The sequence below is a fragment of the Mycobacteriales bacterium genome, assembly GCA_035533475.1.
In the GTDB taxonomy this organism is placed as follows: domain Bacteria; phylum Actinomycetota; class Actinomycetes; order DATLTS01; family DATLTS01; genus DATLTS01.
On the sequence record DATLTS010000006.1, the window covers coordinates 1 to 57208 of the forward strand.

At 70.7% G+C, this 57208-nt stretch carries 60 protein-coding genes, 2 tRNA genes, 4 pseudogenes and 1 riboswitch (1 of these 67 cut by a window edge); of the genes and pseudogenes, 55 read left to right on the forward strand and 11 right to left on the reverse strand.

Going from position 1 to position 57208, the window contains the following annotated elements; translation table 11 throughout:
• The 9 genes and pseudogenes from VNG13_00235 to VNG13_00275 all read left to right on the forward strand — a co-directional run.
• The coding region (locus tag VNG13_00235; GenBank protein HVA58955.1) for a hypothetical protein at positions 1–348 on the forward strand (348 nt) is incomplete at its 5' end.
• Positions 348–869, forward strand: coding sequence for an RDD family protein (locus VNG13_00240; GenBank protein HVA58956.1), 522 nt, complete (start codon positions 348–350; stop codon positions 867–869). The genes VNG13_00235 and VNG13_00240, both read left to right, overlap by 1 nt.
• Positions 870–898: 29 nt before the next feature.
• Positions 899–1579 carry an RNA polymerase sigma factor gene (locus tag VNG13_00245; GenBank protein HVA58957.1) on the forward strand — a complete coding sequence of 227 codons (681 nt, stop codon included), beginning with the start codon at positions 899–901 and terminating at the stop codon, positions 1577–1579.
• Positions 1576–2136, forward strand: a pseudogene (locus VNG13_00250) (MGMT family protein). The gene VNG13_00245 and the pseudogene VNG13_00250 overlap by 4 nt, the downstream one beginning before the upstream one ends.
• Positions 2137–2163: 27 nt before the next feature.
• Positions 2164–2340, forward strand: a complete 177-nt coding sequence (locus VNG13_00255; GenBank protein HVA58958.1) for an Ada metal-binding domain-containing protein — start codon at positions 2164–2166, stop codon at positions 2338–2340.
• Between the two features lie 31 nt (positions 2341–2371).
• The gene (locus tag VNG13_00260; protein HVA58959.1) at positions 2372–3067 is read left to right on the forward strand and encodes an alpha-ketoglutarate-dependent dioxygenase AlkB; all 696 of its coding nucleotides are present in this window, start codon (positions 2372–2374) and stop codon (positions 3065–3067) included.
• Positions 3068–3298: 231 nt separating this feature from the next.
• Entirely contained in the window at positions 3299–3994 is a 696-nt protein-coding gene (locus VNG13_00265) for a hypothetical protein (GenBank protein HVA58960.1), read from the forward strand.
• A 58-nt stretch (positions 3995–4052) separates the two neighbouring features.
• Positions 4053–6203, forward strand: a complete 2151-nt coding sequence (locus tag VNG13_00270) for a LamG domain-containing protein (protein ID HVA58961.1) — start codon at positions 4053–4055, stop codon at positions 6201–6203.
• Positions 6204–6211: 8 nt separating this feature from the next.
• Complete coding sequence (locus VNG13_00275) at positions 6212–7582, forward strand: S26 family signal peptidase (protein HVA58962.1); 1371 nt, start codon at positions 6212–6214, stop codon at positions 7580–7582.
• 666 nt (positions 7583–8248) lie between these two features.
• Here the strand turns inward: VNG13_00275 and VNG13_00280 are convergent.
• The 4 genes from VNG13_00280 to VNG13_00295 all read right to left on the reverse strand — a co-directional run bounded on the left by VNG13_00280 (position 8249) and on the right by VNG13_00295 (position 11755).
• Entirely contained in the window at positions 8249–9673 is a 1425-nt protein-coding gene (locus VNG13_00280; protein HVA58963.1) for a glycine hydroxymethyltransferase, read from the reverse strand.
• 24 nt (positions 9674–9697) lie between these two features.
• Positions 9698–9790, reverse strand: a riboswitch (ZMP/ZTP riboswitch).
• A gap of 259 nt (positions 9791–10049) precedes the next feature.
• Entirely contained in the window at positions 10050–10484 is a 435-nt protein-coding gene (locus tag VNG13_00285) for a hypothetical protein (GenBank protein HVA58964.1), read from the reverse strand.
• Positions 10485–10720: 236 nt separating this feature from the next.
• Positions 10721–11116 (reverse strand): hypothetical protein, encoded by a 396-nt coding sequence (locus tag VNG13_00290; protein ID HVA58965.1) that lies wholly within the window; start codon positions 11114–11116, stop codon positions 10721–10723.
• A 78-nt stretch (positions 11117–11194) separates the two neighbouring features.
• Positions 11195–11755: a dihydrofolate reductase family protein gene (locus VNG13_00295; GenBank protein ID HVA58966.1), complete on the reverse strand. Its 561-nt coding sequence runs from the start codon at positions 11753–11755 to the stop codon at positions 11195–11197.
• Positions 11756–12285: 530 nt separating this feature from the next.
• Between VNG13_00295 and VNG13_00300 the strand changes: the two genes are divergently transcribed.
• Positions 12286–12882, forward strand: coding sequence for a type IV toxin-antitoxin system AbiEi family antitoxin domain-containing protein (locus tag VNG13_00300; protein ID HVA58967.1), 597 nt, complete (start codon positions 12286–12288; stop codon positions 12880–12882).
• A 44-nt stretch (positions 12883–12926) separates the two neighbouring features.
• Here VNG13_00300 and VNG13_00305 read toward each other — a convergent pair whose 3' ends face one another.
• Positions 12927–13172: a hypothetical protein gene (locus VNG13_00305; protein ID HVA58968.1), complete on the reverse strand. Its 246-nt coding sequence runs from the start codon at positions 13170–13172 to the stop codon at positions 12927–12929.
• Here VNG13_00305 and VNG13_00310 point away from each other — a divergent pair.
• Both VNG13_00310 and VNG13_00315 read left to right on the forward strand, forming a co-directional pair.
• Positions 13053–13778 carry a nucleotidyl transferase AbiEii/AbiGii toxin family protein gene (locus VNG13_00310; GenBank protein HVA58969.1) on the forward strand — a complete coding sequence of 242 codons (726 nt, stop codon included), beginning with the start codon at positions 13053–13055 and terminating at the stop codon, positions 13776–13778. The genes VNG13_00305 and VNG13_00310 overlap by 120 nt on opposite strands.
• A complete protein-coding gene (locus tag VNG13_00315) occupies positions 13778–14173 on the forward strand; it encodes a hypothetical protein (GenBank protein ID HVA58970.1) in 396 nt (131 codons plus the stop codon). Before VNG13_00310 ends, VNG13_00315 begins: the two co-directional genes overlap by 1 nt.
• A 53-nt stretch (positions 14174–14226) precedes the next feature.
• On the opposite strand, the gene VNG13_00320 is transcribed toward VNG13_00315, so the two are convergent.
• A complete protein-coding gene (locus tag VNG13_00320; GenBank protein ID HVA58971.1) occupies positions 14227–14382 on the reverse strand; it encodes a hypothetical protein in 156 nt (51 codons plus the stop codon).
• A 272-nt stretch (positions 14383–14654) separates the two neighbouring features.
• Between VNG13_00320 and VNG13_00325 the strand changes: the two genes are divergently transcribed.
• From VNG13_00325 to VNG13_00340, 4 genes are all read left to right on the forward strand, one after another.
• Positions 14655–14840 (forward strand): hypothetical protein, encoded by a 186-nt coding sequence (locus VNG13_00325; protein ID HVA58972.1) that lies wholly within the window; start codon positions 14655–14657, stop codon positions 14838–14840.
• A gap of 167 nt (positions 14841–15007) precedes the next feature.
• The gene (locus tag VNG13_00330; protein HVA58973.1) at positions 15008–15226 is read left to right on the forward strand and encodes an antitoxin MazE family protein; all 219 of its coding nucleotides are present in this window, start codon (positions 15008–15010) and stop codon (positions 15224–15226) included.
• Positions 15223–15555: a type II toxin-antitoxin system PemK/MazF family toxin gene (locus VNG13_00335; protein ID HVA58974.1), complete on the forward strand. Its 333-nt coding sequence runs from the start codon at positions 15223–15225 to the stop codon at positions 15553–15555. Before VNG13_00330 ends, VNG13_00335 begins: the two co-directional genes overlap by 4 nt.
• Before the next feature lie 234 nt (positions 15556–15789).
• Positions 15790–16362 carry a GNAT family protein gene (locus tag VNG13_00340; GenBank protein HVA58975.1) on the forward strand — a complete coding sequence of 191 codons (573 nt, stop codon included), beginning with the start codon at positions 15790–15792 and terminating at the stop codon, positions 16360–16362.
• A gap of 159 nt (positions 16363–16521) precedes the next feature.
• Here VNG13_00340 and VNG13_00345 read toward each other — a convergent pair whose 3' ends face one another.
• From VNG13_00345 to VNG13_00355, 3 genes are all read right to left on the reverse strand, one after another.
• The gene (locus VNG13_00345) at positions 16522–17742 is read right to left on the reverse strand and encodes a hypothetical protein (GenBank protein ID HVA58976.1); all 1221 of its coding nucleotides are present in this window, start codon (positions 17740–17742) and stop codon (positions 16522–16524) included.
• The gene (locus tag VNG13_00350; protein HVA58977.1) at positions 17739–18272 is read right to left on the reverse strand and encodes a SigE family RNA polymerase sigma factor; all 534 of its coding nucleotides are present in this window, start codon (positions 18270–18272) and stop codon (positions 17739–17741) included. The genes VNG13_00345 and VNG13_00350 overlap by 4 nt, the downstream gene beginning before the upstream one ends.
• A 274-nt stretch (positions 18273–18546) precedes the next feature.
• Positions 18547–18729 (reverse strand): hypothetical protein, encoded by a 183-nt coding sequence (locus VNG13_00355; GenBank protein ID HVA58978.1) that lies wholly within the window; start codon positions 18727–18729, stop codon positions 18547–18549.
• Positions 18730–18933: 204 nt separating this feature from the next.
• Here VNG13_00355 and VNG13_00360 point away from each other — a divergent pair, with 204 nt between their 5' ends.
• Positions 18934–19164: a hypothetical protein gene (locus tag VNG13_00360; GenBank protein ID HVA58979.1), complete on the forward strand. Its 231-nt coding sequence runs from the start codon at positions 18934–18936 to the stop codon at positions 19162–19164.
• Positions 19161–19565 carry a type II toxin-antitoxin system VapC family toxin gene (locus VNG13_00365; GenBank protein ID HVA58980.1) on the forward strand — a complete coding sequence of 135 codons (405 nt, stop codon included), beginning with the start codon at positions 19161–19163 and terminating at the stop codon, positions 19563–19565. Before VNG13_00360 ends, VNG13_00365 begins: the two co-directional genes overlap by 4 nt.
• Before the next feature lie 557 nt (positions 19566–20122).
• Here VNG13_00365 and VNG13_00370 read toward each other — a convergent pair.
• Positions 20123–20193 (reverse strand) — tRNA-Gly (locus tag VNG13_00370).
• A 65-nt stretch (positions 20194–20258) separates the two neighbouring features.
• Between VNG13_00370 and VNG13_00375 the strand changes: the two genes are divergently transcribed.
• The 5 genes from VNG13_00375 to clpX all read left to right on the forward strand — a co-directional run bounded on the left by VNG13_00375 (position 20259) and on the right by clpX (position 24492).
• A tRNA-Pro gene (locus VNG13_00375) sits at positions 20259–20331 on the forward strand.
• Positions 20332–20391: 60 nt separating this feature from the next.
• Positions 20392–21780 carry a trigger factor gene (tig, locus tag VNG13_00380; GenBank protein ID HVA58981.1) on the forward strand — a complete coding sequence of 463 codons (1389 nt, stop codon included), beginning with the start codon at positions 20392–20394 and terminating at the stop codon, positions 21778–21780.
• Between the two features lie 56 nt (positions 21781–21836).
• A complete protein-coding gene (locus tag VNG13_00385) occupies positions 21837–22469 on the forward strand; it encodes an ATP-dependent Clp protease proteolytic subunit (protein HVA58982.1) in 633 nt (210 codons plus the stop codon).
• Positions 22470–22477: 8 nt separating this feature from the next.
• On the forward strand, positions 22478–23086 hold the full coding sequence (locus VNG13_00390) for an ATP-dependent Clp protease proteolytic subunit (protein HVA58983.1): 609 nt from the start codon (positions 22478–22480) through the stop codon (positions 23084–23086).
• Between the two features lie 134 nt (positions 23087–23220).
• Positions 23221–24492, forward strand: coding sequence for an ATP-dependent Clp protease ATP-binding subunit ClpX (clpX, locus tag VNG13_00395; GenBank protein HVA58984.1), 1272 nt, complete (start codon positions 23221–23223; stop codon positions 24490–24492).
• Between the two features lie 19 nt (positions 24493–24511).
• Here the strand turns inward: clpX and valS are convergent, their stop codons facing one another.
• On the reverse strand, positions 24512–27046 hold the full coding sequence (gene valS / locus VNG13_00400) for a valine--tRNA ligase (GenBank protein HVA58985.1): 2535 nt from the start codon (positions 27044–27046) through the stop codon (positions 24512–24514).
• Positions 27047–27085: 39 nt separating this feature from the next.
• On the opposite strand from valS, the gene VNG13_00405 reads away from it, so the two are divergent.
• The 32 genes and pseudogenes from VNG13_00405 to VNG13_00560 form a co-directional block, all read left to right on the forward strand.
• Positions 27086–28435 (forward strand): folylpolyglutamate synthase/dihydrofolate synthase family protein, encoded by a 1350-nt coding sequence (locus VNG13_00405; protein HVA58986.1) that lies wholly within the window; start codon positions 27086–27088, stop codon positions 28433–28435.
• Positions 28432–28800 (forward strand): DUF4233 domain-containing protein, encoded by a 369-nt coding sequence (locus VNG13_00410; protein HVA58987.1) that lies wholly within the window; start codon positions 28432–28434, stop codon positions 28798–28800. Before VNG13_00405 ends, VNG13_00410 begins: the two co-directional genes overlap by 4 nt.
• A 13-nt stretch (positions 28801–28813) precedes the next feature.
• Positions 28814–29227, forward strand: coding sequence for a nucleoside-diphosphate kinase (gene ndk / locus VNG13_00415; GenBank protein ID HVA58988.1), 414 nt, complete (start codon positions 28814–28816; stop codon positions 29225–29227).
• Positions 29228–29363: 136 nt separating this feature from the next.
• Positions 29364–30395: a rod shape-determining protein gene (locus VNG13_00420; GenBank protein ID HVA58989.1), complete on the forward strand. Its 1032-nt coding sequence runs from the start codon at positions 29364–29366 to the stop codon at positions 30393–30395.
• A 30-nt stretch (positions 30396–30425) separates the two neighbouring features.
• Positions 30426–31406, forward strand: coding sequence for a rod shape-determining protein MreC (gene mreC, locus VNG13_00425; GenBank protein HVA58990.1), 981 nt, complete (start codon positions 30426–30428; stop codon positions 31404–31406).
• A 1-nt stretch (position 31407) separates the two neighbouring features.
• Positions 31408–31920 (forward strand): rod shape-determining protein MreD, encoded by a 513-nt coding sequence (gene mreD / locus VNG13_00430; GenBank protein HVA58991.1) that lies wholly within the window; start codon positions 31408–31410, stop codon positions 31918–31920.
• An 84-nt stretch (positions 31921–32004) separates the two neighbouring features.
• Complete coding sequence (locus VNG13_00435) at positions 32005–34233, forward strand: penicillin-binding transpeptidase domain-containing protein (protein HVA58992.1); 2229 nt, start codon at positions 32005–32007, stop codon at positions 34231–34233.
• Positions 34230–35429 (forward strand): rod shape-determining protein RodA, encoded by a 1200-nt coding sequence (gene rodA / locus VNG13_00440; protein HVA58993.1) that lies wholly within the window; start codon positions 34230–34232, stop codon positions 35427–35429. Before VNG13_00435 ends, rodA begins: the two co-directional genes overlap by 4 nt.
• Positions 35430–35500: 71 nt before the next feature.
• On the forward strand, positions 35501–37435 hold the full coding sequence (locus tag VNG13_00445) for a TIGR03960 family B12-binding radical SAM protein (GenBank protein ID HVA58994.1): 1935 nt from the start codon (positions 35501–35503) through the stop codon (positions 37433–37435).
• A complete protein-coding gene (locus tag VNG13_00450) occupies positions 37432–38250 on the forward strand; it encodes a TIGR03936 family radical SAM-associated protein (GenBank protein ID HVA58995.1) in 819 nt (272 codons plus the stop codon). The genes VNG13_00445 and VNG13_00450 overlap by 4 nt, the downstream gene beginning before the upstream one ends.
• 535 nt (positions 38251–38785) lie before the next feature.
• A pseudogene (locus VNG13_00455) lies at positions 38786–40504 on the forward strand (Rne/Rng family ribonuclease).
• A gap of 311 nt (positions 40505–40815) precedes the next feature.
• Positions 40816–41058 (forward strand): DUF1778 domain-containing protein, encoded by a 243-nt coding sequence (locus VNG13_00460; protein ID HVA58996.1) that lies wholly within the window; start codon positions 40816–40818, stop codon positions 41056–41058.
• A complete protein-coding gene (locus VNG13_00465) occupies positions 41055–41411 on the forward strand; it encodes a type II toxin-antitoxin system PemK/MazF family toxin (protein ID HVA58997.1) in 357 nt (118 codons plus the stop codon). Before VNG13_00460 ends, VNG13_00465 begins: the two co-directional genes overlap by 4 nt.
• A gap of 403 nt (positions 41412–41814) precedes the next feature.
• Positions 41815–42126: pseudogene (gene rplU / locus VNG13_00470) on the forward strand (50S ribosomal protein L21).
• 68 nt (positions 42127–42194) lie between these two features.
• The gene (gene rpmA, locus VNG13_00475) at positions 42195–42461 is read left to right on the forward strand and encodes a 50S ribosomal protein L27 (protein HVA58998.1); all 267 of its coding nucleotides are present in this window, start codon (positions 42195–42197) and stop codon (positions 42459–42461) included.
• Positions 42462–42468: 7 nt separating this feature from the next.
• Entirely contained in the window at positions 42469–43875 is a 1407-nt protein-coding gene (gene obgE, locus VNG13_00480; GenBank protein ID HVA58999.1) for a GTPase ObgE, read from the forward strand.
• Positions 43872–44990, forward strand: a complete 1119-nt coding sequence (gene proB / locus VNG13_00485; GenBank protein ID HVA59000.1) for a glutamate 5-kinase — start codon at positions 43872–43874, stop codon at positions 44988–44990. Before obgE ends, proB begins: the two co-directional genes overlap by 4 nt.
• A gap of 123 nt (positions 44991–45113) precedes the next feature.
• Positions 45114–45311 (forward strand): type II toxin-antitoxin system VapB family antitoxin, encoded by a 198-nt coding sequence (locus VNG13_00490; protein ID HVA59001.1) that lies wholly within the window; start codon positions 45114–45116, stop codon positions 45309–45311.
• Entirely contained in the window at positions 45308–45679 is a 372-nt protein-coding gene (locus VNG13_00495) for a type II toxin-antitoxin system VapC family toxin (GenBank protein ID HVA59002.1), read from the forward strand. Before VNG13_00490 ends, VNG13_00495 begins: the two co-directional genes overlap by 4 nt.
• 106 nt (positions 45680–45785) lie before the next feature.
• A pseudogene (locus VNG13_00500) lies at positions 45786–45938 on the forward strand (antitoxin).
• Between the two features lie 136 nt (positions 45939–46074).
• Positions 46075–46320 (forward strand): hypothetical protein, encoded by a 246-nt coding sequence (locus tag VNG13_00505; GenBank protein ID HVA59003.1) that lies wholly within the window; start codon positions 46075–46077, stop codon positions 46318–46320.
• The gene (locus VNG13_00510; GenBank protein ID HVA59004.1) at positions 46317–46619 is read left to right on the forward strand and encodes a hypothetical protein; all 303 of its coding nucleotides are present in this window, start codon (positions 46317–46319) and stop codon (positions 46617–46619) included. Before VNG13_00505 ends, VNG13_00510 begins: the two co-directional genes overlap by 4 nt.
• Before the next feature lie 144 nt (positions 46620–46763).
• Entirely contained in the window at positions 46764–48026 is a 1263-nt protein-coding gene (locus VNG13_00515; GenBank protein ID HVA59005.1) for a glutamate-5-semialdehyde dehydrogenase, read from the forward strand.
• A gap of 48 nt (positions 48027–48074) precedes the next feature.
• Complete coding sequence (locus VNG13_00520; protein ID HVA59006.1) at positions 48075–49583, forward strand: TldD/PmbA family protein; 1509 nt, start codon at positions 48075–48077, stop codon at positions 49581–49583.
• Positions 49580–50956: a metallopeptidase TldD-related protein gene (locus VNG13_00525; protein HVA59007.1), complete on the forward strand. Its 1377-nt coding sequence runs from the start codon at positions 49580–49582 to the stop codon at positions 50954–50956. Before VNG13_00520 ends, VNG13_00525 begins: the two co-directional genes overlap by 4 nt.
• Positions 50957–51041: 85 nt before the next feature.
• A complete protein-coding gene (locus tag VNG13_00530; protein ID HVA59008.1) occupies positions 51042–51818 on the forward strand; it encodes an ABC transporter ATP-binding protein in 777 nt (258 codons plus the stop codon).
• The gene (locus VNG13_00535; GenBank protein HVA59009.1) at positions 51805–52512 is read left to right on the forward strand and encodes an ABC transporter ATP-binding protein; all 708 of its coding nucleotides are present in this window, start codon (positions 51805–51807) and stop codon (positions 52510–52512) included. Before VNG13_00530 ends, VNG13_00535 begins: the two co-directional genes overlap by 14 nt.
• A gap of 4 nt (positions 52513–52516) precedes the next feature.
• The gene (locus VNG13_00540) at positions 52517–53392 is read left to right on the forward strand and encodes a branched-chain amino acid ABC transporter permease (GenBank protein ID HVA59010.1); all 876 of its coding nucleotides are present in this window, start codon (positions 52517–52519) and stop codon (positions 53390–53392) included.
• On the forward strand, positions 53393–54436 hold the full coding sequence (locus tag VNG13_00545; GenBank protein ID HVA59011.1) for a branched-chain amino acid ABC transporter permease: 1044 nt from the start codon (positions 53393–53395) through the stop codon (positions 54434–54436).
• Positions 54437–54464: 28 nt separating this feature from the next.
• Positions 54465–55796 carry an ABC transporter substrate-binding protein gene (locus VNG13_00550; protein HVA59012.1) on the forward strand — a complete coding sequence of 444 codons (1332 nt, stop codon included), beginning with the start codon at positions 54465–54467 and terminating at the stop codon, positions 55794–55796.
• Between the two features lie 103 nt (positions 55797–55899).
• A complete protein-coding gene (locus tag VNG13_00555) occupies positions 55900–56775 on the forward strand; it encodes a MoxR family ATPase (protein ID HVA59013.1) in 876 nt (291 codons plus the stop codon).
• A gap of 8 nt (positions 56776–56783) precedes the next feature.
• Positions 56784–57208, forward strand: partial view of a VWA domain-containing protein gene (locus VNG13_00560; protein ID HVA59014.1) — the 5' end (the start) only. The gene runs 973 nt beyond the window's last position; the window shows 425 of its 1398 coding nt (coding positions 1–425); its start codon is at positions 56784–56786; its stop codon lies beyond the right edge, outside the window.

A 57208-nucleotide genomic window follows, 5' to 3' on the forward strand; every position in this document is an offset into this window, starting at 1 on the left:
GTCGACGTGGACTCGGTGGTCAGCCGGGTCGACGTCGACAAGCTGATCGACCGGGTGGACGTCGAGAAGATCATCGAGCGTGTCGATGTCGAGAAGATCATCCAACGGGTCGACATCGACGGGCTGATGGAGAGGACCGAGCTCGGCTCGATCATCGCCAGGTCGACCAGCGGGGTGGCCTCGGAGGTGCTGGACGTGGTCAGGGCCCAGGGAGTCGGCCTCGACGACTTCTTCGGCCGCCTGGTCAACCGCGTCCTCCGCCGCCATGCGGAGGACCTGCCCCTCGGCCCGCCCACCCTGGTAGGCCCACCCCAGGTTCGGGCCGAGCTCACCGCGGGGGCCGGCTGATGGCCCCGGCCTCCACCGTCGCTCCCATCGAGGGCCGACAGGGCCACTACGCCGGGGCGGTCAGCCGGCTGGTGGCGTTCGGCGCCGACGTGGGCGCCTCGTGGGGCCTGTTCACCCTCGGCGCGGCCGCCCTGGCCTTCTCCGTCCAGCTGGTCAGCGGGCACAATTTCTCCCTCAGCAGCCACCAGATCGTCTCGCTGGTCGCGCTGGTGGTCTGGGAGTTCGTCTATTTCGCCTACCAATGGGCGTCGGGCGGGAAGACCATCGGGATGGCCCTCCTCGGGATCCGGGTGGTCAGGACCGACGGGTCTCCCATCGGCCCCCGACAGGCGGTGGTCCGGACCCTGACGCTCCCCCTCAGCTTCCTGCTCCTCGGGTTGGGGTTCATCGGCATCCTCACCAACCGCGACCGCCATGCGCTGCACGACCGCCTGGCCGGCACGGCGGTGGTCTACTCGTGGGACGCCCGGGCCGCCCGGCTCCGCTGGTTGGCCAAGAAGGAGATCCCCACCTCGGCCTGAGGCCCGGCGGTTGTGCCAGGGTTTTGGTCGTGCGCAACCGAACCGCGCCCGCCGGTGTTGAGAAGGGCATGTACGCGGTCCCCACCTCCACCGCCTGTCCTGCCCCCGGCCCCCTGCCGCCGGACAAGGTCCTGCAGTCGGAAGTGCCGGCGTCGGAGGTGGACGCGGTGTTCATGACCCTGTTCGAGGAACATCGGGATCGGGTCTACTCGACGGCGCTCCGGCTCACCGGCCGGCGCCACGACGCCGAGGACCTGGTCGCCGAGGCCTTCCTCCGTGCCTACCGGTCGCTTTCCGGCTTCGACCACGAGCGGCTCGAGACGCTGCAGCCCCGGGCCTGGCTGACGGCCATCGTGGTCAACCAGTGGCGGAATCAGCGCCGTACCGCCTCCCGCCGGCCCGCCACGGTGTCCTCGAATGCCTTCCCGGACGCAGATCACGTCGATGTGCTCCCCGGCGTCGAGCACCGGGTCGAGGTCCACGCTGACGGCGACCGCCTCGCCGCCATGCTCGTCGGGCTGCCAGAGCGCCAGCGGATCGCGGTGGTGCTCCGGTACATCGGCGATCTCCCGGTGGGGGAGGTCGCCGAGGTGATGGGGTGCCCGACCGGAACCGTCAAGTCCCTGATCAGCCGCGGGCTGGCCCGGCTCCGGCCGGGCGAACCGGGTGCAGGGATCCGCGAAGCGACCGATGGAGGAGCACTCCGATGACCGCCACCGATGACCGACGACTGATCAGCGCCTTGTCGGTGCTCTCCGTCCCGGCGCCCCCCGATCTGGCCGAACGGATCGTGGCCCACTGGGCCTACGTCGAAGGTCCGACCGTCGACGTCTACGTCGCCTTCAGCAACGCCGGTATCTCGAGCGTCGTGCCGGCGCCGAGTGTCTCGGGCGCGGGCGAGTTCGCCAGGGCCTTCCGCCACCGGTTCGGCCGTCCCCTCCTCGCCGCCGATGGTCCTCCGGACGGGGTCGGGGAGGCCCTGCGGACCGGCAGCGCCCTCGACCTCCGGTTCGATCTCAGCGGCCGGACCCTTTTCGAACAGGATGTGCTCGGTACCGCCCTGGAGATCCCGCCGGGCGAGGTCCGTCCCTACTCGTGGATCGCCCACCGGATAAACCGGCCCCGGGCGGTCCGGGCGGTCGGCACCGCCCTCGGCCACAATCCCGTTCCCGTCCTGATCCCCTGCCACCGGGTGATCCGGTCCGATGGCGACATGGGTCAGTACGGGTTCGGCCGTGGGCTCAAGCGACAATTGCTCGACGGCGAGGGAGTCGATGTGGACCTGGTCCTTTCGATGGTGCGCCAGGGGGCAAACTACGTGGGCGACGACGCCGGCCGGGTGGTCTGCATGCCGACCTGCCACCGGATGCTCTCGGTCGGTGGGGAGCGCCGCCGCGGCTTCCGCTCGCTGGCCGAGGCCAAAGCGGAGGGCTACCGGCCGTGCCCGAGTTGCCGGCCGGCCGGTCGGTAGTACCGGCCGTGCGGGTGACCCGGGCCATCCGGTGACCGGGCTGTTCGATCGAGAGCCGGTGGTGGTTGCCCCGGGCGCCGTCCACCTCCCCGGTTGGCTCGACGGAGACCGTCAGCGTGAGCTGGTCGGTTGGTGCCGGACGTGGTCCGAGGGGGCCGGGGGTTTCCGATCGCCTCGCATGCCGAGTGGCGGGACGATGTCCGTGCAGATCGTCTGTCTGGGATGGCACTGGTACCCGTACCGCTACTCGAGGACCGTGGACGACGGGGACGGCCGGCCGGTGGCCGCCTTCCCCGCCTGGCTGGGCGATCTGGGCCGCCGGGCGGTCGCCGACGCCGATGCCGTCGACGCCACGGTCCTCGGGCCGGAGCCCACCGGAGCTGCCGGACGCACCGAGCGATATGAGCCCGATGTGGCCCTGGTCAACTGGTACGGGCCCCGCGCCCGGATGGGCATGCACGCCGACCGGGAAGAGTTGAGCCCGGCTCCGGTGGTATCGCTCAGCCTGGGGGACACCGGGGTGTTCCGCTTCGGGACCGTCGCCGGCCGCGGTCGGCCCTGGACCGACGTGGAGCTCGACTCGGGGGACCTCTTCGTGTTCGGCGGGGCTTCGCGGCGGGCCTTCCACGGCGTGCCACAGGTGGTGGCGGGCACCGGCGACCCCTCGCTCGGCGTCGGGAGCGGGCGTCTCAACGTCACGGTCCGCCAGACCGGCCTCCCCGGGTGAGATAGGAGCGGTCGAGGAACCACGCCCCCGCGGTCCCAACGGCCCGGCGGTGGGGTCCCTCAATCCGCGCCCAATGGCCGAATGCGACCAAATTTGTGGCTCCACCTGGGTGTTTTGGGCGAGTAGTGGGAGGCGACACCATCTGTTGTCAAGTTTCTCGAGGACTGGTCGATACATGGATCCAGGTGGGTCGTCGATCTGCCGTCAAGCGCCTTTCGTCGGAGGAGACCAATGGATTCGGAAAAGAAGTCACGAAAAGGCGGGCTGATTGCGGCCCTTCTCGGCGTGGCCGCCTTGGGGCTGACCGCCGTCGTCACCCTCGGTGTGACCACGTTCTCCGCCCAAGTCGGTGGCAGCGGCACCTTCCAGACCGGCACGTTGCTGCTGTCGAAGACGAATGCGTCGGGGACCTGCCTCTCGAGCGGCAACTCGGCCGGCAGTATCACCACCAACATCAATGCCGCCTGTCCTGGCAGTGACCTCGGCGCTGGCACGACCAATGTGCCTCAGGTCAACCAGACGTCGACGGTGACACTGACCAACCAGGGCTCGATCAATTCAGCCAGTGGGCTCACCCTCACCACCGGAGCCTGCTCGGCCGTCGCCGCCCCGTACGGAGCGTCCGTCCTCAACCCCCTGTCATCGGGTAGCGACACCGCCGGCTTCTGCGGCAAGGTCGACATCACCATCTACAACACGACCGCAGGGAAGTGCTTGTACCCGGCGGCCGTGGGTGCGTGCCCCGCACCGTCGACCGCCAACAACCTCGTCACCTTGGCCTCGGCCAGCCCGTTCACCCTGGCCGCCTCGCTGGCATCCGGTGCGAGCGTCGGGCTCACCATAACGACGCAGCTCGACGCGTCGGCGACCAACGCCGACCAGGGCCTCGCGGCCAACGCGACCATGACCTACACCCTCGGTCAGTAGTCCCGAAAGTCGGCTCTCATGAGCCGTGAACTCACAGAGTGGCGATCAAATGAAACTGATGCGGAGTGGACTGACCCAGGGGCAACCCTGGGTCAGTCCCGTTCTTGGCCCGTTGATCCTCCTCGGGGTGGTCGCCCTTCTGAGTGGGTCACTGATCGGCTGGGGCGCTGGCTTCTCCGGCCAGATCTCCGGAGTCGGTACGTTCGGGAGCGGGACCCAGTTGCTCTCCGACACGATCGGGGGCACCAACTGCCTGTCGTCGTCGAACTCGGCGGCGGGGATCACGACCAACCAGGCGACATGCGCGACGTATCCGCTTTCGACCACCGTGGGCTCGGCGTCGACCACCACGCTCGGTAACCAGGGATCGGTAGCGCCGACATCGGCGTCGGTGGCCACCGGCGGTACTTGTGGCGTCCAACAATTCGCCGACACGTCGGCGGCGGGTACCAACACCGGCCTCCCACTCGGCGGTGTGACCTACGGCGCGACCGGACCGAGCCCCTACACCGGCACGGCGGCTTCGGTTGCCTTCGACGGCTCCACCGGCTGGGGAGAGACCCTGTCCGGCCTCACCATGCCCACCGATTACACGCTGATGGCGTGGATCAAGCCCTCTGTACTCGACGGGGTCGTGCTCGGGGCCACCAGCACCCAGTCAAACGGGGCGGCATCGAGCGCAGACCGCATGGTATGGACCGATGCCGCCGGGCGTCTGGACTTCGGCAACGACGTCACCACGTTGCAGGCAACCGCAGGGTCGGCGCTGGCGGCCGGCACCTGGTATCTCGTCGTGGCCACCAAGTCGACGACCAACGGTATGGCCCTCTACATCAATGGGGCGTTGGACAGCACCAGTACCTCCACCGGGGCCAAGGCCACGCTGAATTACACGGGCTACTGGCATCTGGGCTGGGGCGGTGCGGTCGGTTCGGCGTTCGCCAACCTGCCCACGACCGACTTCTTCGGGGGCGACATCGCCGACGAAGCGGTGTTCCCGACTGCTCTCAGCGCGGCAGCGGTCACTTCGCTCGCCAGCCAGACGACGCAGTCCGGATTCTCGACTCAGGTCCTCGCCAACGCCCCGACCTCCTACTGGCCGCTGCAGGACACCGGCACATCCCTGTACTCGGGCGCCATCGCCAACGTGGTCGCCAACAGCGCCGGGACGAGTTACCGGGACGCGTCCAACAACCCCGGCACCAACACGGGGACCGGAAAGGGCGCACTCGGCGTAGACGCTTCAGGACCCATCGGCGACGCTGCGACGACCTTCAACGGCACGACCGGCTGGGTCCGGACGGCGCGGGGCCCGCCGACGGCCTTCTACGCATCACCGGGACCACAGACCTTCTCCATTGCCGGGTGGTTCAAGACCACAACCAGCGGATCGGTCATAGGCTTCACCACGCTGCGGTCGAATGCCTCCCCACACATGTGGGATCGCCACATGTGGCTCGATGCGGCCGGACACGTCGTGTTCGGCGTCTACCCGAATAGGATTTTCGAGGTCAACAGTTCGGCCACGACCGCCAAGAACTACGCCGACGGCAACTGGCACTTCGCCGTGGCCACGGCCGCGCCGGTCTCGGCCACGGTCGGCACGGTACTGCTCTACGTCGATGGCGTGCTCGTCGCCGGCTCGGTCGGCAACGAGACGATCACCGGCAGTGAACCCGCACAGGTGTACGGGGGTTGGTGGCACCTCGGGTGGTCGAATGCCCACAGCTCATGGACCGATCAACCGACGAGCGGGTACTGGTCGGGATCGCTCGGCCAGATCGCCGTGTTTCCTTCAGTGCTCACTGCGGCTGACGTGTCATCGCTCTACGGCGCATCCTCGGCATCGGCATACCTCAGTGCGGTCACAGGTGGGGTGGCCACCTCCAACGCATTCTGGCCGCTCGACGAGGAGGCCCAACCCGGGTCTCCTCCATGCACCTACATCGCCATGACCCTTCAGGTCGGGTCGGTGTGTGTCTATCCCATCGCCACCGGCGCGTGCCCAGCCGTCCCCCCTTCGAATTGGCTGTCGATGAGCTCGTCCATCCCGATAGCGTTGCCGGCACTGAAATTCACAACGGCCACATCGGGCTCCGTTCCGGCGGCCGCGGTGGGGCTCCATGTCTCTGTCCCGTGGGTGATCACCGACGGGGCCAACGGCCTCTCGTCCCAGTTGACCCACAATTCGGGGTACGTACTCCTGTGAGGTATCCGGTGACTGTCGAAGCGGACGATCGGCAGGCGGACCGGGCACCCCTCGAGGATGTCGATCCCGAGAGCGACGCGATCGAATCGACTGCGAGAGCTGAAGGTGACCCCGTCGCCTTGACGGCGGCCGCGGCCGGCGCGGAGGAGAAGAACAACGCGGAGACCCCTCTTCACCGAGCGGCCCGACGATGGCCGGCATACTGCATCTCATCAGTGCTCGTTGCGCTCGCCATCACCTGGTCAGGCTGGCTCGTCTCCGGGGGCGGATTGTTCACGGTCGGCTCCCCGTCGATGGGAATGGCCGCTCCCGTGGGCTCCCTGGTGGCCACCCAGCCGTTGACGCCGTCGGCCGTGTTGCGTGTTGGCGACATCGTGGTGCTGGAGCCCCATCGGGGGCATTCGTTGACCTACGTGCACCGCATCTACCGGGTCCTTCCCCACGACCGATATCTGACCAAGGGGGACCTCAACCAGGAGCCCGATCCATGGGTCATCACCCGTGGCAATGTCATCGGTACGCCTCAGGCCGTCATCCCCGCCATCGGTTGGATCTACAGGTGTGCGCCATGGATGTTCCTCGGCGCCGCCGCTCTGGTCGCCGTCGCCCTCTTCGTCGGGGAGCGCCAACGGCGCTGGATCCTCGCCTTCGGACCGACAGTGCTGTTCGCTGTCCCCCTTCTGTGGTTTCAGCCGCTCATAGGGGGATTCCTCTACGGATCCGGGCGTCGGGGTCGTCTCGTGGCGGTGAACCTCGTCAATACCGGCATTCTGCCCGTCCAATATTCGCCAGCCGGGGGCCGAGTCGTTCATGCGGTGCCAGGACAAGAAGTGCTGGTGACCGGGTTGGTCCCCAAGCACCGCTCGCTCGACATCAGAGTGAGCGCCGCGCTGCCCTGGTGGGGCTGGGCCCTGGTCGTCCTGGCTTGCCTCTTACCGCTGGTACTGGTGGCTCTGGACGACCGCATGAGGCGGCCCGCCCGGCGTTCCGCAAAGGGTAACGCTGGCCTCTACCTTCTGGACTCACGACCCGGCGAAATGCTGTCACCTGCGTCCCAGCACGAGGTTCCCGTGCCGACGGATGAGCTCACGTATGACCGGGCCGGCAGCAACATCGAACCGTCGCGCGCGAGTGGGACCTTTCCCGGAACCATCAACGGGAACACCGCGAGAGATCCGCTCCCACCGGCGCGCTCTCACATCGACCTGGCCCCCGGCCGCAAACGCTGCTCTCGGTGCAGGCTCATCCTCCCGGTGGAGGCGTTCGGGAAGGACAAAGGAAAACCCGATGGGTTGACCAGCAGATGCCGAGGGTGCCGGGCTGAGGCCGCACGGCAGCGGAGATCGGCGGCTGTACTCGAGAAGTCCGGTCGGTCCTGACTCCCGACCTCGGCCGGCGGGCGCCCCCGTTCCCGGCCCAAGGGTGCCCGCCGGCCCGCCTCCTTCTCAGCGCCGGGGCCTCCGTCGCTCCCCCTGCCGCTCCGGCTCGGACGGTCGCCTCCCGGGTCCGCGTTTCTGCGCGGTCGGTGCTTTGCTCCCCTCCTGGCCTGCTTCGGCCACCCCCGCCGAGAGGCCGGTGCGGGCGGGGCACTGGCAGAAGCCGCCGTCCCGGTGGCGACAGCGGCCCTGCGCCGGCAAGCGGGTGCACAGGTCATCTGGGCGCCCAACGGCTACGACGGATTCCGTATGCGCCTGGCCGAGCTGGCCGGTGTACCGCACCCGCCAGAGTCCTACCGGCGGATCGAGGAGACCGCCGAGCATCGGCGGCCCATTGGCGATCAGTGGCGGCGGATTACCCCGATCGTTCCAGCGAGGCGTGACCATTCATCACGATCACGATCACGACCACTGACCCCTGACCACCCGACGTGCCAATCAGTAGCGGGTCGTCAGGGCGACTCCCTGCCGGCGTTTGGGCCGACCCCTGGACGATGTCCTGCTCGCTGACCGGAGACACCTTCTGTCTCAGTTTGAGGTTGTTAGTGCGGTAACGCCTACTTGATTCGAGAGTCTCACTGCATTGTCCGTACTCTCCGAGCAAATCATTTACAGCTTGATGTCCGCATAGAGGTGGTGGCGCGCGAGCAAACCGGAACACCGGTCTTCGCAGGCTTGGGCGATGAGGGGATCGATTTCGTACTTCGCTTTGGCTGTGGATACCGCCGGTGTCGTGGCTCTCAGGGCAGTGACGATGACGTCGGCGACTTCGTCGATCTCGTCCGACCCCAATCCCAGCGTGGTCAGCGCCGGTGTGCCAAGTCGAATTCCGGAGGTGTACCAGGCGCCGTTGGCGTCACCTGGCAGTAGGTTGCGATTGGTGACCACTCCTGCGTCAAGCAGGGCAGCCTCAGCTTGACGGCCGGTGAGTCCGAAGCTGGAAGCCACGTCCAAGAGCACAAGGTGGTTGTCAGTCCCCCCAGTGATGAGCCGTGCTCCCCGCCGTATCAGGCCCTCCGCCAGAGCACGTGCATTCTCTACGATGTGGACGGCATAGGAAGCGAACGAGGGCTGGCGAGCCTCAGAGAATGCAACGGCTTTGGCCGCCATCACGTGAGGCAGCGGGCCGCCGAGGACCATCGGGCACCCCTTGTCCACGTAGGGGGCGTACTCCTCGGTGCAGAGGACCAGTCCGCCCCGAGGACCACGAAGTGACTTGTGAGTGGTGGACGTCACGATGTCGGCGTGGGGAACCGGATCAAGATCACCGGTGAGCACCTTCCCGGCCACCAGTCCGGCGAAGTGGGCCATGTCGACCATGAAAGTAGCCCCGACGTCGTGGGCGATCTCGGCCAGGATGGCGAAATTGGGGTTCCGGGGGTAGGCCGAGTAGCCCGCTACGAGCACCAGCGGACGGAACTCTCTCATCTGGGCCGCGATGGCGTCGTAGTCCAGGAGCCCGGACGTGGGGTCGACCCCGTAGCTTGCCTGATCGAACATCTTCCCTGAGATGTTGGGACGGAACCCGTGGGTGAGATGCCCGCCGGCGTCGAGCGCCATGCCCATCATGCGCTGGGAGTGCAATTCGTTGCGCAATCGATCCCAGCTATCGGAGTCAAGGTCGTTCACGTGACTCGACCCTGCCTCGTCGAGAAAAGGTTGCTCGACTCGGTGGGCAAGGATGGCACTGTAAGCAACCAGGTTTGCGTCGATCCCCGAATGAGGCTGGGCATAGGCGTGATCGGCGCCGAACAGTGCCTTGGCGTGGCGGGAAGCCAACGTCTCGATCCGGTCAACCATCTCGCATCCGGCATAGAAGCGATGGCCCGGAGTGCCTTCGGCATACTTGTCCGACAGCCAGTTGCCCATGGCCAGCAGCACGGCCGGTGAGGCGTAGTTCTCTGAAGCGATGAGCTTCAGTTGACGCCGTTGGGATTCCAACTCACCGACGATGGCCTCAGCAACATCTGGTTCGGCGGCAGAGATCACCTCCAACGCCGATCGATAGGCACTCGCTACGACTGGATTGGGCACCACGCGCTCCTTCGGACGACATCGAGTCTTCGCCCAGGCGCACGGCTACATCCGGCAAGCTGCCGGCGGGTCGGTCCCCAGTGGTGCTCCACCCAGACGCCAGTAACGACCCGCTGCAACGATAGCCCCAACGAGCTGCAGAGAGGTATGGACGCGGTCGAAGTATGACTCGGAGGCGCCCGTGGATGGATCGGCGCGCAGGCCTCCACTCAGGGCTCTGGAAGTGCCCCCTACCGCGCGGCCGATATCCAAGTGAGCCATGCCTTTGATGTGCCGGAGCGGGTCACCGACAGCCGGCGTTAGGTGGCACGCCCACTCCAGGTGAGCCGGGCGGCGATGACGTCGTGCTGGTGAGCGCAACGACCGCTACACCGACTCAATCGCGAACGAGTTTCAGTGCCAGCCCGGGAACGATGAAGGATGCCAAAAAGATCGGCAAGAACCTCTTTCCGGTGCATCGGAAGGCGACGATCTGGTTATCGGCGGCGTCGAAGGTCTCAGTGCTGCTCGACTTTCGGCCATTGCGGACCTGCAGGGTATGACGTCCGGGCTCGACTGGAATCTCGATCGTGTCGTTCATTTCGACCGACCCGACCCGCTCACCGTCGACCACGGCATCGTACGTGCCCCGACGGACCTCCGCTCCGATTGCCTTGTGCGTCAACTTCAGCGTTGCCGAAATCTGTTGATCTCCTCTTGCCTCCGAACGGCCGTTGTCCGGGTGCTCGGCGATGAATGCAGCGTACCTGCGACCGTCATCGACGCCGACCGGTCCCGAATCCCTCGCCGTCGAACATTGCGGCCCGGTCACAGCGTGCCGTTCGTACAGACTCCACGGCTTGGGAAATAGGACCCTTCCTCGCGACAGTCGAATGGCGCCACCGACCCGGCGTCAGGGCACCCTGCGCACTGGGGTTCAGGTCCACCAGAATGGAAGCCGTGAATCTGCGACCCTCACTTCCGCCGACCTGTTGGCGTTCTGTGAACTGCGGATTGAGTTCTCTGGCCGAGCACCGGGGCATCCGGCCGGATGACTTCCCAGGTCGGCTATCCGACGACACCCGGCAGTTCTTCGAGCGAAAGCGTCTTTTTGGACGCCTCTTCTCCTGGCTGGTCGAAGATGCTGGAAATCAGATCGGTCCCGCTTCCGTAGTCGTGCACGATCTTCCGCCACTGCCGGAAGATCCTCGGTCGCGTGAGGGCTAGATCATCAACATGTACATTCGACCGGGTCCCGGTGGCAAAGGAATCGGTCGTCGCTGGTCCACCAACCACAAGGCTTGGATGGTCGTGCGGGGTACCTCGGGATTCGAGAGTGGCTCCCGTCGGGTCAGCAAGATTGAGGAACCCCTCAAGTGTCCCGCCGACCCGGCGAATGTTGGGGGCAGCCGGCCAAGCTCGTGACATCTCCACGAGTGGGGCCAGCTCCTCCGCCTCCAGCATCGGCTGTTCGTCACTTCAGGCGCCGCCCCAGTTTGGATCGCCGAAACGACGGCGGCTGGTGCGCCTCCGACTGGAGGGTCAGCTCAGGATGCGATAGCGCAGGTTCACAACACCATTGCCGAACCGGTGCTCCTCCAGCAGGTCCAACTGGACACGGGCGTCTCCGGAGAAAGCGGGCTTTCCTCCACCGACGAGCACCGGATACATGAAGAGCTGGTACTCATCGATCAGCCCGGCGCTGAACGCGTGCGCAGCGAGGGTCGAACCCCCGACGGTCATATCGCTCGCGGCGGACGCCTTCAGCTCCCGTATCGAATCGGGGTCGAAGCGGCGCTCGAGCCGCGACTTGGCGGTCGGGACTGCATGCAGCGTCGCCGAGTAGACGATCTTGTCGGCCACTCGCCAGACATGGGCGAAGTCAGCCATGAGCTCCGACTGGGCAGCCAGGTTGGGGTCGGTCTCCCACGGGGCCATCGTCTCGTACATGCGCCGTCCGTAGAGGTGGGTACCGACCGGGCGCACAATGTCGGTGATGAAGGTGAAGACCTCATCGGTGGGCTCGGTCCAGTCGAACCTGCCGTGCGCGTCCTCGACGTAGCCGTCGAGGGACATGTTCGCCACGTAGATCAGCTTGGCCATGCCGCTCCTCAGTCGCCCGTGTGAGCATCTGGGAGCAACTATAAATGAGGTGATGCACGACGAAGACTGTTGTCTGACTCGATGCTGAATGCGGGATTGGCCCGGTGAGCCCTCGGACACCTCGACTGGAGGGCTTGTGGTCCTCGCCATGCGGTACTCGCCCCTACGTGTTGTTGCACGGGTGATGGCACCGCGATTAGGCGCCCCCCCAAACCGGTCAAGCCCCACTTCGCCGCACGCCCTGCCCTCTCCGTTCGGGTGGCGCCGGCCGCTGTCCCGGCCCCCGGCCCGGCGCCTCAGGCCCCTGGCGCGGCGGTTGTGGGGTCGTTCGCCTGCCTGTCCCCCCGCTCTGGGTGGTTTGGCGCCCTCGGCAGCGTCTTTTTGGCGTCCTCGGCCGGATAGCCGGGCCAGTCCTGCGACAGTTCGTCAGGCTGATCCGGCGGCTGGGGCTGGCTTGATGGGACCCCTTCTGGCCCGGGCTTGAAGGAAAACCTACCCAGGTAGGCGGTATCTGAGTATGATTTCCTTCCATGAGGACGGCAGGAGTCCCGGATCTCCGAGACCAGCTGGGTGACACGTTCACCTACGGCGAGGCCAAGCAGGCAAGTGTCGGTGACCGGCGTCTGTACGCCTTGCGCGACAGCGGAGAGATCATCTCGCTCGGCGGTGGCGTCTACCGCTGGGCCGACGCCCCGCCCGCCGACTCCGACCTGATCGAGATCGCCGAGCGCGTCCCGCACGCCACGCTGTGCCTGGAGACCGCGCTCGCTCGCCACGGCCTGATCGATGCCATTCCCGCCGCCATCGACATCGCCATACCCAGGGGGAGCACTCGACCGTCCCTGAAGGCGCCGTCCCGCATCCACCAGTTCGACCCCCGGACGATCGACCTGGGACGCGACGAGCTCGAGGTCGGGGCCCGGCGCCCTCTCGGGCTGTACTCGGCTGAGCGGTGCCTCGTCGACGTCGTCCGCCTCCGCCACCTCGAAGGCAGTGACGTCGCCTGGGAGGCGCTGCGCCGTTGGCTCGGACGATCGGGGCGAAGCCCGGCCCAGATGATCGAGCTGGCCCGCAACTTTCCCCGTGCCGAGCCGGCTCTGCGTCGGGCGTTCGAGGTCCTGCTGTGACCGCTCCCTCCCGGGCCACCCCGGCTGGTCGGGCCTACCTCGATCTACGGGCCAAGGTCCGAGGCGATCGCCGCCCAGTCGACGAGCTGTTGCAGCTCTACGTCCTGGAGCCCTTCCTCGCTCGCCTGGCCGGGTCGCGCTTCGCCGAACACCTGGTCCTGAAGGGCGGCGTGCTCCTGGCCGCCTTCGGCGAGCGCCGTGCGACCCGCGACATCGATCTCCAGGCCCAGGCCCTCGACGACGACCCGGAAAGCATCCGGGCGGTGATCTGCGACGTTGCCGCTCAGCACCTCGACGACGGCGTGTTGTTCGACGTAGGCGGCGCGATCACAGAGGTGATCCGAGACGAGGACGCCTACAGCGGCGTTCGGGTGTCAATGCGAGCCGAGCTGGCGACGGCCCGCCCACACTTCCACGTCGACGTCAACGTGGGCGACCCGATCACGCCCGCACCGCAGGAGCTGCACCTTCCCCGCCTGCTCGGCGGCGAGGTCGTCGCACGAGGGTATCCGCTCGTGATGGTGCACGCCGGGAAGATCGTCACTGCCGTGGCCCGCGGAACGGTCAACAACCCGCTGGAGGGACTTCGCCGATGTCTATCTTCTGAGCCGCCGTCATCCACTGATCGGAGCGGATCTCACCGACTCGGTCCGCCAGGTGGCCCGCCACCGGCAGGTCGAGCTGCTTCCTCTCGCCCGCGTTCTCGACGGCTACGGCGAGATCGGACAGGCGCGATGGGCAACCCGGAGGAGAAAGCAGCAGCTAGAAGACCGCGTCCCCGATCAACTCGCCGAGGTGGTCTCGGCGGTTGTCTCCTTCGCGGATCCCGTTATCACCGACACGGCAGCAGCCCTCGCATGGGATCCGGCGAGTGGCGTGTGGTCGTCGGTCCCTGATGGTCGCTGATCTGTACGAAAGGGAGGCTGAAGCGGTGGCAGGAAAGTCACGACGAGTCACATCACCCCTTGTGGCAAGGTGGCGGATCGTAGACATGGACCTCTGGGCCCAAGAGGACGTCGACCTCGTCGCTCCGGGGTTCATCGAGTTCGAACCGGACCACATGGGCAGTCTCGGGTTCATTGCGGTCCAAGGTGGGATCGACTGGCGCGACGCACCTCGTGACGGACACCCCGGTGTGGAGTTCTCTTGGGAGGGCTTCGACGAGGGTGACCACACCACCGGTCGGGGGTGGGCTGCCGTCGAAGATGATGGCAGGCTTCGAGGCCACCTCTTCTTCCACCGTGGCGACGATTCGGGCTTCCGGGCCGAGCGCACAGGCGACACGCGATGACCACCGGCACGCCTCGGAAGCCGCCCGTGTTCGGACCGGAGCCGTGGTCGGAGCTAGCCGGGCGGTCCTGGAGCTACTGGGACCTGTGGTTCGCCGCCGTTGCTGTCGCTGACTACGCCGACAGCCTGGACGACCTCGAAGCACATCTCGTAGGCGAGCTGCGGAGTCACGTCGACGGCCGGCAGGGCGCCGAATCGAAGCTCAGCCATCTGGCTGACCTGCGCTCCAGGATCGAAGAGGCCGGTCTCACGCCGGCGGACCTCGCCACGTCGGTGATGCTCTCCGACAAACGGGTGCTGGCCAAGGCGAGGAAGAAGGTGAGCGACCGCTGGGTGGAGGGACGGGCCATGACGCCCGCCATTTGTCGAGAACTCCTATCCTCCCGCCGGTTGCGCCGGGGTGCCAGTGTCCGGTCCCCTGCTGTCGCGGCTGCCCGGCGTTCCCGCCGGCAGGGTGCGATGGCAGCGCATCAACCCCAGCCGTGCAGGCCCTCAGCCGCCGGCTCACCGCCGAGGTTGTCCGGGTGGACCTCCTGTCGGCGAGCCCCTGCGGCAGCCACCTCGCGGTGCTCGTCGCCGTCGCCGACTCAGCGACGATTCGCTATCTCAAGCAGCAGTTCGGGCGGAGCCTACTGATCAGCGGCTGGCTCGCCCAGGTGCCAACATAGGCGTAGCCGGGCCGGCCGCCGGCGCTCAAGTTTCAACGTAGTACCAGACCGAGCCAGATCGCCGGCTGCGCCCGGTTCGGGGGACGCGGGCGGCCGAACTGAGCTGCCGTTTCTGGACGCGTGGGTAAAGGTGGTCACCAGGATCTTGTTACATGTAACGTTGGGCTGTGGCTACCAAGGACACCTCCCCGGTCCGGGAGCGCGTTCTCTCCTACCGCGACCGACTGCGCCAGCAAGGCCTCCGCCCGATCCAGATCTGGGTCCCCGACGTGCGGGCACCCGGCTTCGCGGCCGAAGCGCACCGCCAATCGCAGGCGGTTGCCGCGAGCCCGCACGCCAGCGAGGATCAGCAGTTCATCGACGCCGTGAGCCAGGACGCCGATTGAGGCGCGGGGAGATCCGGACCGCCGCCGGCGGCAGCGGCTACCCAGGCAAGCCACGACCGGTCGTCATCGTGCAGGACGACCACTTCGACGCGACCGAGTCCGTCACGGTCTGCGCGTTCACCACCGACCCCACCGACGCCCCGCTGATCCGGCTTCCCGTTGCCCCGGACGAACGCAACGGACTGAAACAGTCCAGTCGGTTGATGATCGACAAGCTGACCACTGTGCCGCGCGCTCGCCTTGGCGAACGCATCGGCCAGCTCGCCGACGAAGACATGGTGCGGCTCGGCCGAGCCGTCGTCGTCTTCCTCGGCCTCGCCGGAGCCTGACAGCGCAGAACGCCGGCTCCCGCGCGGTCAAGAGCCGAGTCCAGGCCGTACGCGAAGGTCCACTCGCGGACGGCAGCTTGCATGGGCGGACTCTCGATCGGACGATGATCTTTCACGGCACCCGATAACCGCCGTTCGGACCCTCTTCGAAATAACCGGGGACCCGTCCGGTATTGGCACTTCCAGCTCGGGTGCAGGAAGCTTGAGTCGGCCAACGCCTGTCAAGATGCGGCTGTGCCGGTGCCCACGAACATGCCTGTCATTTCCGACGGCGTGATCACGTTGCGGCCATGGGTGGCGGGAGATGCGAGCTTTCTCCTGGAGGCGTCCGCGGATCCGGCAATTCGGCGCTATTCGCTCTCGCGATCTCGACCTTTCACCACTGCTGAGGCACAGGAGCAACTTCGAGACTGCGAATCGACGTGGCTGACAACCGACGCTTTGGGCAGACCTTCCGGTTCCCTGCTCATAACCGACGCCGCGACTGGCGTCTCGCTCGGGCAATGCGGCATCGACGGATGGTCACTCGGCGACGTGGCCCAGATCGGATACTGGCTCGCCCCGAAGGCGAGAGGGCGAGGCATCGCCACGCGGGCCGTTGTGCTGCTGACGAACTGGCTTTTCGACCTCAACGCCAGCCGTGTGTTTCTAACAGTCGTTGAGGACAACCATGCCTCGACAAGGGTTGCTCAGCGGGCGGGGTTCCAGTTGGAGGGGGCGACCGGGAAACAGAGCATCTGGAATGGTCGATCCCGCGAAGTCTTGGGCTTCGCCGTCACGTCTCAGGACTGGAAGCGGCGACGGTAACGCCGGCCTGAGGGCACTGCGCGAGACTCGCGCGGAAGCGCGCTAACCGCCTGTACCCGTGCGGAAGGTGCTGGACCTCGACGCCGCGCCCAAGCGGCACTTGAAGGGTGTTCGACTGTTGCAAGCACCAAAGTGCACCACCTTCGCAGAGGGCGGTGGTTAAGGGCTCGAGCGCCCACCACTCACGCTGACACTTCCGCACGCAATCGAGGTCGACGTGCCGGGGACTGACCCGGTGCTGCACTGTGGGCCTGGCGATGGGGGGCCGGTGGCCCCGATTGTGGAGGTTTCACCCGACCCGATCTGCTGGCCTTGGGTGTTGAACGCGCGAACTTCGATCAGCGGAACGCTCCCGGGGAGGACGAGCGTGAAGATCCGCAACGTCGGGGCACCCGGCATCGCATGAAGCGGTACTCGATACGAAGCGCCATCAGCGTTGATCAGCACGTAGCGGGCAGACACCGGGGCAACCCCGGTTACGGCCGTGTCTGCACTGGGGGTCGTGGGCGCGTCGTAGGCGAGCTGACCGGCGGGGTGGCAGCCGCCGATGAAGCCGTCGTCGACGAACGTGAACAGACATACCCCGCCGCTGATCGGGAATGCGAGTGTCTTCCAGGCGGTTCCGTGGCTGCGCCCGGACAGCTGGCCGGGCGAGCCGCTGGTCTCCGGTTGGGCAATGACCGGACCCTCCCAGCTCAGCTTCCGCCCGGAATAGGCGCGAACCAGCACACGGCTCAGGTCGGTACCGGGCAAGCCGGTGATGGCCACGCCGTCGTGCAACGAGAGCGGTAGCCACGGGCCGGAGCTCTGGTAGTCCACCGAGGTGACCCCGGGTGCGGTGAGGACAACCAGCGGCTGGGCGAGTGGATGGGTTGGGTCGGTAAACATCGGAAAGGACACCGGCAGCGCCTGCGCGCCCGCCAGCGGAGGGTTGTAGTAGGCGGACCCCTCACCCGGATTGCCGCCGCTGATCAGTACCGGCTCCCCGCCGACGTCGGCCAGCCCGATCACCGCGCTGCCACCGGGCACATGACCAGCGAACAGCAGGTGCGAAGCCCCGCCCCGGGTCATCCCGGAGAAGTTGTCTGCCACGAACTGTCGGTTCGAGGCCAAGTCCCCGCCGGCCGGCCAGTCCCACACGCTGCTCGCCGACTGAGCGGCACCGGCGGGGCTAGGTCCCCTCGCCGCGCCGGGCAGCCATACCGGCGCCGACGCGGCGACGCCGATCACCATCGCAGTCCCGGCCAGCCAGGAGACGGCCCGGGTCAGCTGGCCACGCCGGATCCGGCGGCGCAACCCTGGAAGGGTCTCCGGCGGCTGCGGGAAGCGATCAGCTTCCGCGTGCAGCGCCGCCGCGAGCCGCTCTTCGACCGCACTCATGCCCGTGCCTCCGTAACCGTGTCCGCGGGCGGCTCATCACCCAACAGGGCCCGCAGCCGGGCCAGCCCCCGCGACTGCTGACTTTTCACCGTGCCCACCGGAACCCCGAGAATCGCGGCCACCTGGGCCTCTGGAAGATCCTCATAGAAGCGCAGCACCAACACCGCCCGCTGCCGCACCGGCAACTGCCGCAGCGCCCGCACAAGCACGTCACGCTCCTCCGCGGAAGGCTCGGCTCGGCCGAGCTCCGGCAGCACAGCGACCGGCAGCTCCCCTCGCCACCGGCGGCGTCGCCACGTCGAAGCCGCATTGATCAACACCCGGCGGGCGTACGCGTCCGGGGCATCAGCCGACTGCAGCCGGCGCCACGAAAAGTAGATCTTGGCTAGGGCGATCTGAGCGAGATCCTCGGCATGATGCTCATCGCCGGTAAGAAGAAACGCCAGCCGCCGCATCCGCGGAGCCGACGCCAACGCGAAAGCATCGAAATCGCTCAACTCATCGGTCATCAGCGCTAAAGAGCTGCCCACGACCATACCGACAACCCGGCGACCCAAGAAGGTTCCATCACTAACCATGGGGCTCAAGGATGCCAATGGCATCCGCTCAGGAGCACCTGCAGGAGGGTTGTCCGACTCGCCCGGTGAGGCGAGCGATATGGCCCTCGGCACGGCGTCAGGGTCAGCGACGCACAGCCACTACGCTGCCGTGCGTCGCATTGCCGTCGCCGCGGTTACTCCACACCGTGCGGCACCGCCACGGCCAGCGAGGAATGACGGAGGCTCCGCCCCCACCGAAGTTGGCCTAGCCCATACCGTGCCGGCGGTGTTTCACGCCGCCGATGACGAATCCGGTCCCGGCCCATGCTGCCTGCGCGAAGGCAGCCAAGACGTCGCCCCGGAAAAGGGCCACCGCGCCCGCGAGCAAACAGAGCAGGCCAAACCACAGCCACGCCCGGCCGTCGTAGAGCCAGGACTGTTTGGACACGCCACCATGATCCCTTTTCGGGCCCGTGACTTCAAGCGGCTCTCGTATTCAGACCTCAGCCGCTCAGGACACGCGCTGGATGCACCCTTAATCGCCGGCAAGCGTGCTGTGCCGTGGTGCCGGGAGGGGCGCACGATATGGGCAGCTCCCGCGCTTACCCACAGCCTACTTGCCCGCGGACCAGACCGCTAGCATAATGTAAGCATGCCGAATGTGCTGGTACGGGATGTCCCAGAGGGCGTGCACTCCGCCTTGCGGCGTCGCGCCGAACAGCGGGGTCAGTCCCTGCAGCAGTACCTCGCCGGTGAGCTGGCCCGGCTCGCTGAGCGGCCCAGCCTCGACGATGTGCTCGATCGGATCGGGAAACGTCGAGGGGGTCGGGTGGGGCTGCGCACCGCCGCCGCCGACATCGCCGAGGAGCGGGAACGCCGTTGATCGTCGTCGATGCGTCGGTGCTCGCCAACGTCGTCGCGGACGACGGACCCGACGGCGAGGTGTCCCGCTCAGAGCTTCGCGACGCCGCCGGTGCCGCCATCCCGGACCTAGCCGACGTCGAAACGGTGGCCGTCCTGCGGAAGCGCTGGCTCGCCGGCGACCTGTCCGCGCGCCGGTTCGCCTCCGCCATCGACGATCTCGAGGACCTGGACCTGGAGCGTTACCCGACGCTGCCTCTGATGCACCGCGCGTACGAGCTGCGAGCCAACTTGACCGCCTACGACGCTGCCTACGTGGCACTCGCCGAGGCCCTGCAAGCCGAGCTGATCACTGCCGATCGCCGCCTCACGGACGCCACCGGCCCACGATGCCGAATCCGAGTGCTTCAACCGCCGGAGTAACTCCTCTACCAGCGCGCTCCCGGTTGCGTAAGCACTCGGGAACGCCGGTCTCAGGATGTAGCCGTCGTGGACCGCGGGCACCCGGGATCCGCGGTTACGCGGCGCCGAGGATCAGTACGGGACGTCGGCAAGTGGGCCCTGTAGATGCCAGCTGTGCCCTTCGTCCGAGGACGCCCAGCGGAACGTTTCGAAGGTTCCGCCCGAGGTTGGCGGCCCTGATCCGCGCACGACCAGGTCCGCCCCGTGGGCGCTGCGTCACGGTGGTCAGCCCGCCAGAGCCAGCCGGGTTCGCACCAGCAGGTCGACCGGTGGATCGGTGACCCGCACAGCATGTGGACCACCACCGACGCAGGAGCGCACTGGACCCGCACCCCCTCCGGTGACCGCAGGGGCCGAACGTCGTGACGGACCGGGGAGCCAGCAAGATCACGTGACCTAGGCGTGACCGAAGTAGCGGCAATTTACGGTCACGAACGGGCCCACGTGGTCACTGGCGGAGCCACGATCGTCGAGCCGAAAAGGGCCGCGACGAAGGAAAATGCAGGGAAAACAAGGAGAGCGGGCGACCGGGATCGAACCGGCACCACCAGCTTGGAAGGCTGGAGCTCTACCATTGAGCTACGCCCGCACGGCCTTTCACGCCCCGACCTCCAGGGCGCTGCGACGACGTCCTCTAGACTGCCGCATGCGTCGCGGGGCGTAGCGTAGTGGCTAGCGCGCCTGCTTTGGGTGCAGGAGATCGGGAGTTCGAGTCTCCCCGCCCCGACCGTGCGCGGCTGCGATCCGGCGGCGGCGCCGCACCGGCTACGAGGAGTGTGCCAGCGCCGTGAAGAGCGCCGTCGAAACGCTGGGACCCACCAGGGTCAAGCTCACCGTCGAGGTGCCCTTCGACGAGCTCCGGCCGGCGGTCAACGCCGCCTACAAGAAGATCGGACAGCAGGTCCGGCTCAAGGGCTTCCGCCCCGGCAAGGTCCCCCAGCAGCTCATCGACCGGCAGGTCGGCCGCGCGGCGGTGCTGGAGGAGGCGGTCAACGAGGCCCTGCCGCACTTCTACGGCGACGCGGTGCGCGCCAACGACGTGCGCGCCCTTGGTCACCCCGAGGTGGCGGTCACCGAGTTCGCCGACGGGGCGCAGCTCGTCTTCACCGCCGAGGTCGATGTCCGGCCCGTCCTCGAACTGCCGTCCTACGACGGCCTCGACGTCGTGATCGACCCCGCCGAACCGGCCGACGCCGAGGTGGACGAGCAGCTCGGTTCGATGCGCGAGCGGTTCGCCACGCTGAGCACCGTCGAGCGTCCGGCCGGGACCGGTGACTACGTGCTGCTCGACCTCGCCACCGTGGCCGGCGGCGAGCCGGTCGAGGACGCCAGCGCGACCGGCCTTTCCTATGAGGTCGGTGGCGGCGGGTTGATGGACGGTCTCGACGCCGCGGTCACCGGTCTCGCGGCGGGCGGCGAGGCGCGGTTCGAGACCAAGCTGCGCGACGCCGAGGCCGCCGAGGTCACCGCCACCGTGCGCTCGGTAAAGGAGAAGCAGCTACCCGAGCTAGACGACGACTTCGCCCGGACCGCCAGCGAGTTCGACACGCTCGCCGAGCTCCGGGAGGACGTCCGGGCCCGGGTGGGCAGGGTCAGGCGGCTCCAGCAGGGGATCCAGGCCCGGGACCTCGTCCTGGAGAAGCTGCTCGGCCTGGTCGAGGTGCCGATTCCCGAGCACGTGCTCACCGACGAGGTCGAGATCCGCCGAAGCAGCGTCGACCGGCGGCTCGAGTCGGCGGGACTGTCGATGGCCGAGTACCTCGCCGCCGACGGCCGCACCAGCGAGGAGTTCGACGCCGAGCTCGACACCTCGTCGCGGGTGGCGATCAAGACCCAGCTCGTCCTCGACGAGGTGGCCCGCCGCGAGGACCTGTCGGTGTCCGAGGCCGAGCTCACTGACCAGCTGATCCGCCGAGCCGCGCGGATGGGGATCTCGGCGGACGAATACGCCCGGGAGCTGGTCGGCCAGGGCCAGCTGCCGGTGCTCATGTCCGAGACGCTGCGCGCCAAGGCGCTCGCCTTCGTCCTCGAGCACGCCAAGATCACCGACACCGAGGGTCGGGAGATCGACCTCGACGAGCTGGCGAGCCAGGCCGCCAGCCCGGCCACCAGCCCGGCCACCAGCCCGGACACCAGCCCGGCCACCAGCCCGGCCACCAGCCCGGTCACGCCCTGAGCGAAACGGCGGTTTCCGGCCGCCCGGCGCCCGGACCTCGGGGTTAGGGTCGTCCAATGACCTCGTGGACTGCGCACGCACCCTCGCCGGAGCAGGCGCGGGTCGCCTCCTCCGGGATGAACCTGTCCGACCAGGTTTTCGAACGGCTGCTCCGGGAGCGGATCATCTTCCTGGGCAGCGCGGTCGACGACCCGGTGGCGAACGCGATCTGCGCGCAACTGCTGCTGCTCGCCGCGGAGGACCCGAGCCGCGACATTTTCCTCTACATCAACTCGCCGGGCGGCGTCATCACCGCCGGGATGGCGATCTACGACACGATGCAGTACATCGAGAACGACGTGGCCACCGTCGGGCTCGGCCTGGCCGCCTCGATGGGGCAGTTCCTGCTCTGCGCCGGCGCCAACGGCAAGCGCTACGCGCTCCCGCACGCGCGGATCATGATGCACCAGCCCTCCGGCGGCATCGGCGGCACCGCGTCCGATATCGCGATCCAGGCCGAGCAGATGATCCACACCAAGCGGATGATGCAGGATCGGATCGCGGCGCACACCGGCCAGACCGTCGAGCAGATCGAGAAGGACTCCGACCGGGACCGGTGGTTCACCGCGGAGGAGGCCCGCGACTACGGCTTCATCGACCATGTCGTCACTCGTGCCAACCAGGTCCCCTCGAAAGGGGCGGTGTCGTGAACTCCCCGATGAATCGCTACGTCCTGCCGCAGATAGTCGAGCAGACGAGCCGCGGTGAGCGGGGCTGGGACGTCTACAGCTACCTGTTCAAGGAACGCATAGTCTTCCTCGGCATGCCGATCGACGACACCGTCGCGAACGACATTATGGCCCAGCTGCTGCTGCTGGAGTCCCAGGATCCGGACCGGGACATCCACATCTACATCAACTCCCCGGGCGGCTCGTTCACCGCGCTCACCGCGATCTACGACACGATGCGGTTTATCCGGCCCGACATCCAGACGATCTGCATGGGCCAGGCGGCGTCGGCGGCGGCGGTCATCCTGGCCACCGGCGCCAAGGGCAAGCGCTTTGCCCTCGAACACGCCCGGATCCTCATCCATCAGCCCTATAGCGAGGGCAGCGGCTCCGGCAGCGACATCGAGATCCAGGCCCGGGAGATTCTGCGGATGCGCTCCCTGCTCGAGGAGATGCTGGCCCGCCACAGCGGGCAGACCCAGGAGCAGGTTCGCCAGGACATTGAGCGGGACAAGATCCTCACCGCCGCGGAGGCGCTGGAGTACGGCCTGATCGACGAGGTCATCACCACCCGAAAGCTGTCCGGGGTGCCCGCCTGACCGATCGGTCAGCCGGGTGATCTTCCGCCGAAAGGGGGCGACACGGACCCCTACGGGGGCCGGAGGCGCTACCGTCATCGTCTAGGGATCGACCTGCACCAGTATCGACCTGCACCAGTGAGGAGAATGTCCGGGTGGCACGCATCGGCGACGGCGGCGACCTGCTGAAGTGCTCCTTCTGCGGGAAATCCCAGAAGCAGGTCAAAAAGCTCATCGCCGGCCCGGGCGTCTACATCTGCGACGAGTGCATCGACCTGTGCAACGAGATCATCGAGGAGGAGCTCTCCGAGGCTTCGGACCTGAAGTTCGACGAGCTGCCCAAGCCCAAGGAGATCTTCGAGTTCCTCGACTCCTACGTCGTCGGCCAGGACTCCGCGAAGAAGCGCCTGTCGGTCGCGGTCTACAACCACTACAAGCGGGTGCAGGCCGGCGCGGCCGAGAAGGACCCGGTCGAGGTCGGCAAGTCGAACATCCTGCTGCTCGGCCCGACCGGCTGCGGCAAGACGCTGCTCGCCCAGACGCTGGCCCGGATGCTCAACGTCCCGTTCGCGATCGCCGACGCGACCGCGCTCACCGAAGCCGGCTACGTCGGCGAGGACGTGGAGAACATCCTGCTCAAGCTGATCCAGGCCGCGGACTACGACGTCAAGAAGGCCGAGACCGGCATCATCTACATCGACGAGGTCGACAAGATCGCCCGCAAGTCGGAGAACCCGTCGATCACCCGCGACGTCTCCGGCGAGGGGGTCCAGCAGGCCCTGCTGAAGATCCTCGAGGGGACGACCGCATCGGTCCCGCCGCAGGGCGGCCGCAAGCATCCGCACCAGGAGTTCATCCAGATCGACACGACGAACGTCCTGTTCATCTGTGGCGGCGCATTCGCCGGCCTCGACAAGATCATCGAGTCGCGGATCGGCAAGAAGGCGATCGGCTTCGGCGCGGTCCTGCACTCCAAGCACCAGGTCGACTCGGAGAACGTCTTCGGCGAGGTGATGCCCGAAGACCTGCTCAAGTACGGCATGATCCCGGAGTTCGTCGGCCGCCTCCCGGTGATCACCAGCGTGCACAACCTGGACCGGGCCTCGTTGATCCGGATCCTCACCGAGCCGCGCAACGCGCTGGTCCGCCAGTACAGCCGGCTCTTCGAGCTCGACGGGGTGGAGCTCGAGTTCAGCGAGGACGCGCTCGAGGCGATCGCCGACCAGGCGATCCTGCGCGGGACCGGCGCCCGCGGGCTGCGGGCGATCATGGAAGAGGTCCTGCTCTCGGTGATGTACGACATCCCGAGCCGCAAGGACGTGGCCCGCGTCGTCATCAACGGCGAGGTCGTGCTCAAGCACGTCAACCCGACCCTGGTCCCGCGCGAAGCGCCGGCCAAGCGGGAGCGTCGGGAGAAGTCGGCTTAACGACGCGCCTTCGTCGCACTCACAGCGCCACCTCGACCAGCAGCACCGCCTCGGCGTCCGGGCGGAACGACAGCTCCGCGATCCGGCCCGCGCTGCGCAGGTCCTCGGCCGCGAGCTCCACCAGGGCCACCTCGCCGGCCGGCCCGCGCACGGTGGCGGTGGCGACGTCGGTCCGCAGCGAGACCGAGGCCTCCGACTTGGCCCGCCGGACCGCGGACAGGGCCACCCCGGTCGCTTCGAGCAGTGCCGGGTCGGCGGCTCCGCCCATCGCCCGCAACGCCGCCGCCGCGGGCCACGCGCTCCGGTGCACGGAACCGTCCTGCCACCACGACCACACCTCCTCGGTCACGAACGGCAGGAACGGCGCGAACAGCCGGAGCAGCACGGACAGGGTGGTCGCGAGGGCGCCCTGTGCCGAGGCGGCGGCGGCCTCGCCGCGGCCGCCGTAGGCCCGTTCCTTCACCAGCTCCACGTAGTCGTCGCAGAACGTCCAGAAGAAGGTCTCGGTCGCCTCCAGCGCCCGGGTGTGGTCGTAGTCGTCGAAGGCCCGGGTGGCCCGCTCCACGACGTCGGCCAGCCCGGCGAGCAGCGCCTGGTCCAGGGGCTCGGTGACGGCGGCGCCGGGGTCGGCGATCCCCAGCCCGAGGACGAACTTGCTGGCGTTCAGCAGTTTGATCGCGAGCCGGCGGCCGATCTTCATCTGGCCCACGTCGAATGCCGTGTCGGTGCCCAGCCGGGCGCTCGACGCCCAGTACCGGACCGCGTCCGAGCCGTGCTCCGCGAGCAGGTCGAGCGGGGTGACGACGTTGCCTTTGGACTTCGACATCTTCTTGCGGTCCGGGTCGAGGATCCACCCGGAGATCGCCGCGTGCCGCCACGGCAGCGAGTCGAACTCGGCGTGCGAGCGCACGATCGTCGAGAACAGCCAGGTCCGGATGATGTCGTGCGCCTGCGGGCGCAGGTCCATCGGGAACACCAGCCGGAACAGCTCGTCGTCGTCGGACCAACCCCCGGCGATCTGCGGGGACAGCGAGGACGTCGCCCAGGTGTCCATCACGTCGGGGTCGCCGACGAACCCGCCCGGCCGGCCCCGCTGCTCCTCGCGGAACCCGGGCGGCGCCGCGCTCGCCGGGTCCACCGGCAGGGCCTCGGCGTCCGCCGGGATGGGCTCGGCGTGCACCGGGTTCCCGTCGCCGTCGAGCCGGTACCACACCGGGATCGGCACCCCGAAGAACCGCTGCCGGCTGACCAGCCAGTCCCCGGTCAGGCCCTCCACCCAGTTTTCATAACGAGCCCTCATGTGCTCGGGGTGCCAGCTCAGCTCACGGCCCCGGGCGAGCAGCGCCGCGCGCAGGTCGAGATCGCGCCCGCCGTTGCGGAAGTACCACTGGCGGGTGGTGACGATCTCCAGCGGCCGGTCCCCCTTCTCGAAGAACTTCACCTGGTGGGTGATCGGGCGCGGCTCCCCGATCAGCGCCCCCGCCGTGCGGGCCGCCTCGACCACCAGGCCCCGGGCCGCGTGCACGGTCTGCCCGGCCAGCACGGCGTAGGCGGCCGGGTCGACCCCGTCGGGCGGGTCGGGGAGCAGCCGGCCGTCGCGGCCGACGACCGGCCGGGTCGGCAGGTCGAGCTCCCGCCACCAGGTCACGTCGGTGAGGTCGCCGAAGGTGCAGATCATCGCGGCGCCGGTGCCCTTCTCCGGGTCGGCGAGGCGGTGGCTGACCACCGGGACCTCCACCCCGAACACCGGGGTCCGCACCGTGGCGCCGACCAGGTCGCGGTACCGCGGGTCGTCGGGGTGGGTGACCACCGCCACGCAGGCCGGCAGCAGTTCGGGGCGGGTGGTGTCCACCTCGAGCGCGCCGGCGCCGTCGGTGCGGGCGAACGCCAGCCGGTGGTAGGCCCCGGGGCGCTCCCGGTCCTCGAGCTCGGCCTGGGCGACCGCGGTGCGGAACGTGATGTCCCACAGCGTCGGCGCCTCGGCCTGGTAGGCCTCCCCCCGGGCCAGGTTGTGCAGGAAGGCGCGCTGGGACACCGCCCGGCAGCGTGATCCGATCGTCTGGTACGGGTCGGCCCAGTCCACCGACAGGCCGAGCCGCCGCCACACCGCCGCGAACGCGGCCTCGTCCTCGGTCACCAGCCGCAGGCACAGCTCCACGAAGTTGCGCCGGGAGATCGGCAGCTGCTCCTTCCCGGGTGCCTCCGGCGGCGCGAACGCCGGGTCGTAGGGCAGCGAAGGGTCGCAGCGGACCCCGAAGAAGTTCTGCACCCGCCGCTCGGTCGGCAGCCCGTTGTCGTCCCAGCCCATCGGGTAGAAGACCTCGCGGCCGCGCATCCGCTGGTAGCGGGCGATCAGGTCGGTGTGGGTGTAGGAGAACACGTGCCCGATGTGCAGCGACCCGCTCGCCGTGATCGGCGGCGTGTCGATCGAGTAGACCCGATCCCGGCTCGCCGTCCGGTCGAACCGGAAGGTTCCCCGCTCCTCCCAGGCCTGGGTCCAGCGATCCTCCAAGCCGTCGAGGGTCGGCCGGTCGGGCGGCTGCGGGGATCCCATGGGGCTCGATCCTAGGAGCCGCCCGATTACGCTCATCGGGTGTTTTCCGGCCAGGGCGATCCCGGCGACCCGCTGGTCGGGGTGGAGCTCGCGCTGGCCCGGCGCTGGCCCGAGTCGACGATCGAGCCCAGCCTCGACCGGATCGGCGCTCTGGTGGACCTGCTCGGGCAGCCGCAGCGGGCCTTCCCGCTGGTGCACATCACCGGCACGAACGGCAAGACGTCCACCGCGCGGATGGTCGACGCCCTGCTGCGGGAGCACGGGCTGCGGACCGGGCGCTACACCAGCCCGCACCTCCAGTCGATCACCGAGCGGATCTGCCTCGACGGGGTGCCGCTGGACCCGGGCGCCTTCGCCGCCCGCTACGCCGAGATCGCCCCCTACCTCGACGTCGTCGACCACGACCAGCCCTACCCGCTGTCGTTCTTCGAGGTGCTCACCGCGATGGCCTTCGCCGCGTTCGCCGACGCCCCGATCGACGCCGGCGTCATCGAGGTGGGCCTCGGCGGTCGCTGGGACGCGACGAACGTCGCCGACGCCGCGGTGGCGGTGCTCACGTCGATCGACCTCGACCACACGCGCCTGCTCGGATCCACCGTCTCCGCGATCGCTGCCGAGAAGGCCGGGATCGTCAAGCCGGGCGCCACGGTAGTGCTCGGGGATCAGGAGGAGTCGGTGGCCGTCGTTGTGCTGAAGAGGGCGGCGGAGGTCGGGGCCGTGCCCCTGCGCGCGGGCCTGGACTTCGCGATCACCCGGCGTTCGATCGCGCTCGGCGGCCAGCTGTTCGACCTGCGCGGGGCGGCCGGGGAGTACCCGGAGATCTACCTGCCGCTGCACGGCGCGCACCAGGCCGCGAACGCCGCCTGCGCGCTGGTCGCGGTGGAGTCGTTCCTCGGCCGCGCGCTCGACCCCGACCTGGTCCGGTCCGGGTTCGCCCGGGCGGACTCGCCGGGGCGCCTCGAGGTGGTCCGCCGTTCCCCGACCGTGCTCATCGACGGGGCGCACAACCCGGCTGGGGCGCGGGCCCTCGCCCGGGCGCTCGCCGAGGCGTTCGGCTTCGCCCGGCTGGTCGGGGTGCTGGCGGTGCTCGCCGACAAGGACGCCCGCGGGCTGCTCGAGGCGCTGGAGCCGGTCCTCGACGCGCTCGTCCTCACCCGCAACTCCTCGCCGCGCGCGCTGCCCGCCGGGGACCTCGCCGGGATCGCCCGGGAGGTCTTCGACCCGAAGCCGGTGGTCGTCGTCGACCGCCTCGACGCGGCGCTGGACGCCGCGGCGCGGATCGCGGACGAGTCGCCCGATCCGGGCGGGACCGGCATCGTGGTCACCGGCTCGGTCATCACCGCCGGCGAGGCCCGCACGCTGCTCCGCCCGGCCGGCGGCCGCCGGTGAGCCAGGGCGGCCGGGACCCGGGCCGCGGGCTGCGGGCGATCGCCGCGGCGACCCTGCTGCTGGAGGCCCTCGTCCTGCTCCTCGCGCTGCTCGGCTACGCCGGGCTGCACCACGGGTCTCGGGTGCCCGGCACGGTGGCGCTGCTCGGGCTGGTGGCGTTGTGCGTCGTCGGGTCCGGGTTGCTCCGCCGCCGGGTCGGCGCCCCGCTCGGCCTGCTCGTGCAGGTGCTCGTCGTCGCCGCCGGGGCGCTCGTCTGGCCGCTGTACCCGCTGGGGGTGGTCTTCGGCGCCCTGTGGCTCGGCTACCTCCGGCTGCGCCGCGAGCTGCCGGTCGCCCCGGCTACGCTGGCGCCCCCACCCCCGTGAGAAAGGCCTCCCCTTGAGCGCGCAGCGCACCCTCGTCCTCGTGAAACCGGACGGCGTCCGGCGCGGCCTCGTCGGGGAGGTCGTCGGCCGGCTGGAGCGCAAGGGCCTGGCGCTCCTGGCCGTGCAGCTGCGCACCCTGGACCGGGCCACCGCCGAGCAGCACTACGCCGAGCACGCCGAACGCCCGTTCTTCGGCGAGCTCGTCGAGTTCATCACCGGCGGGCCCCTGGTCGCCGTCGTCGTCGAAGGCCCGCGGGCGGTCGAGGCGGTCCGCACCATGATGGGCGTCACCGACCCGGTCGCCGCCCCCCCGGGTTCCCTGCGCGGCGACTACGCGCTGGAAATCGGGCAGAACCTGGTCCACGGCTCGGATTCGCCGGAGTCCGCGGCCCGGGAGATCGCCCTGTTCTTCCCCGCGCTGGGCTGAACCGGCCCGCCCCGCCCGATTCGGAACACACCGGGTTGAGGGGTTAGCATCGGGGCACCGCGACCGTTTCCCGCCCGCTCCGGTGCCGGGTGAGCCGGCACAATCACGTGCGAACCGGAAGGCTTCCTCACCGATCATGTCGAACAATCTCGCGTTCCTCGGCCGTGACATGGCCGTCGACCTGGGCACCGCCAACACGCTCGTCTACGTGCGTGGCAAGGGCATCGTCCTCAACGAGCCCTCGGTGGTGGCGATCAACACGAACACCAGCGGCATCCTCGCCGTCGGCACCGAGGCCAAACGGATGATCGGCCGGACCCCCGGCAACATCGTCGCCATCCGACCGCTCAAGGACGGCGTCATCGCCGACTTCGAGACGACCGAGCGGATGCTGCGCTACTTCATCCAGAAGGTGCACCGCCGCCGGCACTTCGCCAAGCCCCGGATCGTGGTCTGCGTGCCGTCCGGGATCACCGGCGTCGAGCAGCGCGCGGTCAAGGACGCCGGCTACCAGGCGGGTGCGCGCAAGGTCTTCATCATCGAGGAGCCGATGGCCGCGGCGATCGGCGCCGGGCTGCCGGTCCACGAGCCGACCGGCAACATGGTCGTCGACATCGGCGGCGGCACGACCGAGGTAGCGGTGATCTCCCTCGGCGGCATCGTCACCAGCCAGTCGATCCGCACCGGCGGCGACGAGCTGGACTCCTCGATCATCTCCTACGTGAAGAAGGAGTACTCGCTGATGCTCGGCGAGCGCACCGCGGAGGAGATCAAGATGGCGATCGGCTCGGCGTTCCCGGCTCCGGACGAGCCGCACGCCGAGATCCGCGGCCGGGACCTCGTCTCCGGCCTGCCGAAGACGATCGTCGTGAGCTCGGAGGAGATCCGAAAGGCGATCGAGGAGCCGGTCAACGCGATCATCGACGCGGTGAAGACGACGCTCGACAAGTGCCCCCCCGAACTGTCCGGCGACATCATGGACCGGGGGATCGTGTTGACCGGGGGAGGGGCGCTGCTCCGCGGGCTCGACGAGCGGCTCCGCCACGAGACCGGGATGCCGATCCACATCACCGACAACCCCCTGCACTCGGTGGCGATGGGCGCCGGCAAGTGCGTCGAGGAGTTCGAGGCTCTTCAGCAGGTCCTCATCTCCGAGCCGCGGCACTGAGGTAAGGGCGCGCCCGCGCGCCCGCGACCGATGCGGAACTCCCGACGGACTCGGCTGGTCTTCGCGCTGCTCGTCCTCACCGCGTTCACCCTGCTCACCCTCGACTTCCGCGGCGGCAAGCACTCGCCGCTCGGCGGGATCCGGTCCCTGGTCGGGGCGGTGTTCGGCCCGATCGAACGCGCGGTCGCCGACGTCACGCACCCGATCGGCGGTTTCTTCGCCGACCTCGGGCATCTGGGGAGCGACCACGCGGATATCTCCCGGCTCCAGCGGGAGAACGCGGCGCTGCTCGCGCAGCTGCGCCTGGACGTGGCCGAGCGACACGAGCTCGCCGACCTCCAGCGACTGGACCGGCTGGCCGCGATCGGCCGGTTCCCGATGGTCGCCGCCCGGGTGACCGCGATGGGCAGCTCCCTGGGGCTCGAGTGGACGGTGACCATCGACGCGGGCAGCGCCGACCAGGTCCGGGTCGGCCAGACGGTGGTCGACGGGGACGGGCTGGTCGGGCGGGTGCAGGCCGTCACCGCCACCAGCGCCACGGTCGAGCTGGCCATCGACGGGCAGTTCATCGCCGGCGCCGAGCTCGCGCCGAGCGGGCAGATCTGCTACACGACGGGGCAGGGGCTCGCGCCGATGTCGCTGACCGTCACCAACTCCCAGATCCACCTGGCCAGCGGCGACGGCCTGGTCACGTTCTACTCACCGAACACCGGCCTGCTCGCCCCGGGCATCCCGATCGGGCAGGTGAGCACCGTGGAGACGACACCGGCCGGGCTGCCCCGGGCCGCGCTGGTGACCCCCTACGTGAACTTCACCGCGCTCGACGTCGTCGGGGTCATCGTCGAACCGCCGCCGCCCACCAGGCACTTCATCCTGCTGCCGAGCCCGACCCCCAGCCCGAGCCCGACCCCCAGCCCGAAGCCGACGCCGAGCCCGAAGCCGACGCCGTCCGGCTCCGGATCCCCAGCCGGTTCCCCGGCCGCGTCGCCGACCCCGACCAGGACCCCCTGACGTGCGCCCCGCCCGGGCCAGCCTGTTCGCCGCCCTGCTGCTCACCGGCGCCGTGCTGCAGGTCACGGTGATCAACCGGCTGCCGCTCCCGGTGGCCCGACCCGACCTGCTCCTCGTCCTCGTCGTCGCCTGCGCCCTGGTCTCCGGTCCGGCGCCCGGCGCGGTGCTCGGTTTCCTGACCGGCCTGCTCGCCGACACCGTTCCGCCGGCCGACCACGCGATCGGCCGGCTCGCCCTGGTCTATGCGGCCGTGGGGTACGGCGCCGGCCTGCTCGACGACGTCGAGGAGCGCTCGGTGCTGCTGCCGCTGCTGCTGGTCGCGCTCGCCTCGGTCGGGGCGGTGGCGCTGAACGGCGTCGTCGGGTCGTTGACCGGCGATCCGCGGGTGCACTGGCCGACGATCGCCCGCGAGCTTCCGCTGATCGCTTTGTACGATGTCGTCCTGACCCCGTTCGTCGTGCCGCTCGTCGCCCGACTGACCCGGCGCGTGGACCGGGACGCGGTACGCCGGTGAGCGGCGGCACCGGGCCCGGTCCGGGACAGGAGAATCGAGCCCAGAAGACCGGGCGCAGAAGATCGAGCACAGAGAGCAGCCGCCGTGAGTGACCGGTCCCGGGTCCGGCTGATCGTCCTGCGGGCCCTCGTGCTCGCGTTGCTGCTCACCCTGTTCGGGCGGCTCTGGTACATCCAGGTGCTGGCCGGGTCGCAGTACGCCCGGGCCGCCGCGGACAACAACATCCGGGACATCGCCACCACGGCGCCGCGCGGGCTGATCCTCGACGACCTGGGGCGCACCCTGGCCGGCGACCAGGAGGCCTGGGTCGTGACCATCGACCGGACCGCCCTCGGCCGGCTCCCGGACCGGGGGACGGCGGTGCTCGAGCGGCTCGGCGGGGTGCTCCACCTGTCCTCCGCGCAGGTGCTCGACCGGATCCACACCTGCAACTCGAGGGGGCAGCCGGCCGGCTGCTGGAACGGGTCGCCGTACCAGCCGATCCCCGTCTCGGACAAGGTCAGCAACGGCACCGCCCTGATGCTGCTCGAGGAGCACACCCAGTTCCCGGCGGTCAAGGTGCAGCTCGAGTCGGTGCGGGACTACCCGCAGTACCCGGCGGTCTCGGCCGCGCACCTGCTCGGGTACCTCGGCCCGATCAGCCCGGCCGAGCTGGCCAGGTTCTCCGCGCCGGAGCAGGCCGCCAACATCGACGACCTGGTCGGGCGTTCCGGGCTGGAGCAGCAGTACAACAGCTACCTCGCCGGGGTGCCGGGGCTCGAGCAGGAGACGGTGGACCACCTCGGCAACGTCACCGGGGTGCTCCAGAACACCGCTCCCGTCCCGGGCGACACGCTGGTGACGAGCATCGACACCGGCGTGCAGCGCGACCTGGAGCACTCCCTGGCCCAGGCGGTGCAGAACGCCCGGACCATCTCGCGCCAGGCCGGCGGGAACGCGGGCGGCCTGCCCAGCACCGCCGCCGGTGTCGTCATGGACGCCCGGACCGGTCGGATCGTCGCCCTCGCCTCCTACCCGCCGTACGCGCCGGACGCCTTCGTCGGCGGCATCTCGACCAAGGCCTACCAGGCCCTCACCGCGCCGGCCGCCGGGGAGCCGCTCTACGACAAGGCGTTGCAGGGGGAGTACCTGCCCGGTTCGACGTTCAAGCTGATCACCGCCTCGGCGGCGCTGAGCAGCGGAGAGGCGAGCGAGGGTGCGCTCTACGCGTGTCCGGGGTCGGTGTTCTTCCACGGTCGGCTGTTCAAGAACTTCGAAAGCGAGTCGGCCGGCGCGATCAGCCTGCACGACGCGCTCGTCATGTCCTGCGACACGGTGTTCTACGGCTTCGGCGAGGAGCAGTACAACATCGACCAGCAACTGGTCAGCCAGGGCCGGACCCCGCAGGAGGTGGTCGCGCACATGGCGCGCGACTACGGCCTCGGGGCGCCGAGCGGGATCGATCTTCCTGGCGAGGCCAACGGCAGCATCCTCGACCGGGTGCAGTTCCAGGCGCTGGCGACCTACTACCAGCACCAGGCGTGCCTCGGCGCCGCCAACTCGCGCAAGTCGCCGGCCCGACGCCAGGCCGACGCCGCGCTCTGTCACGACGTCGGCGCCAACATCTTCGAACCCGGCGATCAGCTGCTGCTCGACATCGGCCAGGGCGGCAGCGTCGGGGTCACCCCCTTGCAGGTGGTGGTGGCCTACTCGGCGCTGGTCAACGGCGGCACCGTCTGGTCGCCGACCGTCGGCGAGGCCCTGGTGTCCCCGAACGGCCGGATCGTCCGGCGGATCGACCCCAGGGTCCGCGACCGGGTGCCGGTGGCGTCGAGCTACCTCAGCTACATCGAGCAGGGCATGTACGGGGTGACCCAGCAGCAGACCCCGGTCCGCGGCACCGGCACCGGGGCCTTCGCCGGCTTCCCGTTCGGGGCCGTCGACGTCGGGGGCAAGACGGGCACCGCGGACGTCGCGAATCCCGGCGACCCCACCGACCTGCGGGCGCCGAACGCGTGGTTCGACTCCTTCTCCGGCAAGACCGGCGGCCGGCCCGAGCTGGTGTCCGCCATCGTCGTGACGAACGGGGGTCAGGGCGGGGTGGTGTCCGCCCCGGCCACCCGCGCGCTCTGGGACGGCGTGTACGGCCTGGAGAGTCGGGCCCACCACGCCGACTTCCCGACCGGGGCGCCCCCGGCCAACCTGCCGCGCTTCGACCCGGACGGCACGGTCACCTCCGCCCCCCCGATCCCCGCCGCCCCCGGCCACCTGGCGCTCAGCCCGCTCCCGTTCGCGCTGCCGCCGGGCACCCGGTCGAGCGGAGCGCCGCCGTGACCGACTGGAGCGCCCCCCGCGGCCCGTTCTCGCTGGGCCGGGGCCGGGGCCGGCCGGCCGGCGCGCTGGACCGGGCGGCCGCGGTGGCCCCCGTCCGCCGGCTCGACTGGATCCTGCTCGGCGCGGTCGCCGGGCTCGCCGTGCTGGGTGCGCTGCTCGTCTGGTCCGCGACCAAGCCCTACAACCTGACCGTCGGCCTGGACCCCAACGCCTACCTGAAAAAAGACCTCCTCAACATCGTGATCGGGGTGGTGCTCGGCGCGATCACGATCCTGGTCGACTACCGCTCGCTGCGCGCCTACACCCCGGTGCTCTACGCCGGTTGCATCCTCGGGTTGCTGGCGGTGCTCTCCCCGCTGGGCTCGGTGGTCAACGGCGCGCACGCCTGGATCAGCCTCGGCGGCGGGTTCGAGGTCCAGCCCTCGGAGTTCACCAAGATCGCGCTCGTGGTCGGGTTGGCGATGCTGCTCGCCGAGCGGCAGGATCGCGAGGCCGGCCCCCGGGACTCCGACGTGATGCTGGCGCTGGCCCTCGCCGGGCTGCCGGTGCTGCTGATCCTCGTCGAGCCCGACCTGGGGGTCGTCCTGGTCTGCCTGGCGATCATCATCGGGGTGCTGGCGCTGTCCGGCGCGCGGACCCGGTGGATCGTCGGTCTGCTGCTGTTCGGCGTGATCGGCTCGTTCCTCGTCGTCCGCCTGCACCTGCTCAAGACCTACCAGCTCCAGCGACTCACCGCGTTCACGAACCCGCATGCCAACGCCTCGTCCACCGGCTACAACACCCACCAGGCGGCGATCGCGATCGGCTCCGGCGGGTGGACCGGCAAGGGGCTGTTCCACGGCTCGCAGACCAACGGGCACTTCGTCCCGGAGCAGCAGACCGACTTCATCTTCACCGTCGCCGGTGAGGAGCTGGGGTTCGCCGGGTCGGCGGTGCTGATCGCGCTGCTCGGGGTGGTGCTGTGGCGGGGGATGCGGATCGCCGCCCAGACCGAGGACCTGTTCGGCCGGCTGGTCGCGGTCGGGATCGTCTGCTGGTTCGGCTTCCAGAGCTTCCAGAACATCGGGATGACGCTCGGGATCATGCCGGTGACCGGCATCCCGCTGCCGTTCATCTCCTACGGCGGATCCTCGATGTTCGCGAACATGGTGGCGATCGGTCTGCTGGAGAACGTGCACGCCCGCTCCCGGGAGTGACCCCGGCGGCCGGCGGGCCGCGTACTGTGGGGCGCCGGGCCGACCGTGTCCCTGGCTGCCGGAGGGGAACCGTGCCGATCGAGAGCGTCTTCGCACGCCTCGAACCGCTGCTGCCCCGCGTGCAGAAGCCGATCCAGTACGTGGGCGGCGAGCGCAACGCCGGAACCAAGGACTGGGACGCCGCGGACGTCCGCTGGTGCCTCATGTACCCGGACGCCTACGAGGTCGGGCTGCCGAATCAGGGCATGCAGATCCTCTACGAGATTCTCAACGAGCAACCCGGGGTCCTCGCCGAGCGCACCTACAGCGTCTGGGCGGATCTCGAGGCGCTGCTCCGGGAGCACGGGATCCCGCAGTTCACCGTGGACGGGCACCGGCCGGTGGGCGCGTTCGACCTGCTCGGGGTGAGCTTCGCCACCGAGCTCGGCTACACGAACCTGCTCAGCGCGCTGGACCTGGCCGGGATCCCGATCGAGGCCGCCGACCGGGACGGGAGCCACCCGCTGGTCATCGCCGGCGGGCACGCCGCGTTCAACCCGGAGCCGATCGCGCCGTTCATCGACGCCGCGGTGCTCGGGGACGGGGAGGAGGCGGTGCTCGCGATCACCGCCGTGGTCCGGGACTGGAAGCGGGCCGAGCGCCCCGGCGGCCGGGTCGGCCTGCTCGAGCGGCTGGCCGGCGCCGGCGGGGTGTACGTCCCGAGCTTCTACGACGTTGACTACCTGCCGGACGGGCGGATCCGCCGGGTCGCCCCGAACCGGGCCGGGGTGCCGTACCGGGTCAGCAAGCACACCGTGATGAACCTCGACGAGTGGCCCTACCCGAAGCATCCGCTGGTGCCGCTCGCCGAGACCGTGCACGAGCGGATGAGCGTCGAGATCTTCCGCGGCTGCACCCGGGGCTGCCGGTTCTGCCAGGCCGGGATGATCACCCGGCCGGTCCGCGAGCGGAGCCTGTCCACGGTGGTCGGGATGGTCGACGCGGGGCTCGCGGCCACCGGCTTCGAGGAGGTCGGGCTGCTCTCGCTGTCCAGCGCCGACCACTCCGAGATCGGCGAGATCGCGAAGGGCCTGGCCGACCGGTACGAGGGGACGAACACCTCCCTGTCGCTGCCCTCGACCAGGGTCGACGCGTTCAACGTCGAGCTGGCGAACGAGCTGACCCGGGGGGCGCGGCGCTCCGGGCTGACCTTCGCGCCGGAGGGCGGGTCGGAACGGATCCGCCGGGTGATCAACAAGATGGTCACCGAGGAGGACCTGATCCGGACCGTGACCACCGCCTACGCCGGCGGCTGGCGGCACGTGAAGCTCTACTTCATGTGCGGGTTGCCGACCGAGACCGACGAGGACGTGCTCGCGATCGCCGGGCTGGCCCGCAAGGTGGTGGCGGCCGGGCGGCAGGCGGCCGGGCGCAACGACATCCGCTGCACGGTGAGCATCGGCGGTTTCGTCCCGAAGCCGCACACCCCGTTCCAGTGGGCCGGGCAGCTCGGCCACGAGGCCACCGACGCCCGGCTGGCCAAGCTCCGCGCGGCGATCGGCAGCGACCGGGCGTTCAGCCGGGCGATCGGCCTGCGCTACCACGACGGCCGGCCGGGGACCGTCGAGGGTCTGCTCGCCCGCGGCGACCGCCGGGTGGCCGGCGTGATCCGGGCGGCCTGGGAACTCGGGGCGCGTTTCGACGGCTGGAGCGAGCACTTCTCCTTCGACCGCTGGATGACCGCCGCCCGGTCCGCGCTGGCCGGCACCGGGGTCGACGTCGACTGGTTCACGACGCGCGAGCGCGAGCTGACCGAGGTGCTGCCCTGGGACCATCTCGACGCCGGCCTGGAGAAGGACTGGCTCTGGCAGGACTGGCAGGACGCCCTCGCCGAGGTCGAGGTCGACGACTGCCGCTGGTCGCCGTGCTTCGACTGCGGGGTGTGCCCGGCGATGGGCACCGAGATCCAGGTGGGCCCGACCGGGCAGAGCCTGCTCCCGCTGGCCCCGGTGGCGCCGCGCTCGTGAGCCGGCGGCAACCCGAGCGCGGCGCGGACGAGATCGCCCAGCGGTTGCGGATCCACTACGCCCGCCGCGGGCGGCTCCGGTTCACCAGCCACCGCGACGTCCAGCGGGCACTCGAGCGGGCGCTGCGGCAGGCCCGGCTGCCGGTCGCGTTCTCCGGCGGCTTCAACCGGCACCCGAAGATCTCCTATGTCGGGGCGGCGCCCACCGGCGCGGCCAGCGAGGCTGAATACCTGGAGATCTCGCTCACCGAGCGGGTGCGCCCGGCGAGCGTCCGGGCCGACCTGGACGCGGCGCTGCCGGCCGGGCTGGACATCCTGGAGGTGGTCGAGGCCGGACCGGGTTCGCTGCCGGACCGGGTGACCGGATCCCGGTGGCGGGTCGAGCTGCCTGGGGTGGAGGAGGAGGCGGCGGCCGCCGCGATCGCCGCCTTCCTCGCCGAGACCTCGGTGCCGGTCGAACGGGTGTTGAAGGACGGCCGGCGCATCCTCGACGCCCGGGCCGCGGTCGTCTGGCTCGAGCTCGGCGGGCGCGGCTCCGACGGTGACCCGGGCCCCTGTGCGATACTGGAGCTGGTTGTGCGGCACTGCACTCCCGCCGTGCGACCCGACGACGTGCTCGCCGGACTGCGCGAGGTCGCCGCGTTGACGCTGCCGGTTCCCGCCAAGGTGACCAGGCTGGCGCAAGGCGCCCTCGACCCCTGCGGCGATCTCGCCGATCCGCTCGCGACCGACCGGGCCGCCCCGGCTGCCGACGGCAGCCCGCAGCCGGTCGCGGCCTCGGCCGTCGTCGACCGGCCCCCGCCCGCGGGGGCCTGACCGAGACTTGCGCCGGCCCGGCCGGCGACCCGAGACCCGCCCCCGCGCGGCGCGATCTGCGCCCGGGGGCATGACAGGAGACCGACCGATGTCGGAGGACGACACCGCGCCACCCGCCCGCCCGCGCCGCACCGCCACCCGCGCCGCCGGGCCGCCGGCCCCCAGCCGGCCGGCGAGCGAGCCCCCCAGCCCCGCCAGCCCCGCCAGCCCCGGGACCGCCGGCCCGGACCCGGGCGATCCCGATGCCCCGAAGGCGCCGGCCCGGACCCGCCGGCGCCGCACCCCGGCCGCCAGTGCCGCCGAACCGGCCGCGGCCGTTGAGGCTGCCGCCGAGCCGGCCGCCGAGACGGCCGCCGAGCCGGGCACCCGCCGCCGGCGAGCCCTGCCCCCGGTGGTCACCTTCCAGGCCCCGCCCGAGCTGCCGGCCGCCCCGGTCGCCCGCGGCGCCGACCCCGCCGACGAGCCGCCGCCCCCCCGCAAGACCGCCGCCCGCCGGCCGGCGGCGGCTGAACCCGCGGCGGCCGAACCGGCGCCCGGGGCCGCCGAGACCGGCTCCGACGGCGACGATGCCGACGACGGTCGCCCGCGCCGGCGCCGCGGACGCCGTGGCCGGGGCGGCGGCGGTGGCGGCGCAACCGCGACCCCCGCCGGCGAGCCCGGCGAGGAGGCCGGCGAGGCCGCGACACCCTCCCCCGAGCCACCGGCCGACGGCGATGGCGCCGAGGACGGCCCGGAGGGGACCGGCAGCCGCCGTCGCCGCCGGCGGCGCCGCCGGCGCCCCGGCGAGCCCGGCGAGGAGACCGGCTCCGACGAGGCCACCGAGACCACCCCCCGCCCGCGCGCGCCCCGCGCACCCCGGGCCGACCGGCCGGAGGAGGAGGAGAGCGAGGTCCGTGGGGTCAAGGGCTCGACCCGGCTGGAAGCCAAGCGGCAGCGCCGCCGGGACGGCCGGGACTCCGGCCGGCGCCGGGCGCCCATCCTCAGCGAGGCGGAGTTCCTCGCCCGCCGGGAGGCCGTCGAGCGGATCATGGTGGTCCGGGAGGGGACCGACCGGACCCAGATCGCGGTCCTCGAGGACGGCGTGCTCGTCGAGCATTACGTGCAACGCTCGCACGGCGCCTCGGGTGTCGGAAACGTCTATCTCGGCCGGGTCCAGAACGTCCTGCCGAGCATGGAGGCCGCGTTCGTCGACGTCGGCCGGGGCCGCAACGCGGTCCTCTACGCCGGCGAGGTCAACTACGACGCGAGCGCGCTGGAGGGAAGGCCGAGCCGGATCGAGCAGGCCCTGAAATCCGGCCAGTCGGTGCTCGTCCAGGTGACCAAGGACCCGATCGGGCACAAGGGCGCCCGGCTCACCAGCCAGGTCAGCGTTCCCGGCCGGTTCATGGTCTACGTCCCGGAGGGGCCGATGACCGGGATCAGCCGCAAGCTCCCCGACAGCGAGCGGACCCGGCTCAAGGCGATCCTGAAGAAGATCACCCCGGAGGAAGCGGGGGTCATCGTCCGCACCGCCGCCGAGGGCGCCTCCGAGGAGGGCCTGACCCGCGACCTGTCCCGGCTCGTCGCGCAGTGGGAGGACATCCGCAAGAAGGCCGCGCAGGTCACCGCACCCGCCCTCGTCTACGCCGAACCCGATCTGGTCATCCGGGTCATTCGAGACATCTTCAACGAGGATTTCGCCGGGCTCGTGGTCCAGGGCGCTGACGAGTGGGACACGGTGGAGGCCTACGTCGGTCACGTCGCACCGGATCTGGCCCCCCGGTTGTCCCGCTGGACCGGGGAGGGGGACGTCTTCAGCGCGCACCGGATCGACGAGCAGCTGGCGAAGGCACTGGACCGCAAGGTCTGGCTGCCGAGCGGCGGTTACCTGGTCATCGACCGGACCGAGGCGATGATCGTCGTCGACGTCAACACCGGGAAGTTCACCGGCAAGGGCGGCAACCTCGAGGAGACGGTCACCAAGAACAACCTGGAGGCGGCGGAGGAGATCGTCCGGCAGCTGCGGCTGCGCGACCTCGGCGGGATCATCGTCATCGACTTCATCGACATGGTCCTGGAAAGCAACCGGGACCTGGTCCTGCGCCGGCTGCTCGAATGCCTGGGCCGGGACCGGACCAAGCACCAGGTCGCCGAGGTCACCTCGCTGGGCCTCGTCCAGATGACCCGCAAGCGGATCGGCGAGGGCCTGCTCGAGGCGTTCTCGGAGAACTGCCCGGAGTGCTCCGGGCGCGGGGTGATCGTGACCATCGACCCGTTCGGGCCGGGCGGGGAGCAGCCGCGCCGCCCGAAGGCGGTCCCGGCGCCGCCGAGCCCGGCGCCGAGCCCCGAGCCGGTGGCCGGTCAGCTGGTCGAGTAGGTCCGGGCCTGGGTAGTGGGTCGGTTTGCCGGGAGCCGATATTCGAGCGGCCCGGCTGCGCGCTAGCCGGCCACGACGGCCGAGGGCCCCGGCGGCGCTCCGTGGCCAGCCGACTACAGGCGGCGCGCACTTCTTGGACAACTCGAAACCTCGCGAACACCTCGAGCGAGTACGCAGTCGCGTTATGATGACGTGTTACACTGTCGTGTATGGCAGCGACGCTCACGATCCGCCTGGACGCCGAAGATCGGGCCGCCCTGGAGGAGGCTGCGCGGAGCCAGGGCAAAGGACTCAGCACTTTCGTTCGGGACCTCGCCGAGGCCGAAGCACGCCGGGTGCGCCGGGAGGCGATCCGAGCGCACGGTGAGCGGGTGATGGCGCATCTGGCCGAGCATCCAGCGGCCGAGAGCGAGCTCGATGAGCTGGGCACGCCATTGAGCGATCTGCCGTGAGCCGGCACGCGGCCGGCACCATCGTGGTGGTCGATTGGCGCGGCCGTGCGCTGTTCGACGAGCCGGCCCGGCTGCGGCCGGCCGTGGTGGTCGAGGACCACGACCTGTTCCCCGAGCAGTACCCCAACACGATCGTGGTGCCGTTGACCCGTGAGGAGGGGCTCGCCCACGAGTCCTTTGCCGAACGGATCGAGCCGACCCCCGACAACGGAGCCGAGACGACGTGCTGGGCATTGGCACATCACGTCACCAGCGTGTCGCTGCGACGCATCACCTCGACCCCCTCCCGGGTGACCCCCGACCAGCTGGCCGCCATCCGCCGGCGCATCACGGTCGCGGTGGGGGTCGGCTGATCGTCTCCGGCTCGAGTGGTCCCCGGTCACCGGCTCGACCAGGCGCGAATTCCGCGCCGAGGCCACGGCCGCCGAAGGCCGGCTCGGATCGAGCACTCCGCTGGTCTGCCCAGCTTTCCGGCCGCGCGGGCCAGGCAGCTGAGTCGGGTGACCGCATGAGGTCGCGACCCGCCGGGGCATCCCGGTAAGCGATCGCCTGGTGGGCCTGTCGAGGCGGTCTGGCGCTTCGGGCGCCATGCTGCCAGGGCGGCCACAAGCGTCGCCATAGGGCGATCGACGACCGGACCGGCCGGGAGTTTCGCGGCAGGTCTTTCTCGGTCCGATGCACTTCCTGTATCCTGCTCCGGACACGCGGGCCCGGCGGTTCCGGAGCGGCGTGCGCGACCCCGAGGAGACCCGACCGATGTACGCGATCGTCCGAAGCGGCGGCCGCCAGCACAAGGTGAGCGTCGGGGACACCCTCGAGCTCGACCGGAGCCCACTCCCGTCCGGTGAGTCGTTCACCCTGCCGGCGGTGCTCGTCGTCGACGGCGAGACGGTCACCAGCGACGCGGCCGGGCTGGCCGGCTTCACGGTCACTGCCGAGGTGCTCGGCGACGCGAAGGGCCCGAAGATCGAAATCCTCAAGTACAAGAACAAGACCGGCTACCGCAAGCGGCAGGGTCACCGTCAGCGGCTGACCCGGGTCCGGGTGACCGGGATCGACAGTGCTAGCGGGAAAGACAGTGCTAGCGGCAACGACAGTGCCACCGGCAACGACAGTGCAGACAAGGACGCCTAGGTATGGCTCACAAGAAGGGCGCCTCGTCGAGCCGTAACGGCCGGGATTCCACGGCGCAGCGGCTCGGGGTGAAGCGCTTCGGCGGGCAGGCGGTGCGGGCCGGGGAGATCCTCGTCCGTCAGCGCGGCACCCACTTCCACCCGGGCGAGCTGGTCGGTCGGGGCGGCGACGACACCCTGTTCGCGCTGGCGGACGGCGCGGTGCAGTTCGGCACCCGCCGCGGCCGGCGGGTGGTCAACATCGTCCCGGCGGAGACCGCGCAGGCCTGACCGCCCCGTGCCGGGTTTCGTCGATCGTGCGGTGGTGCACGCCACGGCCGGCGACGGCGGCCACGGCTGCACGTCGGTGCACCGGGAGAAGTACAAGCCGCTCGGCGGACCGGACGGCGGCAACGGCGGCCGGGGCGGGGACGTGGTCCTCGTCGTCGACCCGCAGACCACCACCCTGCTCGACTACCACCGCCACCCGCACCAGCGCGCCGGCTCCGGTAAGCCCGGTCAGGGTGGCCTGCGCCACGGTGCGCACGGTGCCGACCTGATCCTGCCGGTCCCCGACGGCACGGTCGTCTCCGCCGCCGACGGCACCCTGCTCGCCGACCTGGTCGGCGCCGGCAGCCGCTACGTCGCCGCCGCCGGTGGCCGCGGCGGTTCGGGCAACGCCGCGCTGGCCTCCCCGCGGCGCCGGGCGCCCGGTTTCGCGCTGCTCGGCGAGCCGGGCCAGCACGCGGACGTCGTGCTCGAGCTCAAGACCGTCGCCGACGTCGCCCTCGTCGGCTACCCGAACGCCGGCAAGTCCTCGCTGGTGGCCGCGCTCTCCGCCGCCCGACCGAAAATCGCCGACTACCCGTTCACGACCCTGGTCCCGAACCTCGGCGTCGTCGAGGCCGGCGAGCTGGTTTTCACGGTCGCGGACGTTCCGGGGCTCATCCCGGGCGCCAGCCAGGGCCGCGGCCTCGGCCACGAGTTCCTCCGCCACGTAGAGCGGTGCGCGGTCATCGTGCACGTCATCGACCTGGCCAGCGACGAGCCGGGGCGCTCCCCGGCAGCCGACCTCGACGTGATCGAGGCGGAGCTCGCCGCCTACGGCGGGCTGGCCGACCGGCGCCGGTTGATCGTGCTCAACAAGCTCGACGTCGTCGGCGCGGAGCTGGCGGCGGAGCTGGCCGGTGGCCTGCCCGACGGGGTGTTCACCGTGTCGGCCGCGACCCGCGAGGGGCTGCGCCCGCTGGCCTTCGCGATGGCCGAGGCGGTGGCCGGGGCGCGGGCGGCCGCGCCGGCCGCCGAGCCCACCCGGATCGTGCTCCGGCCCCGGGCCGTGGACGACGCCGGCTTCAGCGTCGAGGCGGACGGCGACGGGTTCCGGGTCCTCGGGGAGCGCCCGGAACGCTGGGTGCGCCAGACCGACTTCGCCAACGCCGAGGCGGTCGGCTACCTCGCCGACCGGCTGGCCCGGCTCGGCGTCGAGACCGAGCTGGCTAAGCGCGGCGCCGAACCCGGGGTCGCGGTGAGCATCGGCGAGGTCACGTTCGACTGGGAGCCCTCGACCCCGGCCGGGGTGGCCGCGGTCCTCGCCACCCGCGGTAGCGACCCCCGCCTCGACCCGACGACCCGTCCGCCCGCGGCGACCCGGCGGCAGGCGAAGCGCGACCGGCGCCAGCTCGACGAGCCCGGGCCGAGCAGGTGACCGCGGTCGCCTCCGCCCGCCGGCTGGTGGTCAAGGTCGGCTCCTCCTCGCTCACCGCGCCCGGCGGCGGGGTCGCGCCGGACCGGGTCGACGCGCTCGTCGACGTGCTCGCCGCCCGCGTCGCGGACGGCGTAGAGGTCGTCCTCGTCTCCTCCGGTGCGATCGCCGCCGGGCTGGCCCCGCTGGGGCTCTCCCGACGGCCGACCGACCTGGCGACCCTCCAGGCCGCGGCGAGCGTCGGGCAGGGGGCGCTGGTCGCCTGCTACGCCGCGTCGTTCGCCCGGCACGGCCGGCGGGTCGGGCAGGTGCTGCTCACCGCCGAGGACGTGATCCGCCGGGCGCACTACCGCAACGCGCAGCGCACGCTGGATCGACTGCTCGCGTTGGGGGTGGTGCCGGTCGTTAACGAGAACGACACGGTCGCCACCGAGGAGATCCGTTTCGGCGACAACGACCGGCTGGCGGCCCTGGTCTGCCTGCTGGTGCGGGCCGACGCGCTCGTGCTGCTCTCCGACGTCGACGGCCTCTACGACCGGGAGCCCGGCCGGCCCGGGGCGCGCCGGATCGCCGAGGTTCGCGGCCGCGCGGACCTGGCGGGCGTTCCGCTGACCCGGCCGGGCGCGGTGGGGGTCGGCACCGGGGGGATGGCGACGAAGGTCGACGCCGCCGGGATCGCCGCGCAGGCCGGCGTGCCGGCGCTGATCGCCGGTGCCGCCGACGTCGAGGCGGCCCTGGCCGGCGCCGCGGTGGGCACGCTGTTCCACCCGGTCGGGCCGCGGGTCACCGCCCGGCTGCTGTGGCTGGCCCACGCCAGCGCCCCGCGCGGACGGGTCGTTCTCGACGCCGGGGCGGTGCGGGCGGTGATCGAGCGGCGGATGTCGCTGCTGCCCGCCGGGGTCGTCGCGGTGGACGGCGAGTTCGTCTCCGGGGACCCGGTCGACCTGGTCGACGCCGACGGCCGGGTCCTCGCCCGCGGCCTCGCCGGCTACGACGCCGCGGAGCTGCCGGCGATGCTCGGCCGCTCCACCCGGGAGCTCGCCGCGAGCCTGGGCCCGGAGTTCGCGCGGGAGATCGTGCACCGCGACGATCTGGTAGTGGGCCAGTTCGACTGGTGATCGTGCCGGGCCCCGTTTCGAATTTCGCTCATGGACGCCGGCCGACGTTGATCCGATTTCGGAACAGCATCTGAAACCGCATCATCTGATGCTAATGTAGATGCTCTATTGCGGAGGCCTCAGATGCGGACCACTGTGACGATCGACGACGAGCTCCTTCACCGCGCGGCAGAGCTGACCGGCGTCACCGAGCGGACGTCCTTGCTGCGGGAGGGGCTCGAGACCCTCATCCGGGTGGAGAGCGCCAAGCGTCTCGCGGCCCTGGGGGGTAGCGATCCGGCGGCGCGGGCTCCCCGACGCGATCGAGGCAAGTCGCGGTGATCCTGGTCGACACCTCGGTGTGGATCGATCACCTTCGTAAGGTCGAACCGACGCTCGTCGATGTGCTTGCCCGGGATGAGGTCGTCTGTCACACGCTGGTGATCCAGGAGCTGGCCCTCGGCAGCATCAAGGATCGAGAGGTGCTGCTCGACTCACTGGTCCAGCTCCGTGGATGCCCGTTCCTCACCCAGGCCGAGATGCTCGCCCTTGTGGACGCCCGCCGGCTGTGGGGGCGGGGGCTGGGTGCTGTCGATTGTCACCTTCTCGGGTCGCTCCTGCTGTTGCCCGGGACCCGGTTCTGGACGCGAGACAAGCGACTGCGGACGATCGCGGGGGAGTTGGGTGTGCCGCCGGTGGTGTGGTCGTGATCCACCAGGAGGCGACCGCGCTGCGCGTAGTCCCGCGACAAGGTGCCGTTCTGCCGTGGCGCCACGTCGGGTAGGCGCTGCCGTTCATACCTGGTTATACCCGGGTGTGAAGACCGCCATCTCGGTACCTGACGAGACCTTCGAGCGGGCCACCCGCCGCGCCCGCGAACTCGGCATGAGCCGCTCGGAGTTCTTCGCCACCGCTGCCGTGCGCTACCTAGCCGAGCTGGACCGCGCTTCGCTGACGGGTCGCATCGATGAAGCGTTCGCGCTGGCCGGTGTCCCGCCGACGAGCTGAGCTCCCGCACCGACCCGGCCGGGGTGACCACCAGCCAAGTTGCAGATGACCCGGTTTGGGATTGCACCAACAATATTGTGTATGACACAATATTCAGGTGCAGCTGAAACCGATCCGGTTCACCCGGGGCAGCCGCAAGCACCGGATAGGTCGCGCCAGCGCCCGCCACGTCATCGACACCGCCACTCCCAGCGTCGAAACCGACGAGGTCACCGAGGCCGTCATCATGAGGTGGGTCGGCAACGACGAGCGGGGCCGGGAGCTGGAAGTCATCGCCATCGAGCGCCCCGATTGCCAGCTCGTCATCCACGTAATGCCCACGCACTACCGGAGGCACCCATGACACCGCGCAAGCCCACGCCCATCGGCCCCGACGTCGACCTCGAGGCCGAAGACATCCGGCTGCCCGACGGCAGTCGCCTGACCGAGTCCAAGGCGGCCAAAATCGTCGAGCGGGTTCACCGCCAGCACCCCGGCCGGCCCTCGGTTAGCGGCGACCAGGAGCACACCCCGGTCATGACCGTGCGCGTCACCCGCGCAGCCAGGGCCGCTCTCGAACAGATCGCACAAGCCCAGGGCCGCCGACTGGCCGACGTCAGCCGCGACGCGCTCGACGAGTACATCCGCCGCCACGCCAGCTGATCGCTTGGACGGGTCGGTTCCCACGGCCTGCCTGGGGCGCAATGAGGTCGAAGTCCGAGTCGTAGTGCAGCACCGCGACGTCAAGCTCCTCGGCGGAAGCGACGATCGCGTTGTGCTTTCCGGCCGATCTGGGACACTTCCCGGGTGACCAGTGCAGCGGAGGTCCACGACGTCGCCCGCCGGGCGCGCGGTGCCGCCGACGAGCTCGCGCAGGCGACCCGGGCGGCGAAGGACGCGGCGCTGCACGCCATGGCCGACGCCCTCGACGCGGCGACCGGGGCGGTCCTCGACGCCAACCGCCGCGACGTCGAACGGGCCCGCGGGGACGGCACCCCGGCGGCGCTGATCGACCGGCTCTCCCTCGACACCGCGCGGGTGGCCGGGATGGCCGGCGGCCTTCGGGCGGTGGCCGCGCTGGCCGACCCGGTGGGGGAGACGATCCGCGGGTCCACCCTGCCCAACGGGCTGGAGATCCGCCAGGTCCGGGTGCCGCTCGGGGTGGTCGGCATCATCTACGAAGCCCGGCCCAACGTCACCGTCGACGCCGCCGGGCTCACCCTGAAAAGCGGCAACGCGGTGCTGCTGCGGGGCTCCTCGTCGGCCCGCGACTCCAACGCCGCGCTGGTCGACGTCCTGTCCGCCGCGGTGGCCGCCGCCGGGCTGCCGGGCGCCGCGATCGCCCTGGTGCCCGGCGTCGACCACGAGGCGACGAAGCACCTGATGCGGGCCCACGGGCTGGTCGACGTGCTCATCCCGCGCGGCGGCGCCGGCCTGATCCGGTCGGTGATCGAGGAGTCCACGGTTCCGGTGATCGAGACCGGGATCGGGAACTGCCACGTTTACGTCGACGCCGACGCCGACCTGGAGATGGCCGTCCGCATCGTCGTCAACGCGAAGGCGCAACGCCCGTCGGTGTGCAACGCCGCGGAGACCCTGCTCGTCCACCGCGACGCGGCGCCCGCCTTCCTCCCCGCGGTCCTGCCGGCGCTCGCCGCCGCCGGGGTCACCGTGCACGGGGACCCCGGGGTCGCCGGCTACGCGCCCTCCGTCGTCGCGGCCACCGACGAGGACTGGGCGGCGGAGTACCTCTCGCTCGACCTGGCGGTCGCCGTCGTGGACTCGCTGGCCGACGCGCTGGCCCACATCCGCCGCTGGGGCTCCGGGCACACCGAGGCGATCGTGACCCGCTCGCTGGAGTCGGCCCGCACGTTCACCGCCCGGGTCGACGCCGCCGCGGTCGTCGTCAACGCCTCGACACGGTTCACCGACGGGGAGCAGTTCGGCATGGGCGCCGAGATCGGGATCTCCACCCAGAAGCTGCACGCCCGCGGGCCGATGGCGCTGTCCGAGCTCACCTCGACGAAGTGGATCGTCACCGGCGACGGGCAGGTCCGCGGCCCCGCCTGATCCGGCCCGGGGCGCACCGCCGGGCCCGGCCGGCGCTACGGTCGGCGGGTGCCGCACCGTATCGACCCGTCGTTCCTAGACCTCCCGCTGCGCGGCCTGGCCGAGGCGGCGCTGGAGGCGGCCCGCAAGCTCGGCGTCGAGCACGCCGACGTCCGGGTCGAGCGGATCCGCACCCAGGACGTCGTGCTCCGCGACCACGAGCTGGAGACCTTCCACGACGACGAGGAGTCCGGCGTCGCGGTTCGCGTCGTCCACGACGGCGCCTGGGGTTTCGCGGCGAGCTCCGACCTGCGGGTCGACGCCGCGGCGGGGCTCGCGGCGCGCGCGGTGGCGGTCGCCCGGGCGACCGCGGCGCTCAACGCCGAGCCGGTGCAACTCGCCGACGAACCGGTGCACGGCGACGCCACCTGGGTCAGCTCCTACCAGGTGGACCCCTTCCAGGTGCCGGACGCCGAGAAGGTGGCCCGGCTCCGGGACTGGACCGGCCGGCTGCTCGCCGCCCCCGGCGTCAGCCACGTCGACGCCTCGCTGCGCCAGGTCCGGGAGAACAAGTTCTACGCCGATCTGGCCGGCACCTCGACGACCCAGCAGCGGATCCGGCTGCACCCGGCGGTGACCGCGGTGAGCGTCGACCGCGACGGCGGCCGGTTCGACTCGATGCGCACGCTCGCCCCCCCGGTGGGGCGCGGCTACGAGTACCTCACCGGCACCGGATGGGACTGGGACGCCGAGCTGGCCGAGATCCCGGAGCTGCTCGCCGAGAAGATGCGGGCCCCCACGGTGGAGGCCGGCCGCTACGACCTGGTCATCGACCCGAGCAACCTGTGGCTCACCATCCACGAGTCGGTGGGCCACGCCACCGAACTGGACCGGGCGCTCGGCTACGAGGCCAACTACGCCGGGACGTCGTTCGCCACCTTCGACCAGCTCGGCAGCCTGCGCTACGGGTCGGAGCTGATGCAGGTCAGCGGTGACCGGACGGTGGAGCACGGCCTGGCCACCGTCGGCTATGACGACGAGGGGGTCGCCGGGCAGCGCTGGGACGTGGTTCGCGACGGCGTGCTCACCGGCTACCAGCTGGACCGCCGGATCGCCCGGCGCACCGGCCTCGGCCGGTCCAACGGTTGCGCGTTCGCCGACTCGCCGATGCACGTCCCGGTCCAGCGGATGGCCAACGTCTCGCTGGCGCCGGCCGCCGCCGGGCCGTCCACCGCGGAGCTGATCGCCGGGGTCGAGCGCGGCATCTACGTCGTGGGGGACAAGAGCTGGTCGATCGACATGCAGCGCTACAACTTCCAGTTCACCGGCCAGCGCTTCTTCGCGATCCGCTCCGGCCGGCTCGCCGGGCAGCTGCGCGACGTCGCCTACCAGGCGACGACCACCGATTTCTGGGGCAGCCTGGCCGGTCTCGGCGGCGAGGGCACCTGGGTCCTCGGCGGGGCCTTCAACTGCGGCAAGGCCCAGCCCGGGCAGGTGGCCGCGGTCAGCCACGGCTGCCCGGCGACGCTGTTCACCGGCGTCCGGATCCTCGACACGGTGGCGGAGGGCGGCCGGTGACGCTGTCCCCCGAGCAGATCGTCGAACGCGGCCTCGGCCACGCCCGCGGCGACGGTGCGGTCGTCCTGGTGCACGACGCGAGCGCGGTGAACCTGCGTTTCGCGAACACCTCGCTGACGACCAACGGCGCGGAGGAACAGCGCCGGGTCTCGGTCGTCGCCGTGGCCGGCGGGGCGGTCGGCGTCGTCTCCCGCAGCGGCCTGAGCGACGACCGCGACGTCGCCGACCTGGTGGCGGCCGCCGAGGCGGTGGCCCGGGCGAACCCGCCGGCGGAGGACGCGGCGCCGCTCGCCGACGGCCCGGCCGACCCCGGGTTCGCCGACGCCGCCCCCGGCACCGGGATCGAGGTGTTCGCGGGCCTGGTCGACGGTCTGGCGGCGGCGTTCGACCGGGTCCGCGGCGCCGACCGCGGGCTGTTCGGGTTCGCCCGGCACGAGGTGGTGACCAGCTACCTGGGTTCCTCGACCGGGCTGCGCCGCCGCCACGTCCAGCCCACCGGGACCCTGGAGCTGACCTGCCGCGCCGGCGACGGGGCGGCCTCCGCCTGGGCCGGGCGAGCCAGCCGGGACTTCCGCGACGTCGACGTCACCGGCCTCGTCGACGAAGTCGGTCGCCGGCTCGACTGGTCCGCCCGCCGGGTGGAGCTGCCGGCCGGGCGGTACGAGACCCTGCTGCCGCCGTCGGCGGTCGCCGACCTGGTCACCTACCTCTACCTGTCGATGTCGGCCCGGGCCGCCCACGACGGGCGGTCCCCGTTGTCCCGCGCGGGTGGGGGCACCCGGGTGGGCGAGGCGCTGACGGGGCTGCCGCTGAGCCTGCGCAGCGACCCGGTCGAGGCCGGCCTGGAATGCTCGCCGTTCGTCGAGACCCCGGTGTCGAGCGAGCTGGGCTCGGTGTTCGACAACGGGCTCGCGGTCGCGCGGTCGGACTGGATCCGGGACGGCCGCATCGAGGCGCTGGTCTCGACCCGCCACTCGGCGACGCTCACCGGCCTGCCGGTCCGGCCGTACGTGGACAACCTCGTCCTCGACGTCGCCGACCCCGGTTCCGACCTGGCCGGGATGATCGGGAGCACCGGGCGCGGCCTGCTGCTCACCTGCCTGTGGTACATCCGCGAGGTGGACCCGGAGACCCTGCTGCTCACCGGGCTGACCCGCGACGGTGTCTTCCTGGTGGAGGGCGGCGAGGTGGTCGGGGCGGTGAACAACTTCCGGTTCAACGAGAGCCCGATCACCCTGCTCGGCCGGCTCGCCGAGGTCGGCCCGACCGCGCCTACGCTGTCCCGGGAGTTCAACGAGTACCTCACCCGGGTGGCCGCCCCGCCGGTCCGGATTGCGGACTTCCATATGAGCTCGGTGAGTCAGGCGTCGTAGCCCAGCCCGGTGGTAGCGTGCCGGCGGAGCATGATCAACCGGCGGGAGGGACGAGCTGCCCGGATCCGGTGGTGACGGCCTGGCGGTGCAGGACGTCACCGTGCGCTTCGGCGGGCTGCTCGCCCTCGACGGCGTCTCGCTCGACGTCACGCCCGGTGAGGTCGTCGGTGTCATCGGCCCGAACGGCGCCGGCAAGACCACCCTGTTCAACGTGATGTGCGGGTTCGTGGCCCCCACCGCCGGGCGGATCTCGGTCGGCGGCCGGACGATCCGCCGGATCCGGCCGCACCAGCTCGCCGGGCTCGGCATCGCCCGGACCTTGCAGGGGGTCGGATTGTTCCCCGGCCTGACCGTGCTGGAGAACGTGATGGCCGGGGCGACCGTCTCCGCCCGCTCCGGGCTGGCCGCCGCGCTGCTCGGGGCGCCGCGGTCGTCGAGGGACGAGTCCCGGCTGGCCGCGCGGGCGATGTCCACGCTGGCCGACCTCGACGTCGACTCGGTCGCCGGGCGGCTGCCCGCCACCTTGCCGTACGGGATCCAGAAGCGGGTCGCGCTCGCGCGGGCCCTGGTCAACGAACCCGGCTACCTGCTGCTCGACGAGCCGGCCAGCGGGCTGGACGAGGCCGACATGTCCGACCTGGCGGGCCTGCTGGCCAGGCTGAAGACCCGCATCGGCGTCCTGCTCGTCGAGCACCACATGGATCTCGTCATGTCGGTCTGCGACCGGCTCGTGGTGCTGGACTTCGGGCGGCAGATCGCCGCCGGCACGCCGGCCGAGGTGAAGGGCGACCCGGCGGTCGCCGCGGCGTACCTCGGCGAGGAGCTGGCCGCCGAGCCGGAGGTGCAGCGTGCTGACGGTTGACAAGCTGAGTACCTCCTACGGGGCGGTCGAGGCGCTGCGCGACGTCTCGTTCACCGTCGAGGACGGCTCGATCACCGCCGTGCTCGGCGCCAACGGCGCCGGCAAGACCACCCTGCTGCGGTCGATGACCGGCCTGGTCCGGCCGCGGGCCGGGTCGGTGACCTACGAGGGGCGCGACCTCACCCGGCTGCGGGTCGAGGACGTCGTCCGGGCCGGTGTCGCGCACGTGCCGGAGGGGCGCGGGGTGATCCAGGAACTCACCGTGGAGGAGAACCTTCGCCTCGGCGCGCTCTGGCGGCGCAACCGGACCGAGGGCCGGGCCGGCCTGGACGAGGTCTACGAACTGTTCGGGCCGCTGCGCGAGCGCCGCCGCCGGCCCGCCTACACCCTCTCCGGCGGGGAGCGCCAGATGCTCGCGATCGGCCGGGCCCTGATCAGCCGGCCCCGGCTGCTGCTCCTCGACGAGCCGTCGCTCGGCCTCGCCCCGCGGGTCGTCGCCCAGATCATGGGGCTGCTCCGCGACCTGGCCCGCCAGACCCGGCTCACCGTCCTGCTCGTCGAACAGAACGCCCGGACCGCGCTGTCGATCGCCGACACCGCGGTCGTGCTCTCCCTCGGCCGGGTCGCGGTCACCGGGGACGCCGCCGGGATGGCCGCCGACACCCAGCTCCGCCACCACTACCTCGGGTTCTGAGCCGATGCTGAGCGAAACCCTCAACGGGCTCACCTACGGCATGATCTACTCCGCGGTCGCGCTCGGCCTGGTGCTGATCTACCGGTCCACCCGGGTCGTCAACTTCGCCCAGGGCGGGATGGCGATGTTCACCACCTACCTCGCGGTGACCGTAATCGACCGGGGCTGGAACTACTGGATCGCGTTCGCGGTCGCGCTGGGATCCGGGCTGGCGCTCGGCGCGATCGTCGAACGGCTGCTCGTCCGCCGGGTCGAGTCGAAGAACCCGCTGAACGCCGTGATCGTCACCATCGGCCTGCTGATCCTGCTCGAATCGGTGGCCGGCATGGTGTGGGGCGGCGGGACGCGGGCGTTCCCGGCGCACTTCTCGATCGTCGGGGTCGGCATCGGCCGCCATGCGCTGGCGATCTCCCGGTTCGACTTTTTCGTCATCGGCGCGGTCCTGCTCGTGATGCTCGCGCTGGTCGTCCTGTTCCGGGCCACCAGCCTGGGCCTGCGGATGCGGGCGGCCGCGTTCTCCCCGGAGGTCGCCCGGCTGCTCGGGGTCCGGGTCGGGCGGATGCTGACCCTCGGCTGGGCGCTCGCCTCACTGGTCGGTTCGCTCGCCGGTGTGCTGGTCGCGCCGAAGGTGTTCCTGTCGCCGAACATGATGGACGAGATCCTGATCTTCGGGTTCGCCGCCGCCGTCCTCGGCGGCCTGGACAGCCCGGTCGGCGCGCTGATCGGCGGGCTGGTCCTCGGCCTGGTGACGAGCTACGTCGGCGGCTGGTCGGTGGCCGGCCCCAGCCTCGAGGTGCTCGGTGCGCTCGTCGTCCTGGTGGTGGTGCTGATGGTCCGGCCGCAGGGGCTGTTCTCCGGGCTCGGCCAGCGGCGGGTCTGAATGACACCGAACGAGCTGGCCGGCCGGCTGCGCCTGCCCAGCCAGCCGCTGCTCCGCCATCTCGTGCTCGGCGCGGCCGGGCTGGTGGCGATCTGGGTGATCACGTCGACGCAGAACGCCTACAACGACTTCCAGATCGCCTCGATCGGCGCCTACCTGGTGGCGATCGCTGGGCTGTCCATCCTCACCGGCTTCAATGGCCAGATCTCACTCGGCCACGGCGCGTTCATGATGGTCGGCGCCTACACGACCGCGCTGCTGGCGGTGCACACCCACCTGCTGCTCGCCGTCGTGCTGCTCGCCTCGGTCGCGGTCGCCGCCGCCGCCGGCGGGCTGGTCGGCGTCGCCGCCGCCCGGCTGCGCGGGCCGTATCTGGCCGGCGCGACGCTGGCCCTCGCGGTCGCGCTGCCGGACATCCCGGTCCGCTGGTCGGCGACGCTGAAGGGGCGCACCGGTTTCTCGCTGAACCCGCCGGCCCCGCCGGCGTTCCTCGGCCCGACGTTCACCGCCGAGCGCTGGATGTCCTGGATCTCCGGCCTCGCCGTCGTGCTCACCGTGATCCTGCTGGCCAATCTGGCCCGCAGCCGGTTCGGCCGGTCGTTCCGGGCGGTCCGCGACGACGAGATCGCCGCGTCGCTCGCCGGCATCCACGTCGCCCGGACCCAGGTGCTCGCGTTCGTCCTGTCCGCCGGCTGCGCCGGGCTCGGCGGGGCGCTGCTCGCCTACGCGACGACCAGCGTCTCCTCCGACGGCTTCCCGATCAACCTTTCGATCGCCCTGCTCACCGGCGCCGTGCTCGGCGGGATGGGCACCCTGTTCGGCGCGGTCTGGGGGGCGATCCTGGTCGTATATCTTCCGCAGTGGGCGACTTCGCTGTCCCAGCACCTGAGCCTGTCGCGGCCGATCAGCGCGAACCTCGCGCTGGGCGTCTACGGGCTGGTGCTGATGGTGGCGATCCTCGTCTTCCCGGGGGGAATCCAGGCCGGGCTGCGCCGGCTCGTCGCGTTCGTGGCGACCCGCGGCAGTCCGGTCCGGTCCACGTGAACACCGCTCGAACCAAGGAGGAGCACAGATGAAGATCGGTTCCACTCGGCAGTCCAGACTGCCGGCCGTGGCCGCGACGGCGGTGCTCGCCGTGCTCGCCGCGTCCTGCAGTTCCTCGCCGTCTTCGGGCGGATCAACCGGCTCCGGGGGCCTCGGCAAGGCCACCGCGCCCGGGGTCACCGGCACGTCGATCCTGCTCGGCAGCACCCAACCGCTCACCGGGCCGGCGTCCTCCGGCTATGACGAGATCGGGCCGGCGATCAACTCGTTCTTCCAGTTCGTCAACAGCAAGGGCGGCGTCTACAACCGCAAGATCACGTTCGACTACCAGGACGACGTCTACGACGTGACCGGGCAGACCCCGACGGTCACCCGCAAGCTGGTCCTTCAGGACAGCGTGTTCGCGATGGTCGGGGCCCTCGGCACCGCGCCGCACGAGTCGGTCGTGTCGTTCCTGAACGCCAACCGGATCCCGGACCTGTTCGTCGACACCGGCTTCCCCGGCTTCAACAACGTCACGGCCTACCCGTACACGTTCTCCGACTTCACCGACTACGTCGTCGAGGGCAAGATCCTCGGCCAGTACGTGACCCAGCATTTCGCGGGGCAGAAGGTCGCCTATCTCGGGCAGGCCGACGACCTTGGCACCTACGGCGCCAAGGGCCTCGACGCGGAGATCCCGGCCGCGGACGTGGTCGCGAAGAAGCAGTACGTGCCGACCGCAACCGCGATCCCGGTCGACGTGCCGAACGCGATCGCGACCGCGAAGGCGCTCGGCGCGAAGGTCGTCGTGCTGTTCACGATCCCGGCGGCGACCGCGACCGCCGTGCTGACCGCCGCCGCGCTGAACTACCACCCGCAGTTCGTGGTGAGCAGCGTCGGCAGCGACCCGACCACGCTGGACACCCTGCTCAAGGTGTTCTCCAAGGGCAAGGCCGGCGGGGTGCTGGACGACGGCATGATCACCGACGGCTACTACGCGTCGGCCTCCGACACCGCGAACCAGTGGACGGCGCTGTTCAAGCAGATCCACGACCAGTACGACGCCAGCCAGCCCTTCGACGGCAACTTCCTGAACGGGGTTGGGATCGCCTACATGACCTACCGGGCGCTGAAGGCGGCCGGTCCGGACCTCACCCGCCAGGGCCTGGTCAACGCGATCACCGCGGCGGCGCTCAACGGCCCGAACCTGGCCCCGCTCGGGTTCTCCTCGACGAGCCACGCCGGGATCGAAGGTGACCAGATGGGCACCATCTCCAACAACCGGGTCACGCTGAGCGGGCCGGTGTTCAGCGGCACGGACACCACGGCGATCACCTCCGGGGGCAACGCCCAGACTCCGGTGCCGACCACCTGGTAGGCGCCGTCCCGGGGGCCGGCCCGACGCCGGCCCCCGGGCGGTTCCGGGGTCGATCGTGGACCTCCGATGGACTAGAATGACGTTCGGTTCCCGAGGAGGTCGTGTGACCGCGACGTTCGCCAGCCCGGCCGACGTCGGCGAGCGGCTGGCCGGCGCCGGCTACCTCGCCGACGACGCGATCGCCACCACCGTGTTCCTCGCCGACCGCCTCGACAAGCCGCTGCTCGTCGAGGGCCCGGCCGGCGTCGGCAAGACCGAGCTGGCCAAGGCGGTCGCCACCGCCGCCGGCGCCGACCTGGTCCGGCTCCAGTGCTACGAGGGGCTGGACGAGGCGCGGGCGCTGTACGAGTGGAACTACAAGAAGCAGTTGCTGCGGATCCAGGCCGCCGGCGCGGACGCCGGCTGGCGGGACACCCACGACGACATCTTCACCGAGGAGTTCCTCCTCGCCCGGCCGCTGCTCACCGCGATCCGCCGCAGCGACCCGACGGTGCTGCTCATCGACGAGACCGACAAGGCCGACATCGAGGTCGAGGGGCTGCTGCTCGAGGTGCTGTCGGACTTCCAGGTGACGATCCCCGAGCTCGGCACGATCCGGGCCACCCGCACCCCGTTCGTGCTGCTGACGAGCAACGCCACCCGGGAGCTGTCCGAGGCGCTGAAGCGGCGCTGCCTCTACCTGCACCTGGACTACCCGAGCGCCGAGCGGGAGAAGGCCATCATCTTGTCCCGGGTCCCGCAGATCGCCGAGGCGCTCGCCGAGTCGCTGGTCCGCACCGTGCGCGCGCTCCGCGCGCTGGAGCTGAAGAAGGCGCCGTCGGTCGCGGAGAGCATCGACTGGGCCCGGACCCTGCTCGCCCTCGGCCTGGACACCCTCGACGAGGCGGCGGTCGCCGGCACCCTCGGCGTGGTGCTCAAGCACGCCTCCGACCAGGCCCGAGCGGTCAGCCAACTGCGGCTGGCCGGCCCGGCGAACTAGGCCCGCCGGTGCCGGCCGGGCTGCTCGACCGCCAGGTCGCATTCGTCGCCGCGCTGCGCACGGCCGGGCTGCCGGTCTCCCTCGCCGAATCCCTCGACGCGACCCGGGCGATGGCGGTCCTCGGCCTCGCCGACCGCGACGCGCTCCGCTCGGCGCTGGCCGCCACCCTGGTGAAGCGGCCCGCGCAGCGCCTCGCGTTCGACACCCTGTTCGACCTGTACTACCCGAGGGCGGTCGGCGACGGGCAGCCGGCCGGCGAGGCCCCCACCGACGCCCCCGACGACCCCGGCCCGCCGGGTGCGGACAACGAGCGGCTCCGCGACCGGCTTCGCGACCGGCTCCGCGAGCTGCTCCTCGACGGCGACGAGGCGGCGCTGCGCCGGCTCGCCCGGGAGGCGGTGGGTCAGCTCGGCCGGGCCGCAACCCAGCCGGG

What these genes read in the sequence shown, in the direction of transcription:
- VNG13_00240 (HVA58956.1), top strand. Translation starts at nt 348, where the DNA reads ATGGCCCCGGCCTCCACCGTCGCTCCCATCGAGGGCCGACAGGGCCAC.
- VNG13_00255 (HVA58958.1), top strand. Translation starts at nt 2,164, where the DNA reads ATGGTGCGCCAGGGGGCAAACTACGTGGGCGACGACGCCGGCCGGGTG.
- VNG13_00265 (HVA58960.1), top strand. Translation starts at nt 3,299, where the DNA reads ATGGATTCGGAAAAGAAGTCACGAAAAGGCGGGCTGATTGCGGCCCTT.
- VNG13_00270 (HVA58961.1), top strand. Translation starts at nt 4,053, where the DNA reads ATGCGGAGTGGACTGACCCAGGGGCAACCCTGGGTCAGTCCCGTTCTT.
- VNG13_00290 (HVA58965.1), bottom strand. Translation starts at nt 11,116, where the DNA reads ATGCTGGAGGCGGAGGAGCTGGCCCCACTCGTGGAGATGTCACGAGCT.
- VNG13_00295 (HVA58966.1), bottom strand. Translation starts at nt 11,755, where the DNA reads ATGGCCAAGCTGATCTACGTGGCGAACATGTCCCTCGACGGCTACGTC.
- VNG13_00300 (HVA58967.1), top strand. Translation starts at nt 12,286, where the DNA reads ATGAGGACGGCAGGAGTCCCGGATCTCCGAGACCAGCTGGGTGACACG.
- VNG13_00315 (HVA58970.1), top strand. Translation starts at nt 13,778, where the DNA reads ATGGTCGCTGATCTGTACGAAAGGGAGGCTGAAGCGGTGGCAGGAAAG.
- VNG13_00320 (HVA58971.1), bottom strand. Translation starts at nt 14,382, where the DNA reads ATGGCTGAGCTTCGATTCGGCGCCCTGCCGGCCGTCGACGTGACTCCG.
- VNG13_00345 (HVA58976.1), bottom strand. Translation starts at nt 17,742, where the DNA reads ATGAGTGCGGTCGAAGAGCGGCTCGCGGCGGCGCTGCACGCGGAAGCT.
- VNG13_00360 (HVA58979.1), top strand. Translation starts at nt 18,934, where the DNA reads ATGCCGAATGTGCTGGTACGGGATGTCCCAGAGGGCGTGCACTCCGCC.
- VNG13_00385 (HVA58982.1), top strand. Translation starts at nt 21,837, where the DNA reads ATGACCTCGTGGACTGCGCACGCACCCTCGCCGGAGCAGGCGCGGGTC.
- VNG13_00390 (HVA58983.1), top strand. Translation starts at nt 22,478, where the DNA reads ATGAATCGCTACGTCCTGCCGCAGATAGTCGAGCAGACGAGCCGCGGT.
- valS (HVA58985.1), bottom strand. Translation starts at nt 27,046, where the DNA reads ATGGGATCCCCGCAGCCGCCCGACCGGCCGACCCTCGACGGCTTGGAG.
- VNG13_00420 (HVA58989.1), top strand. Translation starts at nt 29,364, where the DNA reads ATGTCGAACAATCTCGCGTTCCTCGGCCGTGACATGGCCGTCGACCTG.
- mreC (HVA58990.1), top strand. Translation starts at nt 30,426, where the DNA reads ATGCGGAACTCCCGACGGACTCGGCTGGTCTTCGCGCTGCTCGTCCTC.
- VNG13_00460 (HVA58996.1), top strand. Translation starts at nt 40,816, where the DNA reads ATGGCAGCGACGCTCACGATCCGCCTGGACGCCGAAGATCGGGCCGCC.
- rpmA (HVA58998.1), top strand. Translation starts at nt 42,195, where the DNA reads ATGGCTCACAAGAAGGGCGCCTCGTCGAGCCGTAACGGCCGGGATTCC.
- VNG13_00490 (HVA59001.1), top strand. Translation starts at nt 45,114, where the DNA reads ATGCGGACCACTGTGACGATCGACGACGAGCTCCTTCACCGCGCGGCA.
- VNG13_00510 (HVA59004.1), top strand. Translation starts at nt 46,317, where the DNA reads ATGACACCGCGCAAGCCCACGCCCATCGGCCCCGACGTCGACCTCGAG.
- VNG13_00540 (HVA59010.1), top strand. Translation starts at nt 52,517, where the DNA reads ATGCTGAGCGAAACCCTCAACGGGCTCACCTACGGCATGATCTACTCC.
- VNG13_00545 (HVA59011.1), top strand. Translation starts at nt 53,393, where the DNA reads ATGACACCGAACGAGCTGGCCGGCCGGCTGCGCCTGCCCAGCCAGCCG.
- VNG13_00550 (HVA59012.1), top strand. Translation starts at nt 54,465, where the DNA reads ATGAAGATCGGTTCCACTCGGCAGTCCAGACTGCCGGCCGTGGCCGCG.